Here is a 56,101-nt window from a genome sequence, read left to right as displayed (position 1 = left end):
ACCACGTCCACGCCCACGGCATCATCCACCACGACGTGAAACCCTCCAACGTCCTGCTCAGCGAGGAAGGTTCCCCGCTCCTCGCCGACTTCGGGCTGTCCAGGACCGTGCACGAGCATTCCGTCAGCGCCCCCGACACCTTGGTCGGCACTGTCGCCTACATGGCCCCCGAGCAGCTCCTCGGCGAAGGCGCGAGTACGGCCAGCGACGTCTACGCCCTGGGAGTGACACTCCTCGAAGCGCTCACCGGCCGGCGGGAGCACCGGGGAACGCCCGTGGAGATCGGTACCGACCGCCTCCTGCATTCGCCCCGGATACCCGAGGGGCTGCCGGACGACCTCGCCCGCCTGCTGAAGGCCATGACCGGCCGGGATCCTTCGGTACGTCCTGATGCCGCCGCAGTCCACTTGCGCCTGCGCGACATCGAGCACGCCCTGCGATCCCGCACCGCAAGGAAGCCGCCACCCACGGACGCGTCCACCCACCGCTTGCCTTTGCGGCCCCTCGCAGCTGCGGGTCCTCGCGCTGAACCCACACGAACGCCCGGACCGGCGCACGGCAGTGCTGCGCGCCGCCGGAAGAAGGCCCGGTTGGGCCTGGTGGCGGTGAGTGTCGTGGGAGCCTGCACGCTGGTGCTGGGCGGCATCCCAGAAGGGGAGAACGGTGGGCCTGCCACCGCGCCGGTCCGCGAGCAGCCGGCGGCATCGAAGGGCACCGCACCGGCAGAGCCCCAGTCGGCGCCGTCCGCGACACCGTTGCCCACCGCAGCGCCCGACCCCCAGGCACCCGTCAGTACGGCCGAGTCGCGACCGGGCAGTGATCGCCCTCCGGTGAAGGCGCCGGGGGCGCCGAAGGCGAAGGACGTCCCCGGGAAGGCGAAGGGAAAGAAGAAGGACAAGGGCGCTGATTGACTCATTCCTCCGCCCGTCCTCAGCTGGCAGGCGGCTCCGCGGTGGTGGATCAGGACGGCGGCTCCGACGCCGTGCCGGCGGCATGAGCGGGTCTGAATCGTAAGTCTTGTGCGCATGGTCGGGGCATCGTCGGGCAGATGATGCCTGCGAGATAAAGCGCAGGGCAGGTGAGGAGCGGCCCGGAATGCGAGTTTCGGCCGTGGATGCACTAGGGAAAGAGCGCGGTAGGAGCTTCTTTTTCCTTCCGCCTCTCTTTGACCGGAGGAGTTGTTTTTCGCATGACTGAGAATTTCTGGAACTACCGCGAGGCCGCCGGCCGTTCGGCTGGTGCTGATCTGACGGGGTACAAGGTCGAGGCGAGCGACGGTTCCATCGGCAAGGTCGACAAGCACTCGGATGAGGTCGGTTCCTCGTACATCGTGGTCGATACCGGTCCGTGGATCTTCGGCAAGGAAGTCCTGCTGCCTGCGGGCACGATCAGCCGGGTTGATGTCAACGACGAGAAGGTCTATGTCGACCGGACCAAGGAGCAGATCAAGAACGCTCCCGAGTTCGACAAGGACAAGCACCTCGGTGACGCGGACTACCAGCGCCAGGTCGGCGGCTACTACGACGGTCCGCACCACCTCTGACAGGTCCGGGCACCAAGCACTCCAGGGCGGGGACGACGCCGACAACCTGTCGTCCCCGCCAGGCTTCCGCGCCTTTCCGGCGAAACCTAACGGGCGGATGGCCGTGTCGGGCGCCAAGCTGAGGCACGGGGGCCCGGTCGCATGGGGCGGCCGCCCCGGTCCGCGCTCGCTCGGGCACGTCTCGCAGATCACGCCATGGACAGGGGCAGAAGCCGCCGCCCCAGAGGGACAGCCTGCGGTGGGTCCGATTCATGGAGCGCACGTGCGGACGGCAACCGCCCGGTTCCTCGAGGCTCTATTGAGGAGCGGGTTACCGTGCTGTGGCAGGAGCGAAGCCCCGCTCGCTCTGTGTTCCACGGGCGCGGTGCGCCAGACGACGGGCAGCGCGCAGGCTGCGTCGCGCCAGACGACGGGCAGCGCGCAGGCTGGTCCGGAAATGGTCCGGATCTTGGTGCGGCGGGCGCCCACCCAGGTCACGTCTCGGCTTCAGCGGGAGAGATGGGAGTGATTGGGGGCGATCGGGACCGGACGGGCCAAGTGGGAGGGCCGCCCTGGCGTCCACCGAGGCGAAGTGGACCTTAGGTCGTCCGTGGCATCGGATGTTACGGAGTGCATGGGTGCTCGTAATTGTGGTGATCTTCCGCCGTCGACCCTGGGGGCGTAGATCCAACGGCGGGGTGGGGGTGCGCAGTGGCAGCTGAGGCTGAGGCGGCAGAGGACGCAGAGTCTGATGAGGGGTTCGTGCACCCGATCCTCCGCGTGGCACCCCAGGAGGACAGCGGGTCGGACACCCTGGGGAACTACCGGTATCAGGCAGAGCTCGCCGCCCAAACCCGGGCCCGCTCTCCCAGATCGCCGAGAGCGAGCGGCGGGAGACGTCTCGCAGGGCGGTGACGGCGTTGCCCGCGGGGTCGTGGCCGGGTTTGTGGACGGTGAATGCGAGGACGAGGACGAGGGCGGGTAGGCGCCGGTCGCTGGTCTTGGCGTGGGCCGGGGCTCCGGCGAGGGGGGTGTCGGAGGTCTCGCCGGTGACGACGAGGCTGGCCTCGAAGCCGTAGAGAACGCCCCTGGCCTTCTCCTTCTTCTGACCCTTCTCGCTTTTGCCGGCGGGGCCGTCCTGGCGAGTTCCGCATTGGGTGTCTGCGGGGTCTCGGTGGCTTCCTTCGCGCACGTACCAGGCTGCGTCGGTGACGCCGCTGGGCAACTCTGGCCACTGTCGTCCTCACCCGCGCTTCCCATACGGCACACGTACTCGACGGCACCCCCGTCGAACACACGACTCGCCCATGACGCACTCTGCAGGCGTCCCCCGGACCACCCAAGGTCTGCCGTCAAATGATCTCGGGTTGTGAGCCATGGTGTTGCAATTCGCCATCGTGGAGCGCTGACGACTGAGTCGCGTGCTCGCGGCGCCGATCGCTACGCCGCACACCGGCCTCCCTACCTCCGAGGGGCCGCTTCACTTCGCGGGTGCCATACCTCCGACAAGCCCGCCTGGATCGAGGGTGCCCGAATCCGCCGTCCGGACGGCGTTGAAGCTCCACACGGGCTGACGGGCTGACGGGCGCGGGTGACGGCGCCGGACCGGGGTAGTGGTCCCGCGCCGTCCCCCTGGGGTCAACTCGCCTACAGGACGCCGAGGTCGGTGAGGATCTCGTCGGCCGCGCGCCGGCCGGACTCGGCGCCGCCCTCCATGTAGCCCTGGGCCACCTCGGAGGTGTGTTCGCCCGCGAAGTGGGTGTTGCCCTGTCGGACGCCCTCGTAGCCCGCGTACTGGTGGGCGTACCCGGGGGGCCATGCGGAGTACGAGCCGCCCGCGTTCGAGTTGAGCGGCCAGGCGGCGAGCGTGGCCTTGCCGGTCCAGCGGGCGGTCAGACCTGGGAAGACCGGTTCGAGCTGGGCGAGCGCCGCCTGCGCGTAGGCGGCGATCTGCGGGTCGGCCGCCGTGCGGAACGGTGCGGACGGTGTGAAGTCCGCCGCGTGGCTGCCGCCGGTGTAGACCGTGAGGATGCCCTTCACGCCGGACTGGGCCCTGCTGGAGTCCCAGGACGTCTGGTAGCCGGTGTCGCTCATCGTGCTGCCGGTTGCGAGCCCCCACGGGCCGGAGGCGTTCCAGTGACGGGTGTTGAACTGCATCGACAGCTTGCAGTTCTGGCCCATCGTCATCGCGGCGATGCCGCCCAGCTTACGACTGTCGAAGCCGGCGGCGGACAGGTTCAGCTGCTGGAGCACGCCGACCGGCAGGGCGAGCACCGTGTGATCGGCGAGCACCGTCTGCGGGCAGCCGTCGACGGTGAAGGTGAGCGACTGGCGGCCGCCCGCCGCGGCCGCTACCTTCTTGAGCCGCCAGCCGTGGCGTACCGTCCCCGGGGGCAGGGCCGCGGCGATGGCCTGCGGGATGCGCTGGTTGCCGCCGCGGACGCGGTAGCGGGTGTCGCTCTCCCCGAACAGCGCGAAGCCGGTGGGGGTGGGCTGGTAGGCGAGGAGCCCGACGATGCCGAGCGCTGACGAGGCGCTGGTGTCCACGCCGAACTCGGTGGTGTAGGCGACGTCGAGGAGTTGCCCGAACGGCGAGCTGTGCCCGCCCGGGACACGGGTGGCGATCCACTCGTGAATGGTCATGTTCGACAGGGTCACCGCACCGGGGCCGTTGACCGAGTTCCAGGCGACGGGCCAGTTGAAGGTGGCAACCGAAGGAGTCGCCGTGTTGAACCAAGGCATCGGCTCTTGGCCCACGCGCCGTGCCCGCAAGACCCCGGACCGGGTCGCCCTCGTCCACGAGGACCGCTCCTGGACCTACCGCGAGCTCCACCAGCGCGTCCTGCGCCTCGCACACTCCCTGCGGGAGCTGGGAGTGGCCCGGGGTGACCGGATCGCGTACCTCGGCCCCAACCACCCCGCCTTCCTGGAGACGCTGTTCGCCGCCGGCCTGCTCGGGGCGGTCTTCGTCCCGCTCAACACCCGTCTGGCCGCCCCGGAATTGACGTACAACCTGTCCGACTCGGGCAGCGTCGTCCTCGTCCACGCGCCGGAGCAGGCCCGGTCCGCACGCGCGGCGGCCGACGAGGCCGCAGTGCGGCACCGGATCGCGCTCGACGGGCCCGACGAGGGGGTCCTCGGCTACGAGGAGTTCCTCGCCGGCGGAGCTGCCGTGCCCCTGGACGAGAGCGTGGCGCCGCAGGACACCTGCATGATCATGTACACCTCCGGGACCACGGGCCGCCCCAAGGGTGCCGTCCTCTCCCACCACAACATCATCTGGAACAGCGTCAACGTCCTCGTCGACACCGACCTCACCGGCGACGAGGTGACCCTGGCCGTCGCCCCCCTGTTCCACACCGCAGGCCTCAACATGACCTGCCTGCCCACTCTCCTCAAGGGCGGCCGGGTGGTGCTGCTCGGTGCCTTCGATGCCGAACGCGTACTGGAGACCATCGAGAACCAGCGTGTGACGTACATGTTCGGCGTCCCCACGATGTACGACGCCATGGCCGCCCGGCCCCGCTGGGCGACGACGGACCTGTCCAGCCTGCGCACCCTCAACTGCGGCGGCGCACCCGTTCCCGCACGCACCATCGCCACGTACCTCGCCCGCGGCCTCGCCTTCAGCCAGGGCTACGGCATGACCGAGGCGTCCCCCGGAGTCCTCTTCCTGGACAGGGAGCAGACCTCGGCCAAGGCCGGCTCCGCGGGCGTGCCGCACTTCTTCACCGACATCCGCGTGGTCCTGCCCGACGGCCGGGACGCCGAACCCGGACAGCGTGGTGAGGTCCTCGTCCAGGGCCCCAACGTCATGACCGGCTACTGGGGCCGGCCGCAGGACACCGAGGCCGCCTTCGCAGCCGGCGGCGAAGGCCACTGGCTGCGCACCGGCGACGTCGCCCGGACCGACTGCGACGGGTACGCCTACATCGTCGACCGGGTCAAGGACATGTTCGTCTCGGGCGGCGAAAACGTGTACCCGGCCGAGGTCGAGGATGCGCTCCTCACCCACCCGGCCGTCGCCGAATGCGCGGTCATCGGGGTGCCCGACCCGGTCTGGGGCGAAGTCGGCCGAGCCGTCGTCATCCTCAGGTCCGGAGCTCGCGCCGACGAGCACGGCATCCTCGGCCACCTGCACGGAAGGCTCGCCAAGTACAAGATCCCCAAGTCCGTGGTCCTCACGGACACCCTGCCCCGCACGGCCTCCGGAAAGATCATCAAGCCCGCCGTGCGCGACGCCCACGCGGGCGGTCCCGCAGACCACCCCCACCGCTGAAGCCCCGCTCGCAGGCCGCACTCAGCGCTGCCTGCGCCAACGAAAGGTCCCTCCATGCCGACCATCGCCAACGGCCTCGACGAACTCAAAGCCCTCAGCGGAGCCGACCTCGGCCGCACCGAATGGCTCGACATCAGCCAGAAGCGGGTGAACACCTTCGCCGACGCCACCGACGACCACCAGTGGATCCACACCGACCCGGAGAAGGCGAAGGACGGCCCCTTCGGCGGCCCCATCGCCCACGGCTACCTCACCCTCTCCCTCATCATTCCGCTCTTCGGTGAGCTTCTCACCATCACCGGCGTCTCCATGAGCGTCAACTACGGCCTGGACAAGGTCCGTTTCCCCAGCCCCGTCCCGGTCGGCGTGAAGATCCGACTGCACGGCGCCGTCGGGACTGTGGAGGAGGTCAAGGGCAACGGCGTCCAGATGTCGCTGACGTTCACCGTGGAGGTCGAGGGCAGCGACAAGCCGGCCTGCGTGGCCCACGCCGTCTACCGCCACTACGCCTGATCGTCCCAACTCACGCAGGGCCGTTGCCGCGTCCACCGCCGCACGAGGGAGGCCCTTTCCCGGACCACGGGTGGACCGCACGCGTTCGAGGCCGAGCCCCGGATCGCGCGTGCGGTCCTCGGCACGCCCGTGGGCGAGCAGGACGGGCCCCGGAGCCTGATGCCCAGGCGGAAACCCCGACCCACCCGGGTCAGTAGCCCCGGGCCGCCCGCATGCCCCTTCCGCGGGCGATCCTCGACGCCGCTTCGGAACCGAGAAGGCCGAGGACCTCGCGGGCGCGGTGCGGCTGGGTGGACGCGGCCAGTACGGCCCCGCTGAACACCGAGCTGATGGCGGCTTCGCCCGGCAGGGGGCCGATGACGACGACGCCCGGCAGGTCCATGAGCTCGCTGTGCTGTTGAAAGGCCAGCTCGGCTTGGCCGGACGGCAGCAGGCTGCCCGCGGGCACCCCCGGCGGGGCTTGGACAAGCCGGTCCCCGAGCGTGTCGGCGAGATCCAGACGGGTGATCAGGTCGATGAGGGACGTACCGCTGGGGCCTGTGGAGTAGGCGATCCTCTTCACGGACAGCAGAGCGGCTCGCAGATCGGATTCCGAGCCGAGTGCCGGAAGCGGTGTTCCCTCCGGCACGGCGGCGACGACCTGGGAGATCCACAGCGGGCGCACCGTACCCCCGAGGAGGCGCCCTTCCTTCTCCAACGCGGCCAGTGCTCCGTCGGCGAGCACGAGCAAGTCTGCTTCGGCGCCCTCGCGCACCCGCCGTGCGATCTCCACCCCGCCGGCAGACTCGAAACGCACCGGAATCCCGTGAGCGAGTCGGATGTGTTCGGAAAGCTCGCCCACTATCGGCCGCGTCGCCATCGAGGACAGCCCAGAGATCTCTTGGTTCACGTTGTCTCCTTGGTGTCCGGCGGATGCTACGGCGCCCGTTCGGGCAGCTCAACGCCCGTCTGAGACACTGCGCGTGTGAGTACAACCCGGAGCAGCACCGCGGCTGGAAAGGTCCTCAAGGTCCTCTCGGCCTTCGATCGCGAACACCCGTCGCAGACACTCTCGCAGATCGCCCAGCGCACAGGTCTGGCCTTGAGCACCACGCACCGAGTGGTCGCGGAGCTGGCGGAATGGGGAGCGCTGGAGCGGGACGAGGACGGGTCGTGGCACGTCGGGCTGAGGCTCTGGGAGATCACCTCGGGATGCCCCCGTACCCAGATCCTGCGTGACGCGGCCTTGCCGTTCATGCAGGACCTCTACGAGGCGACTCACGAGAACATTCAGCTCGCGGTGCGCGAGGGCACAGAGCTCGTGTTCGTCGAACGTATCACCGGTCATCGATCGGTGCAGCTGTTGACCGCGGTCGGGACCCGGTTCCCCGTCGGATCCACCGGGATGGGCCGGGTGCTGCTCGCGCACGCACCACGGGACATTCAGGAGGAGGTCCTCGAATCGCCGCTGCGCGCCTGGACCCCGCACACCGTCACCGACCCGAAGACGCTGCGCGCGCAACTGGACCGTATCCGCCGCGAGCAGGTCTTCATCAGCGACCGGCAGCTCTCCGAGGACACGGTCGCGGTGGCAGCGCCTGTACGGATCGGCCGGACCGGGCCTGTCAGCGCCGCTTTGGGGATCGTCGTCGCGGCGAGCGGTGCGAGCAATGCGCGCGGGCTGCGCGAGCCCCTTCTGAGGGCCGCCCACGGGATCTCCGACGAGCTCGGCCGGCGCGCCCACGCGACGGTCTGACCTTCGAACGGACTTCCGCCTGACGGAAACGCCGGCGACCGGCGTCGGCTCCGGGTGTCAACGTTCGGGGTGTTCCGAACGTTCGCAGTTGCTCAGGAGATGCCATGGCCGACGCCACCGTCGACACCGTTGCCTCGGTTCCCGTCGCCATCATCGGTGGTGGTCCGGCCGGCTTGATGCTGGCCCACCGGCTCGGGCGAGCGGGGGTCGAGACGATCGTGATCGACACCCGCTCCCGGCGCGAGATCGAAACGACGCAGCGGGCCGGCATCCTCGAGGCCGACGCAGCCCGGGACCTGGTCGAGACCGGCGTGTCCGACCGGGTCCTGCGGGAGGGTCGCGAGCACGAGGGCGTCGAGATCCGGGTCGGTGGTCGCCCGTACCGCATCGACTTCAAGGAGCTGGTCGGCCAGTCGGTATGGCTCTACCCGCAGACCGACGTGTTCACCGACCTGGCCGACGCCCGGGACCGCGACGGCGGCACGGTCCACTTCGGCGTCAAGGACACCGAGGTCCTCGACCTCACGACCGACGCTCCCCGGGTCCGCTACACGGCGCCCGACGGGTCCCGCCAAGAGATCCGGGCGCGGTACGTGGTCGGCGCGGACGGCTCGCGCAGCATGTGCCGCGATCTGGTGCCCGAGGACCGCAGGGTGCGCTACGGCAAGGAGTACCCCTTCGCGTGGTTCGGCATCATGGCCGAGGCGCCGACGAGCGCGCCCGAGCTGGTCTACGCCCACTCCGAGCACGGGTTCGCGCTGATCAGCCAGCGCACCGAGACCGTTCAGCGGATGTACTTCCAGTGCGACCCCGACGAGTCCGTCGACACCTGGCAGGACGACCGCATCTGGGAGACGCTCCAGGTCCGGGTGGCCGGTCAGGACGGCTTCCGTCTCCATGAGGGGCCGATCCTCGAGAAGACGGTGCTGCGGTTCCGCTCGTTCGTGCAGGAGCCGATGCGCTGGGGCTCGATGGTGCTCGCGGGCGACGCCGCACACACGGTGCCGCCGACCGGCGCTCGCGGGCTCAACCTCGCACTGCACGACGTGAAGGTGCTCGCCCCAGTCCTGGTGCGAGCACTCGGCAGCGCGGGCGAGGCCGTGCTGGACGACTACCAGCCGCGCGCCCTGCAGCGGGTCTGGCGGGCGCAGAACTTCTCCTACTGGATGACCCAGCTGCTGCACACCGCGCCCGGCGGCACTCCGTTCGACCTGCGGCGCCAGCTCGGCGAGCTCGACAACGTGGTGGGCAACCGCGCCGGGCGCGCCTACCTCGCCGAGCAATACACCGGCTGGCCGGCCGGCTCCCACGGCTGACCCCGACGACCAGCAGGAGAGAACACATGATCATCGACTGTCACGGTCACTTCACCACCGCGCCCCCGCAGTTGGCGCAGTGGCGGGACCGCCAGGTGGCCGCGATCGGCGCCGCCGGGCACGCGCCCGATCCGGACGACCTGGTCATCACCGACGACGACCTGCGTCACGCGATCGAGAGCAACCAGCTGCGGCTCATGGACGAACGCGGCAGCGACCTGACGATCTTCTCCCCGCGCGCCAGCTTCATGGCCCACCACATCGGCGACTTCGAGGTCTCCTCGGTGTGGGCGCGGATCTGCAACGACCTGATCCACCGGGTCTGCACGCTCTACCCCGACCGCTTCGCCATGGGCGCGATGCTGCCGCAGTCGCCGGGCGTCGAACCCGCGACCTGCCTGCCCGAACTGCGCCGTGCGGTCGAGGAGCTCGGCGCGGTGACGGTCAACCTCAACCCCGACCCGTCGGGTGGCAAATGGACCGCGCCGGCGCTGACCGACCGCAGCTGGTACCCGCTCTACGAGGCGATGGCCGAGTACGACATACCCGCCATGATCCACGTCAGTACGTCGTGCAACCCGGCCTTCCACACTACCGGCGCCCACTACCTGAACGCCGATACCACGGCGTTCATGCAGCTGGTCCAGGGAGACCTGTTCGCCGACTTCCCGACGCTGCGGTTCGTGATCCCGCACGGCGGCGGCGCGGTGCCCTACCACTGGGGCCGCTTCCGCGGCCTGGCGATGGCGCTGGGCAGGCCGGACCCCGAGACGCTGCTGGACAACGTCTTCTTCGACACCTGCGTCTACCACCAGCCCGGCATCGACCTGCTCACGCAGGTGGTACCCAGCCGGTCCGTCCTGTTCGCCAGCGAGATGATCGGCGCGGTCCGCGACATCGACCCGAGCACCGGTCACCACTTCGACGACACGAAGCGGTACGTCGAGGCCACCGCGCACCTCTCCGACGAGGGACGCGCCGCCGTCTACAGCGGCAACGCCCTGCGCGTGTACCCCCGACTCGCCGCCCGCCTCGCCGCGGTCGGCCACTGAATCCCAGGAGAAGAAGCATGGAACACACCAAGCTGGGTGTCGTCCACACATCGATCACCCGCGCCGATCCCCAGGCCGTCGCCGCACTGTCGGCCTTCGGAGTCGCGACGATCCACGAGGCCATGGGCCGGGTGGGCCTGATGCGCCCTTACCTGCGTCCCGTCTATCCCAAGGCCCGTATGTGCGGTACCGCGGTGACCGTGCTGCTGCAGCCCGGTGACAACTGGATGTTCCACGTCGCCGCCGAGCAGATCCGCGAAGGCGACGTCGTGGTCGCGGCCTGCACCACCGAGAGCGAGGACGGCTTCTTCGGCGACCTGCTCGCCACCTCGTTCCGCGCCCGGGGCTGCCAGGGCCTGGTCCTCGACGGCGGCGTGCGGGACGTGGCGGACCTGGAGGAGATGGACTTCCCGGTCTTCTCCCGGGCGATCAACGCCAAAGGCACGGTCAAGGCCACGCTCGGTTCGGTCAACGTGCCGGTGGTATGCGGCAATGCACTGGTCAGGCCCGGCGACGTCGTCGTGGCGGACCGTGACGGTGTCGTGGTGGTGCCGCGCGAGCGGGCGGCAGAGGTCGCCGAGGCGTCGGCCGCGCGCGAGGCCGGCGAGGCGAACAAGCGCGCGCGGTTCCGCGCGGGCGAACTCGGCCTGGACCTGTACGGCATGCGCGGCCCGCTGGCCGGGCTCGGGCTGCGCTACGAGGACTGAGGAGGACCGAGGATGACGACCTATCGGAAGACCCCCGGCTGGCTGGACTGGTGCGCCGATCCGAGCCGGCCGCGGTTCCAGGTGCCCGAGGGCGCCGTCGACGCGCACTGCCACGTCTTCGGCCCGGGCGGGGAGTTCCCGTACGCCCCCGAGCGGAAGTACACCCCCTGCGACGCGTCCAAGGACCAGCTCTTCGAGCTGCGCGACTACCTGGGCTTCGCCCGGAACATCGTGGTGCAGGCGACCTGCCACGGCGCCGACAACAGCGCCATGCTCGACGCCCTGCGGGCGTCGGGAGGCCTGGCCCGGGGGGTCGCGACGTTGCGGCCGGACATCTCGGACGCGCAGGTGCGGGAGCTGCACGAGGCGGGAGTCCGCGGCGTGCGGTTCAACTTCGTCAAGCGGCTCGTCGAGGCCGCGCCACGGCAGGACCTGTGGGACGTCGTAGAGCGGATCGCGCCCTACGGCTGGCACGTAGTCGTCTACTTCGAGGCGGCGGACCTCGCCGACCTGCGCGACTTCTTGCTCTCGATCCCGGTACCGCTGGTCATCGACCACATGGGCCGGCCCGATGTCACCAAGGATCCGCACGGCCCGGAGTTCGAGGCGTTCTTGAACTTCATGCGGGCACGGCCGGATACCTGGTGCAAGGTGACCTGCCCGGAGCGGCTGTCGATGAGCGGCCCGCCGGCCCTCGACGGCGAGCAGGATGCATACCGTGATGCCGCCCCCTTCGCCCGCCGCGTGGTCGAGGAGTTCCCCGACCGGGTGCTGTGGGGCACCGACTGGCCGCACCCGAACCTCACCGGCCACATGCCCGATGACGGTCTGCTCGTCGACTTCATCCCGCACATCGCGCCGACGCCACAGTTGCAACGCGGGCTCCTCGTCGACAACCCGATGCGCCTGTACTGGCCGGACGCCGACTGACCCACCGCACGATTGGAGGCTCACCATGTCACTGGACAAGACCTACAAACTGGTTCCGGGGACGACCATCTTCGACGCCGAGCAGTCCGCCAGGGGATACCACCTCAACCAGTTCTGCATGTCGCTTATGACGGCGGAGAACCGCGAGCTCTACCTCGCAGACGAGCGCGCCTACCTGGACGCATGGCCACTGCGGGAGGAACAGAAGCAGGCGCTGCTCGACCGCGACCTCAACGCCGCCATAGGCGAGGGCGGCAACATCTACTTTCTCGCCAAGTGGGGCGCGACGCTCGGGCTGTCGTTCCAGCAGATGGCGGGATCGATGACCGGCATGACCGAGCAGGAGTACCGCGGCATGATGGTCGGCGGCGGCCGCTCCGTCGAGGGGAACCGGATCGACCACGCCGTCCTCGAAGCGGCACACGCCGGCCCGACGCCCCCCACCGGGCACGCCACGATCACCGGCGCGGTTTTCACCTCGCACGTGCCGGCAATCGGAGCGGCGATCGACCACCACAAAACCGACGACCCCTATTGGGTGCCGGTCTTCGAGGGCTACGAGTTCTCCAAGCAGTGGGAGAAGGAGAACCTGCCCGACGTGGTCTTCTTGGTCTACAACGACCACGCCACCACGTTCGACCAGTCGCTGATCCCGACCTTCGCGCTCGGCACCGGAGCGGCCTACTCCACCGCCGACGAAGGCTACGGACCCCGCCCGGTGCCGGGCATCAAGGGCGACCCTGACCTGGCCGCGCACATCGCGCACTCGCTCATCAGGGACGACTTCGACCTCACCCTTGTCAACGAGATGACCGTCGACCACGGCTTGACCGTCCCGCTGTCGCTGATGTTCGGGGACGTCGAGGAGTGGCCGTGCAAGGTGGTCCCGTTTCACGTCAACGTGGTGCAGTACCCCGTGCCCTCGGGTGACAGGTGCTTCCGGCTCGGCCAGGCGCTGCGCAAGGCGATCGAGTCCTACGACCAGTCGCTGAAGGTCCAGGTGTGGGGCACCGGCGGCATGAGCCACCAGTTGCAGGGTCCCCGCGCCGGCCTCATCAACCGGGAATGGGACAACGCCTTCCTCGACAAACTGATCGCGGACCCGGTCGGGTTGTCGCAGGTCCCGCACCTGGAGTACGTGGAGGAGGCGGGCTCGGAGGGCATCGAGCTGGTCATGTGGCTGATCGCCCGCGGTGCGATGAGCGACCTCGACGGGTCCGGACAGACCGAGCTCAAGCACCGCTTTTACCACGTGCCGGCGTCCAACACCGCCGTCGGCCACCTGATCCTGGAGAACCACCCGCGGGCCCAGAAGCCCGCTGAGAAGGAGTGACCGACATGACCGACGACCAGACCATCCGGATCGCCCTGGCCGGAGGAGGCGCCTTCGGAGCCAAGCACGCGGCCGCGCTCAGGCGGATCAAGGGCGTGGAGGTGGCTGCCGTCGTGAGCAGCACCCTCGAAAGCGCCCGGAACTTCGCCGCGGAGCAGGGCATCGGCCGGGGCTTCGCGACATTGGAGGAGGTACTGGCGATGGACGACATCGACGCCGTCATCCTCGCCACGCCCACCCCCCTGCACGCCGCGCAGACGCTGGCCTGCCTCGAAGCGGGCAAACACGTCCAGACCGAGATCCCGCTGGCCGCCTCCCTCACCGACGCCGAGGCGTGCCTGGAGGCACAACAGCGCACCGGACTGGTTGCGATGGTGGGGCACACGCGGCGCTTCAACCCGAGCCACCAGTGGGTACGGCGGCGGGTCCAGGCCGGAGACTTCAACATCCAGCAGATGGACGTACAGACCTACTTCTTCCGCCGCACCAACCTCAACGCCCTCGGCCAGCCGCGCTCCTGGACCGACCACCTGCTGTGGCACCACGCCGCGCACACCGTCGACCTGTTCGCGTACCAGACCGGCTCGCCGATCGTGCAGGCCAACGTGGTCCAGGGCCCGATCCACCCCGAGCTCGGCATCGCGATGGACATGTCGATCCAGCTGCGCGCGGAAAGCGGCGCCATCTGCACCCTGTCGCTGTCGTTCAACAACGACGGGCCGCTCGGCACGTTCTTCCGCTACATCGGCGACACCGGCACCTACGTCGCGCGCTACGACGACCTGGCCACCGGCAAGGACGAGCCGATCGACGTGAGCGGGGTCGACGTCTCGATGGACGGCATCGAACTGCAGGACCGCGAGTTCGTCGCCGCCATCCGCGAGGGCCGCGAGCCGAACGCCTCCATCGCCCAGGTGATGCCCTGCTACCGGACGCTGGCGGCCCTCGAGGAACAGCTCGACGCCATCCCGGTCCCGTGACCACGGCACCGGCGGCAGGCGCGGGCCCGATGGACCGCCCGATCGGGCAGTTCGAGATCCTGGTGCACGTACGCGATGATGCGCCGGGCGCCGGCACGCCCAGCGCCCGTGCTGGTCGAGAACGGCCATCAGCTTCCCTTGCGCTTCTGGTCGGCGCACAGAACAGCCAGGTAGGCGGCGAACTCGGCTTCGGCACCAGCGTGCGATGACAGGCTCGGGCGCTGAGCATCAGCTGCGGCCGGGCAGTTCGGCCAGCCCGTAGACGATCCGCTCACACTCTGACAACTCGCCGTCCGGCTGTCCCGGTGGGGTCGTGCAGCAGGGTCATCTTCTCCGCGTCGAACAGGATGGGTCCAGCCTGGTGTTTCGAGGAGTCGCGGCGGAGCGCGTTCATCAGTGTCAGCAGCACGCGGCGGCTCGCCGCGCCAGCCCGCCGATGTGTCAAAACTGATGCAAACCATCCCCATGAGGCAGATTGCAAGGGGGTATACGAAGGTCCAACCCAACTCGGGCATGGAGTCGAAGTTCATGCCGTAGATGGTTCCGACGAGTGTGGGTGCAAACAAGATTGCCGCCCAGGAGGAGATCTTCTTGAAGCCGCCACCCTCACACCGCTGACCTGCGGAAACCGACTGTAGAGGCCCTCTGGTCTGCACCGATCCGTCCTTCCGGCCGTTTCGCCGTGCTGCCCTGTGATGCGGCCGATTCTCCCCAGCCGCTCCCCAATGGGGCTTCGTTCTCCCAGATCCTCCCCAGTGGACGCTGCCTGGCGGGATACGCGTCGGCGTGCGTCGGCCAGGCCGGTCCCGCGCAGACGGGTGCGCGGGCAGTGACATGCGCTTCAGGCGCGGTGCGCTCAGGATGAGGGGGACCGGCGACAAGGAGTGGAGCATGACCAGTCCGGGTGAGCAGTCCCGAAGCGGGCGGGCCGTCCGCAAGAGCGTCAGCCGTGCTTCGCACGGACGCTGGACCGCGTCGACCGACCGGCCCGATCCCGTCGGGGTGCTGGAGCGGCAGGCGGTCGACCGGGTTCCGGAGCTGCTGCCGATCCGCTACGGCCGGATGGCGGCGTCGCCGTTCGCGTTCCTGCGTGGCGCGGCCGCGGTCATGGCGGCCGACCTGGCCGCCCAGCCGGACACGGGCCTGACCGTCCAGCTGTGCGGGGACGCGCACCTCTTGAACTTCGGCATGTTCGCCTCGCCCGAGCGGTCCCTGCTCTTCGACCTCAATGATTTCGACGAGACCCTGCCCGGCCCCTTCGAGTGGGACGTCAAACGGCTCGCCGCGAGTGTCGCGGTGGCCGCACGCCAGAACGGTCACGGCGACGACTGGGCCAGAGGATCGGCTCTTTCGGCGGCCCGGTCCTACCGGCAGACCATCAGGGAACTCGCCGGGCAGGGCGAACTGGAGGTCTGGTACCACCGGATCGACACCGTCGATCTGCTGCCCCTCATCCGCAAGCCCAAGCTGCGGGGCCGGGTCGAGGCCGGCCTGGCGCGCGCCCGCCGCCGTACCAGCCTTCGTGCTCTGGAGAAGCTGACCGAGGTCCGCGACGGCGGCCGGCGGATCGCCCACGATCCGCCGCTGCTGGAACCGCTGGCCCGCGCCGAGTCACAGGCCGTGGGCGCGGTCTTCGGCGAGTACCGCAGCACACTTCCCGAGGAACGCCGCCTCCTGCTGGACCGGTACCGATTCGTCGACGCGGCACGGAAGGTCGTCGGTGTCGGGAGCGTGGGGACCCGCTGCTACATCGTGCTGCTCACCGGCCGCGACGATGACGACCCGCTCTTCCTGCAGATCAAGGAGGCAGGCCCCTCCGTCCTGCAAGACCACCTCCCGGCCGACGGTCATGATCACCACGGTCACCGGGTCGTGGCGGGCCAGAGGCTTCTGCAAGCCACCAGCGACATCTTCCTCGGCTGGATGAGCGGCCCCGAGGGGCGCCACTTCTACAGTCGGCAACTGCGCGACATGAAGGGATCGGCCGAAGTCGCGACCATGTCCCGGGTCGTCCTCGGCCAGTACGCCGGGCTGTGCGGCAAGGCGCTGGCGCGCGCCCATGCCCGCTCCGGTGACCGCATCGCCATCGCGGGATACCTGGGCAGCGCCGACACCTTCGACCGCGCCGTCACCGACTTCGCGCTCCGCTACGCCGACCGGACCGCGGCCGATCACGCCTTGCTGACCGGCGCTGTCGCCGATGGCGCCGTTACGGCCATCAGCGGCGTCTGAGCGGCCCGGCTCCGGGCGGGTCCCGCGCAGCGGAAGCCGATGTTGCCGGTGGAGGACTCCGGGTGTTCTGCATCCTCGCCGAGACACGGTAGCGGCGACAGTAGGAGGCGTGGCAGAGGTACGAACCCCTGGCGCAGGGCGCGGGCCGAGCCGGCCGGGGGCCCGCCGGGTTCTCGCGCGGGCCCGTGGCTGCCAGGTGGGGTGGAACCAGTCGGCAGTCCACTCCCAGACGTTGCCGGTGGTGTTGTACAGACCGTGGCCGTTGGCGGCGAACGCGTCGACCGGACAGGTGCCCGGGTACCCGTCCTCCAGGGCGTTGTGATCGCGGAAGGAGCCGTTCCAGACGTTCATCGCGTGCCGTCCGGCGGGCCGGAGTTCATCGCCCCAGGGGAACGGCTCGCCCGCCAGCCCCCCATTACCTTCTTGGGTGGCTCCGCAACGGGGCTCCCGGCCTTCGGGCCCGGCATGACTTCCCCCCCTTGTTAACCATGACAATGCCGTTGCTTTTACGGCGGGGTCGGCGTTGAGCCGTTCGTGTTGGTATCACGTCTGGAGCGGCTGGGGCTTGGGATCTTGACCCGGTCGTGTCCGCCTGAGCTGGTGGACCAGGTCGTTGGCGAGGCGGGGTGCGGGGAGAAGCGCCGGCGTCTGTTGTCGGCCCGGTTCACCGTGTACTTCGTCCTCACACCGCCGTGCAGCCACCCGGCGCCACCACGGTCCCTACAAAGGAATTAGGGGCACCCCCCCCCGCGAACCGAGTACTGCTTTGCCGTCACCCCGCTTGGTGAACACCGGCTGATCGGCTACGCGCGCTTGGCGGCCGAACCGCAGCTGGCGGTCACCATCGGCTTCGCCTTGGCGCATCGCGGAACCTGTGGACTGATCGTGAATCTGGCCCGTGTATGGCCCGGAACAGCTGGTCAGGGGTGGGAGACGGGTGGGAGGAATTGGGAGGACCGATACATTTTCGCCGCCGCCGTGAACAGGGTGGCCTGGGGACCGAAGCAGGCGCCTGCCGGGCATAAGCCCAGGTCAGGCGCCTTCTTTAGCGGGCTTAGAAGAAGCCCAGCTTATTCGGCGAGTAGGACACCAGCAGATTGTCCATGTAGTGGGATCTCGGAGGCAAATGAACCTTGGAGTCACGCGGCTTCGGCCGCTCTTCCGAGACGTGGGCACAGTGCCTGACCGGTCGGTTGCGCAGGTCAGGCACCGTGCTCAACTTTTAGAAGAAGCCGAGCTTCTTGGGGGAATAACTTACCAACAAGTTCTTCGTCTGCTGGTAGTGCTCCAGCATCATCTTGTGGGTCTCGCGGCCGATGCCCGACTGCTTGTAGCCGCCGAAGGCGGCGTGGGCGGGATAGGCGTGGTAGCAGTTCGTCCAGACGCGGCCCGCCTGGATGGCGCGGCCCGCGCGGTAGGCCGTGTTGATGTCGCGGGTCCAGACGCCGGCGCCCAAGCCGTAGGCCGTGTCGTTCGCGATGCGCACCGCGTCGTCGAAGTCCTGGAAGGAGGTCACCGACACCACCGGGCCGAAGATCTCCTCCTGGAAGATCCGCATGCGGTTGTCGCCCTCGAAGATGGTCGGCTGGACGTAGAAGCCGCCCGCCAGTTCCCCGCCGTGGTCGATGCGGCCGCCGCCGGTCAGGATCTTCGCGCCCTCCTGCTGGCCGATCTCCACGTAGGAGAGGACCTTCTTCAGCTGCTCCGCCGAGGCCTGCGCGCCGATCATCGTGTCCGTGTCCAACGGGTGGCCCGGCACGATCAGTTCGGTGCGGGCCACCGCCGCGTCGAGGAAGTCGCCGTAGCGGCCGCGCTCGATCAGGGCGCGCGACGGGCTGGTGCACACCTCGCCCTGGTTGAGGGCGAACATCGTGAAGCCTTCCAGGGCCTTGTCCCGCAGGTCGTCGTCGGCGGTCCAGATGTCGTCGAAGAAGAGGTTGGGGCTCTTGCCGCCCAACTCCAGCGTGACCGGCTTGAGGTGCTCCGCCGCGTACTGCAGGATCAGCCGCCCGGTGGAGGTCTCCCCGGTGAAGGCCACCTTCGCCACGCGCGGGCTGGACGCGAGCGGCTTGCCCGCCTCCTCACCGAAGCCGTTGACGATGTTCACCACGCCCGGCGGCAGCAGGTCCGCGATCAGGCTCATCAGGTAGTGCACCGACACCGGGGTCTGCTCGGCCGGCTTCAGGACCACCGTATTGCCCGCGGCCAGGGCCGGCGCCAGTTTCCACACGGCCATCAGGATGGGGAAGTTCCACGGGATGATCTGGGCGACCACACCCAGCGGCTCGTGGAAGTGATAGGCCACCGTGTCCTCGTCGATCTGGCTGAGGGCTCCCTCCTGGGCGCGCAGCGCGCCCGCGAAGTAGCGGAACTGGTCCACGGCGAGCGGCATGTCGGCGGCCAGGGTCTCGCGGATCGGCTTGCCGTTCTCCCAGGTCTCCGCGACCGCGAGCGCTTCCAGGTGCTGCTCCATCCGGTCCGCGACGCGCAGCAGGATCGTGGAACGCTCGGTGATCGAGGTGCGTCCCCACGCGGGCGCGGCGGCGTGCGCCGCGTCCAGTGCGCGCTCGACGTCCTCCGCCGTACCGCGCGCGACCTCGGTGAAGGTTTCGCCGGTCACGGGGGAGGGGTTGGCGAAGTACCGCCCGAGGGCCGGCTCGACGTACTCGCCGCCTATGAAGTGGCCGTAGCGGGACGCGTACGACATCAGCGCGCCTTCGGTACCGGGCGCAGCGTAACGGGCCATGGACGGTCCTCCCCTTGCCGGGCGCCGGCCGCCGTCGGCCGGTGCTCGCCGAGAGGCTAGGGGCGGGCAGGTTGCCGGTACGTTGCACGGCCGCGCGGTGAACGGACCGCGGGCGGTGGTGCGGTGGCGGCCGTGGCGATCCCCGCCGGGGTGTCGCGGCGCCGCGCGGGTGATCCGGTGACCGGCACAAGCGCCGGGAGCTCACCGAGTTCCGCGTCGATGGCCCGTACGCGGGCCAGCGCGGCCGTCCGGCCGGCAGCCGGGAGGACGGCCGCCAGGGCCCGCCAGACTTCGGCGTCCTCCGCGCCCCACGGGCTGCACACCCAGTCCGTCAGCAGCCCGGGGTCGGCCCGCGCGATCACCGCGGCCCGCGCCTGCTCCTCGATGCGGCGCCGGAGCCGGACGATGCCGGGCGCCGTCGAGGCGGGCAGGAGGGGCCCCGGGTAGCGGGCCAGGGCCGCCGAGACGGCACCGGAGGCCAGGTGGCGGGTGACGGCGGTGAAGTCGGCCTCCAGCGGCGCCGCCGTGCGGTAGGGGCGGGAGAGCGGGGCCCGGGGGCCCAACAGGCCGCGCAGCCGTGACATTTCGGCGCGCAGGGTGACCGGTGACACCGACTCGTCCTCGTAGAGGGCGATCGCCAGTTCCTCCCCCGACAGCCCCTCGGGGTGGTGCGCGAGCAGCGCCATGATCTCGCTGTGCCGCCGCCCGAGCCGGAGCTCACGGCGACCACCGGTCAGCAGCGCCTCGTCACGGCCCAGCGCGGTGAGGCAGTCCCCGGGAGCCTGTGGCGCCGGATCCAGCAACGCGAGCCGGGCCTCCGCCGCGCACGCCACCGCGCGCACGAAGGCGAGGGAGTGCGGATGGGCCAGCCAGTCGCCCCCGGTGACGTCGACGGCGCCGAGCACCCTTCCGGTGTGCGGATCGCGGACCGGAGCCGCCGCGCAGGTCCACGGGTGCACCCGGCGGCTGAAGTGCTCGGCGCCGAAGACCTGGACCGGCTCCCCGACCGCCACCGCCGTGCCGGGGGCGTTGGTGCCCATCGCCGTCTCCGCCCAGCGGGCGCCCGGCACGAAGCCGAGGCCCTCCGCGCGCCGCATCGTGGCGGGTTCGCCCTCCACCCAGAGCAGGCTGCCCCGGGCGTCGCACACCGCCAGCAGATGGGCCCCGTCCGAGGCGAAGGCGCCCACCAGGTCACGGAACAGCGGCAGCACCCGGGCCAGCGGGTGCTGCTCCCGGTACGACCGCAGTTCCGCACCGGCCAGCTCCAGGCGGGGCGTGCACTCCGGGCTGACCCGGGCCCGGGCGCAGCGGCGCCAGGACCTCGCGATGACCGCCCGCACCGGGGCCTCGACCCGCCCGTCCTGGGTGAACGCGGCGTGGGCCGCCCGTAGTTCCCGCGTCCGCTCGGCGGGGTCGGCCCCGCCCGGCAGAGCCACCGAAGGATCGTCCATGTCGCCCTCTCGCGGTGCCTTGGTACCCGGAGCGCCCCATCGTCGTACCGGCCCGCCGCCCCGGCAAGCGGTGCGTCGGCCAGTGCGGGACGAAGTCGGCCGGTCCCGATCGGCGCGCGCCCCGGGGGAGGCCCCGCCAGGCCGCCGCAGGCCGCCCCACCATCCCGGGCCGTCCCGCCGCCCCACCATCCCGCCGTCCCGGGCCGCCTCGCCGTCCCGGGCCGTCCCGTCGTCCCGGGCCGTCCTAGACCGTCTCCTCCGGGTCCAGTGCGGCCAGCGCGGCCGCGGGGTCCGTGGAGGGCGGGCCCGCCGGGAGCCAGTGGTGCGCCGAGCGGCGGTACGGCCACCACCGGCCGTCGCGGCCCAGGCGGAGCTGGCGGTCGCCGCCCGGTTCGGTCCAGCGGGACCGGATCCGGCGCAGCACCGGGGCATCGACGTCGGGGCCGGCGTCCGGGCGGGACTCCGCCCCGTCGGGCCGGGCCGACGCCAGCGCGGCCCTGGCCCGGGCGAGCGTCGCCCGGTCCGGGGTCCAGTCCTCCTCCAGCACCGCGACGGCCTGTGCCCCGCCGAAGCCCCAGGCGAGGACGGCCCGGTCCATGGCGGCCCGGTCCCTGTCGGAAGCCGCCGACAGACGGGAGCGGACCCGAAGGTCGTGGGCCTCCGCCGTGAGCCGTACGGCGTCCTGCGCGAGCGTGGGACCGGGCTGCGGGGCGCGCTCCGCGTGGGCCGGAGCGAGCGCCTCCGCGAGCAGCCGGTACGCCTGCTTCGCGGCCGCCTGCGCCAGGAACTCCACCCCGTCCACATCCAGCCCCGGCGGCTCCGTCCCCGACTCCGTGTCCAGCGTCGGAGGCTGCCCCGGCGCGTCCGGCAGCCGCGCGGGCGGGGGCAGTGGGGGCAGGGCGGAAGCCGCGGCGTACACCTCGGAGGCGGGGACGCCGACGTCGGCCGCGGAATCCGGAGATCCGACCTCCGCCTCCGCTTCCGCGGTGCTGCGCTCCTCCAGCTCGGCCACCAGGCCGGCCTCCGCCCGCCCGCGGAGCAGCAACAGCACGAAGGGGTCCTCGTCCAGCAGCCGCGCCACCTGGTAGCAGAGCGCCGCCGTGTGCGGGCAGTGGTCCCACTCCTCGCAGTCGCAGCGCGGGTCGAGGTCGCCGATCCCGGGCAGCAGCTCCACCCCGGCCGCCGCCGCGTCCTCCGCGAGCTCCGGCGGAACCTCCCGGTCGAGCAGCGCCGCGATGTGGCCGGACTCGGCGGCCGCCATCCCGAGCAGCCGGTCCCATTCCGCTTCCGTGAACTCCTGCACCAGCACATCGGTCCGGTGCGCCGTCCCGTCCGGATCGCGCACCACGGCCGTCAGCCCGCCCGGGCGTACGGACACGGCCCCGACCGCGCCCGAACGCGCGTACCGGCGGCCCTGCTTGACCTGCTGCCCGTCGAGCGCGCTGTCCTCCAGGGCGCGCAGCCAGGCATGGCCCCACCAGGTGTGGGCGAAGCCGCGGCCCGGGGCGGGCGGGAGGGCCGGGAAGGTCTTCTCGTACGGATCCTTCGCGTACGGATCCTTCGCGTACGGGTCCATGTCGTTGGAGTCCTGCGCGTTCATCCGTGTCACTTCCCGGAGGCGGTCGGGCGGAGGGCGACGAGTTCGGCCAGCTCCGCGTCGCTCAGTTCGGTCAGCGCGGTCTCGCCGCCCGCGAGCACGGCGTCGGCCAGCGCCCGCTTGGCCTCCAGCATTTCGGCGATGCGGTCCTCCACGGTGCCTTCGGCGATGATGCGGTGGACCTGGACGGGCTGGGTCTGGCCGATGCGGTAGGCGCGGTCGGTGGCCTGCTCCTCGACGGCCGGGTTCCACCAGCGGTCGTAGTGGATGACGTGCCCGGCGCGGGTGAGGTTGAGGCCGGTGCCCGCCGCCTTGAGGGAGAGCAGGAACACGGGCACCTCGCCCGCCTGGAAGCGGTCCACGAGCTCCTCGCGGCGCGGCACGGGCGTGCCCCCGTGCAGGAGTTGGTAGGAGATCCCGCGGGCGGTCAGATGGCGCTCGATGATGCGGGCCATCGCCACGTACTGCGTGAAGACCAGCACCGAGCCGCCCTCGGCCAGGATCGTGTCGAGCAGCTCGTCGAGGAGCTCCAGCTTTCCGGAGCCCGTCCCGGCGGACTCCTCGGGGCCGTACTGCTCCTTCGCGTACTGCTCCTTCGTGTACTGCTCCTTCGTGTACTGGGCGGGGTGGTTGCAGATCTGCTTGAGCGAGGTCAGCAGTTTGACGACGAGCCCGCGGCGCTCCATCCCGTCCGCCCCGGCGATCGCGGCGAGGGTCTCGCGCACGACCGCCTCGTACAGTCCGGCCTGTTCGCGGGTCAGGGACACGGCGTGGTCGGTCTCGGTCTTGGGCGGCAGTTCGGGGGCGATCCCCGGGTCGGACTTCTTGCGGCGGAGCAGGAACGGCCTGACGAGCGCCCCGAGCCGGGCCGCCGCCCGCGGGTCGCGGCCGCTCTCGACCGGCTCGGCGTAGCGCGTGCGGAAGGTGCCGAGGCGGCCGAGGAGGCCGGGCGTGGTCCAGTCGAGGACGGCCCACAGCTCGGACAGGTTGTTCTCGACCGGGGTGCCGGTGAGGGCCACGCGGGCGGCCGAGGGGATGGTGCGCAGGGCCTTGGCGGTCGAGGAGCGCGGGTTCTTGACGTGCTGGGCCTCGTCGGCGACGACCATGCCCCAGCGCATGGCGGCGAGTCGGGGGGCGTCCAGGCGCATGGTGCCGTACGTGGTGAGGACGAACCCCCCGACGGGTCGGCCGGCCGCTCCTTCGAGCTCGCGGCCGGTGCCGTGGAAGCGGCGTACCGGCGTGCCGGGGGCGAACTTCTCGATCTCCCGCTGCCAGTTGCCCAGCAGCGAGGCCGGGCAGACCACGAGCGTCGGTCCCTCGTGCCCGTGCTCCTGGCGGTGCAGGTGCAGGGCGATCAGCGTGACCGTCTTGCCGAGGCCCATGTCGTCGGCGAGGCAGGCCCCGAAGCCGAGCCCGGTGAGACGGGCGAGCCAGCGCAGGCCGCGCAGCTGGTAGTCGCGCAGGGTCGCGCGGAGGGCCGCCGGGGCTTGTACGTCGGCCCGCGCCTCGGAATCCCCCGGGTCGCCGGGCTCCGGAGCCACCTGCTCGGGGTCGGCGGTGAGGAGCGTGCGGAGCCGTTCCAGCGGACCGGTGGCCTCTACGTCGTACCGCGTGCCGTCGAGCTCCGCCGAGCCGGTCAGTACGGCCGCCAGCGCGTCGGCGGCCGTCACCTCGTGGACCTGGCGGGCGAGGGCACGGGCCCGGCGGGCCGCGGCCGGATCGATCAGGACCCACTGGTCGCGCAGCCGGACCAGGGGCCGCTTCGCCTCGGCCAGCCGGTCCAGCTCGTCGGCGGTCAGGTCGCCCCGGCCGCCCTGGCCGCTCATGCCGTAGCGCCAGCCGACGGGGTGCGCCGAGGTGGCGGAGGGCGGGCCGGACAGGCCCGGCAGGCCGGAGGCGGTGGCGGGCCCGCCCACGACGGCCCGCGCGGTGAGCGTACGGGCGAGCCCGCGCGGCCAGTGCACCTGTACCCCGTCGGCGGCCAGCGCCCCGGCGGCATCCCCGAGCAGCTCCACGACCTCCTCGTCGGCGAGGTCCACCGCGTCGGGGACGGCGGCTCCGAGCAGGGGCGCGAGCGGCGGCCACAGGCGGGCGGCGCGGCGCAGGGCCCGGAGCGCGTCCAGGCGGGCACGGGGCGGGAAGGCTGCCGCGGCGGGTCCGGAGCCGGCCCAGACGTCGGCCGCGTCCGCGACGAGGGTGGCGTCGGCGAGGCCGTGCATCTGCAGGACGGCACGGAAGGCGGGGGGCCGGGCGTCCGGGTCCACCTCGATGCGGAGCGAGACGCGGATCCCGGCGTCGTGCCCGGCCGCGACCTCCGCGGCCCAGTCGCGCAGTTCGGGGTGGAGCCGGGCCGGTCGGGCGGCGTAGGCGGAGCCGCCGGCGGCGGCGGGCGCGGCGGGGGAGCGGGGCAGGGTGTCGGCGACGGCGTCGAGGAAGGCGCGCAGCAGCGGCTCCGGGGCGGGCAGCCGCGGCGGTGCGGCGGTGTCGCGCTGCCGGCCGGTGGCGGTGGCGGCGCCTCCCCCGGCCGTGCCGTCGCCGTCGCCGTCGCCGTCGGCTTCGGCGCTGGCGGCGCCGCCTGGGCCGACCGGAACGCAGTGTGCGGCGGGCGGCATGGCCGCCGCCAGCTCCCGGACCTCCTCGAGGTCGGCGGCGTCCAGCGGCCCGAGCCGCCAGGCGTCGTACCCGGCGGGGCTCAGGCCGGGCAGCAGCAGCCCGCGGGCGGCGAAGCGCAGGGCCAGCAGGGCGGCGGCGCCCCAGAACGGCGCGGCCCCGGTCGATGCGGCGGACCGGACCCGGGTGAGCAGGGGCAGGGCTTCGGCGAGGGGCAGGACGAGGGCGGTCACGGTGGTGTGCCGCAGGTCGGACGAGACGACGGTGAGCTGCTCGGTGGCGCCCCGGCCTTCGAGGTGGAGGACCTCGGCCGAGTCCGGCCGCCAGAAGGCGATGCGGCCGTCGCGGGCCGGCTCGGCGGGGAGGAAGACGGCGGAGCAGGGGATGAGACCGGAGATCGTCGGGAGCACGCATTCCTCAAACTTGACTACCGGATATGGGGTGGCCGAGATTAACCCACCCGCGGCCGCCCCGGCCCGCGGCGACACCGTGACCCGGGTCACGTCCCGCTCCGTCCGCGCGAGCCGGGACGGAAATGTGCGGGCGGGACCGCGGGGCGGGAACGCGGGGGCGGGAGCAGGCGTTGTGTGGGGTAATGGCCGACGGAGAAAGAGGGTGCCGCAGATGTCCACGAGCGGAAAGATCGCGGTTGCCGGTGTGGTGGCAGCCATCGTGCTGTTCTGGGCGGTCGGCTTCTGGGCCGGGCTGCTGGTCCTGATCGGCGTCCCCGTGGCCGCCTACCTGCTGTTGGACTCCTCGCAGCGTCGTAGGCTGCGGGGCATATCCAGGAAGCAGATCGGCCGCTGACGGCGGCAGGGGGGTCAACCATGAGCACGAGGACTACGGCAGGCGCGGCGCAGGTCGCGGCGGTCAGCAGCAACGGGGTCTATTCGTTCACCAAGCCCACGCGCGAGAGCATCAGGCTCCTCGAAGGGCTCGGGGTCGAGGGGGACGTCCACGCGGGAGTCACGGTTAAGCACCGTTCGCGTGTGGCCCAGGACCCCACGCAGCCGAATCTCCGGCAGGTGCACCTGATCCACCGGGAGCTCTTCGAGGAGGTGGCCGAAGCCGGTCACCAGGTCGAACCGGGCCAGCTCGGGGAGAACGTCACCACCGTGGGCATAGACCTGCTGGCCCTGCCGACCGGCACCTTGCTGCGCCTCGGTACGGACGCGGTGGTCGAGGTCACCGGGCTGCGCAACCCGTGCCTGCAGATCGACAACTTCCAGCACGGGCTGCTCAAGCAGGTGGTGAGCAGGGACGACGAGGGCAATCTGCTCCGCAAGGCCGGAATCATGGGCGTGGTCCACCGGGGCGGCACCATCCACCCCGGCGACACCATCGAGGTCACCCTCCCCCCGACCCCGCACATCCCGCTCGACCGGGTCTGACCCACCGAGCCAGGGGCCCGGCCCGGTCACACCGTGGACCGGGCGGGCCTTCCCGGCCGGTCTCAGCCGGTCTCGGCCGGGTCTCAGCCGGTCTTGGCCTGCCACAGCCGGTCTCGGCCTGTCTCAGCCGATCCACGCCCGGAGACGCTCGCTGAGCACCACGTCGTGGGGCAGCCGCTCCAGCTCGCGCGCGGGTACGTCCACCCCGTGCTGCCCCAGGACACCGGCCAGGTACCCCCAGTGTCCGGCCGCCATCTGTTCGCGTGTCCTGCCGCCGAAGGGCTCGTCCGGCCCGACCACCGTCCGGGCCGTCTCCTCGATGTCCTCGGTGGAGGTCCGCGCGGGGATGTCCGCCGGGCCCGAGGTGCTCCAGCCGCGATCGTCGAGCAACACCACGTTGCGGCCGTCCGCGAGTACTGCCTCCAGCCGTGCCGACACGGCCAGCTGACGGATGCTCGTCTGGCCGGCGTCCAGATCGGTGTAAGTGACCAAACGAGTCACCACGGTCATGCCGCACTCCTGTCGGCTCGCCCCAAGCCCGGCCCTGTTCCTTGAGCCTCCCGCTACGACCCGCCGACCCGCCGACGTACCGACCCGCCGACCTGCCGACCTGCCGCGCGTGCTCGAGGAATTCCGGAGCCTACACTCGGCGCCCGGCCCGCACCCCGCGCGACTCAGTAGTACCGCGAACGCCTCACCGACGGGCGCGAGCGGACCCCGCTCAGGCAGGCCGCACGGCGACGCGGTCCAACGCCGCCAGCAGCTCCGACAGTTCCGGAAGCTTTCCGTGGGCCTCGTGCGGTACGGCCAGCACCTCGCTCGGCTCCTCGTCCAGCAGCACGAAGGCCGCGCCGTCCGTACGGGCCACCAGCGACCACCCCGGCCCGTCGACGCGCAGCGTCCGCGCCTCGTCGCCCGCGAAGGCCGACCGCACCCTGCCGGGTGGGGGCGGGCTCTGCGTGTACCCCAGGGCTTCCTCCAAGGCCCGCGCCAGCCCCGGGTGCGCGGCCGCCGCGGCCCCGCCGTCCGTCGCCACGCGCTCGCTCCAGTCCGTCCACTCCCGGGCGATCTGGTCGGCTCCCATGCGCCGCTGCACCGAACCCCAGGCCTCGCCCGACGGCGGGGCGAGCGGCACCCGCCCCGTGCCGTCCGCGCCCTGTTCGGGGTCGTGCGGATCGGGTATCCCGGCCGTGGCCACCGCGAGCGCCAGCGGCCAGCCCGCCAGCGAGACCACGATGGACCGTTCGTCGGGGGACAGGTCGTACTCCATCCCGCAGTCCCACGAGGCGATGGCCATGGCCACGAGCGAGACGTCGTCGACCACGACCGTCCAGCGCGCGCCCTCCTCGTCCTGTCCCAGCACCAGGCCGTACCCGGCGGCCGCCGGCGACACGCCGAGCAGCGAGCAGGCCTCGGGGTAGTCGTCACCCAGGATGCTCGGGAACTGGGCGGGGGTCAGCAGTACGGCGGTCAGCACGTACAGCGAACCGCCGTCATCCTCTTCGGACACGTGGCCTCCCGGTCGTTCTCTCGTCGGCGCACCCTAACCAGCGAGTAACCACCGCGTCGAGAGCTGGCGGGAGCCGATTTCCGAGCCCGCCACCTGCACGGAGGGCCGGCCACCCCGGCACGGATGCGGTTCGGCGCGCCCTCGGGGGGCGTGCCCTGGTGCTCGGAAAGTCGTGCCGCGGCGCTCAGGGAGTACGGACCGCCAGCGCGAGGAAGCGGGCGTCCTCGTCGGCGTACGAGGTCAGGCTCCAGCCCGAACCGGCGAGCAGCGGGCCGAGGTTGTGCTCGGCGCGCATGTCGTCCGGGGTCAGCTCGCGGCCGTGGCGCGCCGCGAGGGCGGCCCGGCCGATCGGGTGGAACAGTGCGAGCCGTCCGCCCGGGCGGACGACCCGGGCGAGCTCGCGCAAGTTGGCCCCCGGGTCCGGCAGGTGGGCGACGAGTCCGGCGGCGAACACGGCGTCCAGCACCCCGTCGCGCAGCGGCAGCCGGGCCACGTCCGCCAGCAGCAGGGCGCCCTCCGCGTCCCGGCCGGCCTCGCGCGCGGCGGTGAGCATCTGCGGGGTGACATCGGCGCCGAGCACCGTTCCCGACGGGCCGACGGCCGCGCGGAGCGCGGTCAGTGCCCGCCCGGTGCCGCAGCCCGCGTCGAGCACCCGGTCCCCGGAACGCAGTCCGAACTCGCCCACGGCGGTCGCGAAGGCGGGCCCGTCGCCGGGGAACTTGCGGTCCCAGTCGGCCGCGCGCGCCCCGAAGAACTCCTGGACGTGGCCGCGGTCCCGCGTCTGATCCCGGGGCCGGTCCCGAGCGGGGTCCTGGGCCCGGTCCCGAGCGGGGTCCTGGGCCCGGTCCGGAGCCGGGTCAGGAGCCCGGTCCTGCGACCGGTTCCGGGTGTGGTCCTGTGTGCGGTCTTCGCTCATGTGCCCATGATCCCTCACCACCGATCCGGCACATGCCTGCGGAACGTGTGCAAGGTGGTACGTGGCGTGATCGAAGATGAACGTATCTCTGTCATATTCCAGCAGTTCCAGTGGCTTTCGAAATGCGGCCCGTGTTCGCTCCCTCACCCGGACTAGCTTCCGTGGCCATGGGACACCTGGACCACGCCGCCTATGGCTGGCTTACCCCCGCGCTGTCATACGTGATGGCTTCGATCGGCGCCGCCCTCGGCCTGCGCTGCACCGTTCGCGCGCTCGCCGCGACGACCGGAACCTCCCGCCGCAACTGGCTCCTCACTGCGGCATCGGCCATCGGCACCGGGATCTGGACGATGCACTTCGTCGCCATGCTCGGCTTCCACGTCACCGGGACCGAGATCCGCTACAACGTGCCGCTGACCATCCTCAGCCTCCTCGTCGCGATGATCGTCGTCGGCGCCGGAGTCTTCGCCGTCGGCTACGGGAAGGACCGCGGCCGGGCCCTCGTCGTCGGCGGCCTCACCACCGGCCTCGGCGTCGCCAGCATGCACTACCTCGGGATGGCGGCCCTGCGCCTGCACGGCTCGGTCTCCTACGCGCCGCTCACCGTCGGGCTCTCCGTCGCCATCGCGGTCGTCGCGGCTACGGCAGCCCTCTGGGCGGCACTCAACATCAAGTCCCCGGTGGCCGTGGCCGTCGCCTCGCTCGTCATGGGCGCCGCCGTCAGCAGCATGCACTACACCGGCATGCTCGCGGTCGCCGTCGAGGTCACCCCCTCGGACGCGGCCCTGCCGGGCGCCACCGCGATGCAGTTCATCTTCCCGCTCGCCGTCGGCCTCGGCTCCTATCTCTTCATCACCTCCGCGTTCGTCGCGCTCTCGCCGACCGCCGACGAGCGGGAGGCCTCGGCGGCGGCCTCCGCCGACCTGCGCCTGGGAGAGCGGGCCGCCACCGCCACCGCGCCCACCGGCTGAGGCGCGGTCACCCCGGCGCGGCAGTGCCCGCCACCCACACCACCGCCCCGCGACCGTCACGTACGTACGCACCGCCCGGAACGAGGAGCCCATGCGCAGACCCCGCAGAACACCGGAAGCAGCGGCGTCGCGGCCGCCCGCGCCCGCGCCGGCGGGTGGCCGCGGCAAGGGTCCGGGCCGCCGGGCGCACGCCGGACGGCCCGCCGAGGAGCGGGCGGAGCGCGCGGCGTCCGACGCGCTCGGGGCGATACCCGGCGCCGCCGGTGGGGGTGGCGGCGGTCGCGGTCCGCGCCTTCGGCTGCGTCCCGCCACCGTCCGGGCGAAGATCGTCTCGCTGCTGATGGTGCCGGTGGTCTCCCTCCTCGCCCTCTGGGCCTTCGCCACGGTCGACGCGGCCCAGGACGTCGCCCGCCTCAGCCGCGTCCAGCGCGTCGACCGGGAACTGCGGACACCGGTCGTGGCCGCCGTCACCGCGCTGCAGGCCGAACGGCGCACGGCCGTAAGGCTGCTGGCCGATCCCACCGGCGGTCAGGCGGCCGCCGCCCAGGCCCCCGGGCAGGCCGCAGCCCTGGAGGAACAGGCGCGCCGGACCGATGGCTCCCTACGGGCCCTGCGGCTCGGCGACCGCAACACCGTGGCCGACTCCGGCGCCTACCGCACCGACATCGTGATCCGGATGCGCGCCTTCGTCGCCGCCGCCGAGGGGCTGGGGCCGGTCCGCGAGGACATCGCCGGGCACCGGGCGACCCCCGAAGCGGCGTACGAGACGTACAGCCGGGTGATCGACGCGGCACTGGAGGTCGGCGGAGCCCTCTCCGGAGGAGGCCAGGACGCCGAACTGGGCGTCGACGCCAGGATCCTGCTGGAGTTCGCGCGGGCCGCGGAGCAACTGTCGCGGGAGGACGCCCTGCTGACGGTACCGGGGCCGCGCACCGCCGAAACGCTTCGCCGCCTGACCGGCGCGGTCGAGACCCGACGGACCCTGACCGCCTCCGCCGCCCGGGACCTGCCCGCCGCGCAGCAGGACGCCTGGCAGTCCGTCGCAAAGAGCGCCGCGTACGCCGATCTCACCGGGGCCGAAGACCGGGCGCTGGCCGCCGCGGCCGGTGCCGGAACCGCTGGCCCGCCCGTCGGCTGGGAGGCCGCCTACACCTCGGTCGCCGGCTCGATGCGGGAGATCGGGGACGCCGCCCACGCGGCCTCCGCGGACCGCTCCGACCCGTTCGGCGCGGGTGCGCTGAGTCCCGCCGGAGCCGCCGTCCTCCTGGGCCTGGCCGCCGTGGCCGCCTCGCTCGTGATCTCGGTCCGCATCGGCCGGGCCCTCGTCGTCGAACTGGTCTCGCTGCGCAACACCGCGCTGGAGATCGCGCACCGCAAACTCCCGCGGGCCATGGACCGGTTGCGGGCCGGCCAGGACATCGACGTGGCCGCCGAAACCCTGCGGGGCCCCGCCGCTGACGACGAGATCGCCCAGGTCGGCGAGGCTCTGGACACGGTCCACCGGGCCGCTCTCAGCGCCGCCGTCGAACGTGCCGAACTGGCCAGCGGCGTGAGCGGGGTCTTCGTCAACCTCGCCCGGCGCAGCCAGGTCCTGGTGCACAAGCAGCTCACCCTGCTCGACTCGATGGAGCGGCGTGCCGACGACCCGAACGAGCTCGGTGACCTCTTCCGGCTCGACCACCTCACCACCCGGATGCGGCGGCACGCGGAAAGCCTGATCATCCTGTCGGGCGCCGCTCCCGGGCGCGCCTGGCGGATGCCGATCCCGCTGACGAACGTCGTACGGGCCGCGGTCTCCGAGATCGAGGACTATCCGCGCGTCGAGGTCCGCCAGCTCGCCGAGGCGGCCGTCGTCGGCGGGGCCGTCGCCGACCTCACCCACCTGCTGGCCGAACTCATCGAGAACGCCACCCAGTTCTCCCCGCCCCACACCAAGGTCCGGGTCAGCGGAGAACCCGTCGGCGCCGGCTACGTCCTGGAGGTCGAGGACCGGGGGCTCGGCATGGGCCGCGAATCCCTCCAGGACGCCAATCGGCGCATCGAGCAGTCCGAGGCCCTCGATCTCTTCGACAGCGACCGGCTCGGGCTCTTCGTGGTCAGCCGCCTCTCGGCCCGCCACGGGGTGAAGGTGCACCTGCGCATGTCACCGTACGGCGGCACCACCGCGGTGGTGCTCCTTCCCAACTCCCTGCTCCAGGGCGCCCTGACGGCCTCCTCCCCGCAGCCCGAGGAGGAGCGCACCGCAGCTCCGGCCCCGGCTCCGGAGCCGGTTACCGAGCCGGTACGGGAGCGGTTCCGGGAGCCGTCCCCGGCCATCAGCGTCGTACGGGACGACGCGCGCGGGGTCCCGGTGCCGGACCGGAGCCCCGTACGGGAGGAACCGCGGTCTTCCCCGGTGGCCCCGCTGCGGCCGCGCGGCCCCGCGGGGGTGGTTCCCCGTACGCCCGCCACGCCCGCCCCGGCGGCCACGGCGGCGCCCTCGGGCCCGTCGGCCTCCTCGGGCCCGGCCGCCTCGGTCACCGAACTGCCGCGCCGGGTCCGGCAGGCGAGCCTCGTCCCGCAGCTGCGCGAGGCCCCGGCCCCCAAGGCCCCGGCCGGGGTCCGGGGGGCGGAGGGGCCGCCCGGCCGCAGCCCCGAGCAGGCGCGCGAGCGGATGGCGGCGTACCGGGCCGGCTGGGTGCGGGGCACGCAGGCGAGCGGCGAGTCCGGCGCGGACGGTCCGGGCGGCGCGGGCGGAGCAGGCGGCGCGGGGTCCGCGGGCGGCATGGGCGGCACAGGCAGTACTGGCGAAGGCGAAGGAGCACGGTGATGATCGAACATCAGAGGATCGACCTCGACGGCGTCCACAGGTCGGGCGAACTCGACTGGCTCCTGGACGACCTCGTGGTCCGGGTGCGCGAGGTCCGGCACGCCGTGGTCCTGTCCAACGACGGCCTGGCGGTGGGTGCCTCCAGCGCGCTCAGCCGGGAGGACGCCGAGCACCTGGCGGCCGTGGCCTCCGGATTCCACAGCCTGGCCAAGGGCGCGGGCCGGCACTTCCGCGCCGGGGGCGTGCGCCAGACGATGGTGGAGATGGACGAGGGCTTCCTCTTCGTGGCGGCCGCCGGAGACGGCTCCTGCCTGGCCGTGCTCAGCGGGGCCGGAGCCGACATGGGGCTGATCGCCTACGAGATGGCCCGGCTGGTCAAGCGGGTCGGCGAGCACCTGTACACCCCGGCCCGGTTCGCGGCGCGGCCGCCGGCCGCCGGTTGAGGGCGGCGGCCTTGAGCACGAACGGCCGGTGGTACGACGCCGACGCGGGTCCGCTCGTCCGTCCGTACGCCATGACGGGCGGACGCACGAAGCCGGGACCCCACGGGGTCCGGTTCGACCTGATCGCGCTGGTCGCCGTGGACCCGGCGGGAACGGACGAGGCGGCCGAGTCGCTGCTGGGACCTGAGCACCGGGCGCTCCTCGGACTGTGCCGGGACGAGACCCAGTCGGTGGCCGAACTCGCGGCGGACGCGGACCTGCCCGTGGGCGTGGTGCGCGTGCTGCTCGGGGACCTGCTGGAGGCCGGGCACGTCAAGGTCAGCCGGCCGGTGCCGCCCGCACAGCTGCCGGACGAGCGGATTCTGCGTGAAGTCATCGAGGGATTGCGAGCGCTGTGATGGGACTGCACGACAACGGGCCGGCCCCGGCCGCCGAAGGCGGCGAGGAACTGGCCGCGCTCGCGCTGAAGATACTCGTGGCGGGCGGCTTCGGAGTCGGGAAGACGACCCTGGTCGGCGCAGTCAGCGAGATCCGGCCGCTGCGGACGGAGGAACTGCTCAGCGAGGCCGGGGAGCTGGTCGACGACACGGGAGGGGTCGACCAGAAGACGACGACCACCGTGGCCATGGACTTCGGGCGGATCACGATCAGGTCGGGCCTGTCGCTCTACCTGTTCGGGACCCCGGGGCAGGACCGGTTCTGGTTCCTGTGGGACGAGCTGTCACAGGGCGCGCTGGGCGCGGTGGTGCTCGCCGACACGCGGCGCCTGGAGGACTGCTTCCCCGCGGTGGACTACTTCGAGCACCGCAAGATCCCGTTCGTGGTGGCCGTCAATTGCTGGGCCAACGCGCGGCGGTACGCCTCGAACGAGGTCGCGCGGGCGCTGGACCTGGATCAGGGAACGCCGGTGGTGCTGTGCGACGCGCGGGACAAGGACTCGGGGAAGGAAGTGCTGATCCGGCTGGTGGAGTACGCGGGGCGGGTGCACACGGCGCGGTTGCTGGAGTCGGTGGAACCGCGGGCCGACTCGGTGTGAACCGGCCCGCGGCGAAGCGGTGTTGTGAGGGTGGTGCGGCGGCGCGGGGGTGCGGGAGCCCGGCGGTCCGGTTGCGGCGGGGTGCCGTCAGTCGGCCACGCCGGCGGCCGAGATCACCTTGTCGATGCGGACGCGCACGAGGAGCTCGCCGGGGACCGCGTTGCGGCGGCCGAAGGCCTCGCCGTGCTCCGCTCCCATGTAGCGGGCGCCGATCCTGGTCGACCAGGGGAGCATCGCGTCCAGGTCCTCGCTGATCTCCGCCCGGCCCTGGAGGACGACGTAGGAGAAGGGCGGGCGGTCATCGTCCACGCAGAGGGCGACGCGGCCGTCGCGGGCCAGATTGCGCCCCTTGACGGTGTCCTTCCCGGTGTTGAACACGAAGGAGTCGCCGTCGAGAACGAACCAGATGGGAGCGATGTGCGGGCTTCCGTCCTCACGGACGGTGGACAGTTTTCCGGTGCGGGTGGAGTGGGAGACGAACTCCCGCCATTCCTCTTGAGTCATCTTCTTCACCATGGGCCCATCCTCCTTGCCGGAAAGCCCCTGGTGGGGAAGGCTGGCGGCACGAGCATGCGGGGTGGGGCGCGGCCGGTCCGGCCGCGTCGACGGGGAGGGACTGTATATGGCGCTGGACAAGCAGCTGGACTGGCTGCTGGACGACTTGACGCGGCGGGTGCAGCAGGTGCGGCACGCGGTGGTGCTCTCCAACGACGGCCTGGTGACCGGCGCGAGCGCGGGGCTGGCACGGGAGGACGCGGAGCACCTGGCGGCCGTCGCGGCGGGGCTGCAGAGCCTGGCGAAGGGCTCGGGGCGGCACTTCCGGGCCGGTGAGGTCCGCCAGACGATGGTCGAGTACGACGACGGGGTCCTCTTCGTCATGGCGGCGGGTGCGGGCAGCTGCCTGTGCGTGCTGAGCGCCTCCGAGGCCGATATCGGGCACGTGGCCTACGAGATGACACTGCTGGTGAACCGGGTGGGGGAGCACCTCGGCGTCGCGGAGCGGCGGATCACCGGCGGCTGAGGCGGGCGGCGCGTTTCCTTCCTCTTCGTCCTCTCCGGGTTGTCCACAGCCCCTGCGGGGTGTGGTAGCTCTGAGTTACGTTCTTCACACACAGTAATCACTCTGGTGGGGAGAGCGCAATGACACGGACGGTTCAGGCACTGCGGGCGGTGGCGGCGGAGACGGCGACTGGGACGACGACTGAGACGACGACGGAGACGGCGACGGAGGCGACGGCAGAGCCCGTGGTGGCCGGGTGCGGCGAGGTCGCCGGTCTGCTGGGCGGCGGGCGTGCCGCGGAGGAACTGGGGCTGAGCCGAGTCGAGTTCGCCCGCGCCGTGCAACTGGGCCTCGTACGGGCCGGCCCCCCAGGGGGCGCCGGGGCGGCCCGGTACACCCGGACCGAGCTCGACCGGGTCCGGTCGGCCGAGGGGTTTCCGGAGGCGCTGATCGAGCGCGTGGAGGCGGTCGCGGGAGCGGAGGCCGCTGCGGCCGCTCTGGGGGTCGGTCCGAGCCGGTTCACCCGGCTCGCACGCTGCGGACACCTCACCCCGGTGGGATACCGGATCAATCGCTACCGGGCGGTGGTGTGGCTCTATCTGACCGCGGAGCTACGGGACTTCGCGGCCCGCGAGCCCGCGATGCTGAGGGGGAGCGCGCCCCCGGGGGACCGGGAGCTGATGGAGGCCAGGGCCGACCTGCGCCCCCGGAAGTGGCGCGAACGGCACGTCGGGCTGTTGCTGAGACGGACCGCCGACCCTTGGGAGCGGGCTGCCGTACTGGCCTCCGTGCTCCCCGGGGACGACGTGCGCGCGACCGTGCCCGACCCGGCGGAACGCATCCTGCTCTGCGCGCTCGCCCCGCCCCCGCCCTACGGGCACCCTCAGGTTCCGGCGGCCGCCGAAGTGGCGGCCCGGCTGCTGAGGGCCGGGTCACCGGACGAGATCGGGTGGTACCGCACCAGCCTCGGCTTCGCCCTGACCGGAGCGAGGGGTCAGTCGAAGTCGACGGGGGAGAGGGGGCCGACGTAGACCCAGGCCCCGTTCTCCCGGGCGAAGGAACTGTGCTCGTGCAGCGAGCCGGTGTGCCGGCCCTCGCGGTAGTGCGCCCGGAACTCCACCGAGCCCTCCGTTTCGAACATCCCGCCCCGCTCGGTGGCCAGGATCTCCAGCCGTTCCCAGCGCTGCCCGGGATCCAGGTCGAGCACGCCCGGCCTGGTCGACGGGTGCCAGGAGCGCAGGAGGTAGGTGGTGTCGCCGACGGCGAAGGCGCTGAACCGGGAGCGCATCAGCAGCTCGGCGGTGGGCGCACGCCGCTCGCCGGAGTGGAAGCGGCCGCAACACTCCGGGTAGACGGCGGGCAGCCCGCAAGGGCAGGGAACGGCTGGAGCGGGAGCCGGGGTGGGCATGGAAGCACTCAGTTCTTCGGGGAGGTGAGGGACTACTGCGGGGATACGGCCGGCTTGGACGCCTTGGCGCCGTACGGGCGGAAGAGGCCCTCCTGGACCACCGACACCAGCAGCTTGCCCTCGAGGTCGTAGATGCGGCCGCGGGCCAGGCCCCGGCCACCGTGCGCGATGGGCGACTCCTGGTCGTACAGGAACCACTCGTCCGCCCGGAACGGCCGGTGGAACCACATGGCGTGGTCGAGGGAGGCCATGTCGAAACCGCGCATGCCCCACAGCGGCTCGACGGGGATGCGCACGGCGTCGAGGAGGGTCATGTCACTGGCGTAGGTGAGGGCGCAGGTGTGCACGAGCGGGTCGTCGCCCAGCGGGCCGACGGCGCGCATCCACACCGCGCTGCGCGGATCGGCGTCCTTGAGCTCCTCGGGGGTCCAGCGGAGCCGGTCCACGTAGCGGATGTCGAAGGGTTGGCGGCGGGCCATCCGTTCCAGCGCCTCGGGCAGCGTGCCCAGGTGCTCGCGGATCTCGTCCACGACCTTCGGGAGCGTGTCCGGGTGCGGGAAGTCGAGGCGGGGAGGCAGCTGGTGCTCGATGCTGCCCTCCTCCGGCTGATGGAAGGAGGCGGTCAGATTGAAGATGGTCTTGCCCTGCTGGACCGCGGTGACCCGGCGGGTGGTGAAGGAGCGCCCGTCGCGCACCCGCTCCACCTGGTACACGATCGGCACTCCGGGGATTCCGGGGCGCAGGAAGTACGAGTGGAGGGAGTGGACGGGCCGGTCGCCCTCCGTGGTGCGGCCTGCCGCCACCAGCGCCTGGCCGGCGACCTGGCCGCCGAAGACGCGCTGGAGGGACTCCTGGGGGCTGGCGCCCCGGAAGATGTTGACCTCGATCTGCTCCAGGTCGAGCAGATCGACCAGCCTCTCGGCGGGGTTCGTCATCAGAGGATCTCCACTGTCGGGCCAGGCCGCCGCGGCGGCGCCGGTCGGTTGCGGGTCGGGGGTCGGTTGCGGGCGGGGTGCCCGCCCGGGCGGAACCGGAGGGGGGTCAGGGCTGTCCGAGTTCGCCGACCGAGGTGACGCGCAGGACCGCCCGGCCCTCCTCGTCGGAGGCGGCGAGGTCCACCTCGGCGCTGATGCCCCAGCCATGGTCCCCGTTGGGGTCGGCGAAGGTCTGGCGGACGCGCCACAGGCCGTGCGCCGGGTCCTCCTCGATCTGGAGCAGCTTGGGGCCGCGTGCGTCGGGGCCCGTGCCCAGGTCGTCGTACTCGTCCCAGTAGCCGTCCATGGCCTCGCCCCAGGCGTCGGCGTCCCAGCCCGAGCCGCCGTCCAGCTCGCCCAGGACGTTGACGTGGTCCAGGGCCGCCAGCTCCACCCGGCGGAACATGGCGTTGCGGACCAGGACGCGGAAGGCGCGGGCGTTCGCGGTGACCGGCTTGACCTGGTCGGCCTTCTCCTGGGCCTGCTCCGCCGTCTCCACCTCCGGGTTCGCCAGCTGCTCCCACTCGTCGAGCAGGCTGGAGTCGACCTGTCGGACCAGCTCGCCGAGCCACTCGATCAGGTCCTGGAGGTCCTCGGACTTGAGGTCGTCGGGGATGGTGTGGTCCAGGGCCTTGAAGGCGCTCGCCAAGTAGCGCAGCACGATGCCCTCGGTGCGCGCCAGCTCGTAGTACGAGGTGAACTCGGTGAAGGTCATCGCGCGCTCGTACATGTCGCGGATGATCGACTTCGGCGAGACCGGGTGGTCGCGGACCCACGGGTGGCTCTTGCTGTACACGTCGTAGGCGTGCAGGAGCAGCTCTTCGAGGGGCTTGGGATAGGTGATCTCCTGGAGCCGCTCCATCCGCTCCTCGTACTCGACCCCGTCGGCCTTCATCGCGCCCACGGCCATGCCGCGTTCCTTGTTCTGCTGGGCGGCGAGGATCTGACGCGGGTCGTCCAGGGTGGACTCCACCACCGAGACCATGTCCAGCGCGTAGGAAGGGGACTCCGGGTCCAGCAGGTCGAAGGAGGCCAGCGCGAAGGTGGACAGCGGCTGGTTCAGCGCGAAGTCCTGCTGGAGGTCGACGGTCAGCCGGATCGTGCGGCCCTCGGCGTCCGGGGTGTCGAGCTTCTCGACGACACCGCCGTCCAGGAGCGAGCGGTAGATGGCGATGGCCCGGCGGATGTGGCGCAGCTGGGCCTTGCGCGGCTCGTGGTTGTCCTCCAGCAGGTGGCGCATCGCCTTGAAGGCGTCGCCGGGCCGGGCGATGACCGACAGGAGCATGATGTTGGTGACCTTGAAGCGCGAGGTCAGCGCCTCCGGGTCGGCGCCGATGAGCTTCTCGAAGGTGGTGTCCGACCAGGCCACGAAGCCCTCGGGGGCCTTCTTGCGGACCACCTTGCGGCGCTTCTTCGGGTCGTCGCCCGCCTTGGCGAGGGCCTTCTCGTTCTCGATGACGTGTTCGGGCGCCTGGGCCACCACATAACCGGCGGTGTCGAAGCCGGCCCGGCCGGCGCGGCCGGCGATCTGGTGGAACTCGCGGGCGCGCAGCGTGCGGACCCGGGTGCCGTCGTACTTGGTCAGCGCCGTGAACAGCACGGTGCGGATCGGGACGTTGACGCCGACGCCGAGGGTGTCGGTGCCGCAGATGACCTTCAGCAGACCGGCCTGGGCCAGCTTCTCCACCAGGCGGCGGTACTTGGGCAGCATGCCCGCGTGGTGCACGCCGATGCCGTGGCGGACGTAACGGGAGAGGTTCTGACCGAACTTGGTGGTGAAGCGGAAGTTGCCGATCAGGTCGGCGATCTTGTCCTTCTCCTCGCGGGTGCACATGTTGATGCTCATCAGCGACTGTGCCCGCTCGACCGCCTGGGCCTGCGTGAAGTGCACGATGTAGACCGGCGCCTGCCGGGTCTCCAGCAGCTCGGTGATGGTGTCGGTGATCGGCGACGTGACGTACTCGTACGACAGCGGGACGGGCCGGGTCGCCGAGCGCACCACCGAGGTGGGCCGGCCGGTGCGCCGGGTCAGGTCCTCCTCGAACCGCTTCATGTCGCCGAGCGTCGCGGACATCAGGATGAACTGCGCCTGCGGCAACTCCAGGATCGGGATCTGCCAGGCCCAGCCGCGGTCCGGCTCCGCGTAGAAGTGGAACTCGTCCATCACGACCTGGCCGATGTCGGCGTACTTGCCGTCGCGCAGGGCGATCGAGGCCAGCACCTCGGCGGTACAGCAGATCACCGGCGCGTCCGAGTTCACCGAGGCGTCGCCGGTCAGCATGCCGACGTTCTCGGTGCCGAAGAGCTTGCACAGGTCGAAGAACTTCTCCGAGACCAGCGCCTTGATCGGCGCGGTGTAGAAGGTGACCTTGTCCTGAGCCAGGGCCGTGAAGTGCGCGCCCGCCGCCACCAGGCTCTTGCCGGAGCCCGTCGGGGTGGACAGGACCACGTTCGCGCCCGAGACGACCTCGATCAGCGCTTCCTCCTGAGCCGGGTACAGGGTGATGCCCTGGTCCTCCGCCCACGAGGAGAAAGCCTCGAAGAGGGCGTCGGGGTCGGCGTTCGGCGGGAGCTGATCAATGAGGGTCACACCCCCCATCTTGCCTGGCTTCCTCCCGGATCAGGGAACCGGAGGATAGAAGGAAGATCATCGACGGTACGCTGTGCCGTCGATGAGGCCCGAACGACACCGTCAACAGGGCCCGACCAGCACACCACCGGGGCGGGAACGACCATGATGGGTCCGGCGCACTCACTGTCCGGGGCAGCGGCCTGGCTGGGGGTTGGCGCCGCGGCTGCGGCCGCCGGGCACCCGATGCCCTGGCCCGTCCTCGCCGTCGGCGCGCTCATCTGTGCCGGAGCCGCCCTCGCCCCCGACCTGGACCACAAGTCGGCGACGATCTCCCGCGCCTTCGGCCCGCTCTCCCGGATCCTGTGCGAGGTGGTCGACAAGATCTCCTACGGGGTCTACAAGGCGACCCGCTCACCGCGCGACGCCCGCCGCACCGGAGGCCACCGCACCCTGACCCACACCTGGGTCTGGGCCGTCCTGATCGGCGCCGGCTCCTCCGCGATCGCCGTCACCACGGACCGGTGGGGCGTCCTCGCCCTCCTCTTCGTCCACCTGGTCCTCGCCGTCGAAGGCCTGCTGTGGCGGGCCGCCCGCATGTCCAGCGACGTCCTGGTCTGGCTGCTCGGCGCGACCAGCGCCTGGATACTGGCCGGCGTGCTCGACCAGCCCGGCAACGGCTCCGACTGGCTCTTCACCGCCCCCGGCCAGGAGTACCTGTGGCTCGGCCTCCCGGTCGTGCTCGGCGCACTGGTCCACGACATCGGCGACGCCCTGACCGTGTCCGGCTGCCCGATCCTGTGGCCCCTGCCCATCGCGGGCAAGCGCTGGTATCCGATCGGCCCGCCGAAGATGCTGCGCTTCCGCGCCGGCAGCTGGGTGGAGCTCAAGGTCCTGATGCCGGTGTTCATGCTCCTCGGCGGAGTCGGCGGAGCCTCGGCCCTCGGTTTCTTCTGACGGGGCGGCTTCTTCTGACCCGGCGGCCCGCTCGCCGGGCCGCCGGGCCGCCGGGCTACGTCAGGACCAGAGGCACGGTGATGGTGAGGCTGCTGGTTCCACCACGGCTCGCGCCATGGGAAACGGCCCAGGGCAGGCGGATGCGGCGGCGGTCAGCCGTGCCAGGAGCGCCACAGGGCGGCGTACGCGCCGTCGGCCTCGACCAGGTCCTCGTGCGAGCCGAGCTCGGTGATGCGGCCGCCCTTGACCACCGCGATCACGTCCGCGTCGTGCGCCGTGTGCAGCCGGTGCGCGATCGCGATCACCGTCCGGCCGTCCAGCACCCGGGCCAGCGAGCGCTCCAAGTGCCGGGCCGCGCGCGGGTCCAGCAGGGAGGTGGCCTCGTCCAGCACCAGCGTGTGCGGATCGGCCAGCACCAGCCGGGCCAGCGCGATCTGCTGCGCCTGCGCCGGGGTCAGCGCCGAGGCGCCCGAGCCGACCTCGGTGTCCAGACCGGCGTCCAGCGCCCGCGCCCAGTCCTCCGCGTCGACGGCGCCGAGCGCCGCCCACAGCTCGGCGTCACCCGCCTCCGTACGGGCGAGGCGCAGGTTGTCCCGCAGGGAGCCCACGAACACGTGGTGTTCCTGGTTGACCAGGGCCACGTGCTCGCGCACCCGCTCGGCCGGCATCTGCGACAGCCGCGCCCCGCCGAGGGTGATCTCACCGGTCCGCGGCGCGTAGATGCCCGCCAGGAGCCGGCCCAGCGTGGACTTGCCCGCACCCGAAGGCCCGACCAGGGCCATCCGGGTGCCCGGCGGCACCGACATCGACACCTGGTGCAGTACGTCGACGCCCTCGCGGTACCCGAAGTGCACCCGGTCCGCCCGGACGTCCCGGCCGTCGGGGGAGACGCCCGCGTCGCCCGCGTCGGGCTCGATCTCCCGTACGCCCACCAGCCGGGCCAGGGAGACCTGCGCGATCTGCAGTTCGTCGTACCAGCGCAGGATCAGACCGATCGGGTCGACCATCATCTGCGCGAGCAGGGCGCCCGTGGTCAGCTGCCCCACCGACATCCAGCCCTGGATCACGCAGTACCCGCCGATCATCAGCACCGAGCCGAGGATCGTCACGTAGGTGACGTTGACGACGGGGAAGAGGACCGTGCGCAGGAACAGCGTGTACCGCTCCCACGCCGTCCACTCCTTGATCCGCCGCTCCGACAGCTCGATCCGGCGCCCGCCGAGACGGTGCGCCTCGATGGTGCGGCCCGCGTCCACCGTCTCGGTGAGCACGGCCGCGACCGCCGCGTACCCCGCCGCCTCGGACCGGTAGGCCCTGGGCGCCCGCTTGAAGTACCAGCGACAGCCGATCACCAGCACCGGCAGCGCCACCAGCGCGGCGAGCGCCAGCGGCGGCGCGGTCACGGCGAGCGCCCCGTAGAGCAGGCTCGCCCAGACCACGCCGATGGCCAGCTGCGGCACGGCCTCGCGCATCGCGTTGGCCAGCCGGTCGATGTCCGTGGTGATCCGCGACAGCAGATCACCGGTTCCCGCGCGCTCCAGCACGCCCGGCGGCAGGCCCACCGACCGCACGAGGAAGTCCTCGCGCAGATCGGCCAGCATCTCCTCGCCGAGCATCGCCCCGCGCAGCCGGACCAGCCGCACGAACACGGTCTGGACCCCGAGCGCCAGGGCGAACAGCAGCCCCACCCGGCCCAGATGGAGGTCGCGCGCCCCTTCCGAGAGCCGGTCCACGACCTGCCCCAGCAGGTACGGGCCGACCATGGAGGCGATCACCGCGACCGTGTTGACCCCCACCAGGACCAGGAAGGCCCGCCGGTGGCGGCGGAACAGGCCGCGCACGTAGCCCCGTACCGTCGCGGAGCTGCCCACGGGCAGGGTCGCGGCGGTTTCCGGGGCGGCCGGATCGTAGTCCGGCGGCGCCACGCCGATCATGCGGATTCCTCGATCTCTGTCAGTACGGATTCCAGCCGCGGGAGCCGCTGCTCTTCCTCGGTCCGCTGCTCTTCCTCGGTCTCGCGGGTGACGACCGCCCGGTAGCGGGGGTCGCCGCGCAGCAGCTCGCGGTGCGTGCCGTTCGCCGCCGCCTTGCCCTCGTGGATCAGGACGACCCGGTCGGCACGGTCCAGCAGCAGCGGCGAGGACGCCAGCACCACCGTCGTGCGACCGGAGCGCAGGGCCGAGATCCCCTCCGCGATCCGGGCCTCGGTGTGCGAGTCGACCGCCGAGGTCGGCTCGTCCAGCACCAGCACCTCGGGGTCGGTCACCAGGGACCGCGCCAGCGCCAGCCGCTGCCGCTGCCCGCCGGACAGCGAGCGGCCGCGTTCGGTGATCCTGGCGTCCATCGGGTCGTCCACCCCGTCCGGGGCGGACTGCAGGAGGGCGTCCAGTACGTCCGCGCACTGGGCCGCCGCGAGCGCCGCCGGCGGTGCGACCGCTCCGGACGCCGGCACGTCGAACAGCTCGCGCAGCGTCCCGGACAGCAGGACCGGATCCTTGTCCTGTACGAGGACCAGCTCGCGCGCGGTGCCGAGCGCGAGCTCGTCCAGCGCGACCCCGCCCAGCAGGACGGAGGGCCCGGTCGTGGCGTCGATCGGGTGCCCGCCCAGGCGCTCGGCGAGCCGGCCCGCCAGGTCGGGGTCCCCGCACACCACGGCGGTGAGTCGGCCCGCCGGGACCAGCAGCCCGGTCTCGGGGTCGTACAGGTCCGCGCCGGGAGCCGGGGTCCGCGGGCTCTCGGCGACGCGGACCGGCTCGACGGCGGCCACGGGCTCCGCGCCGGCCTCCGCCTTCGCCTCTGCCCCCGCCCCTGCCTCCGCCTCCGCCTCCGCGGAGACCATCGCCTCCGCACCGGCATCCACCGACGCGCCGTGCCGCGTCAGCGACAGCACCCGCGCCGCCCGCTTGGCGGAGGGGCGGGAGAAGGAGTACGCCATCGCGATCTCCTCGAAGTGCCGCAGCGGGTAGAGCATGGTCGCCACCGCGCTGAAGGCGGCGACGAGTTCGCCGACGTCCAGCCGGCCGTCCAGCACGAGCGCGGACCCGTACCAGACCACCGTGATCAGCAGCGCGCCCGGCAGCAGCACCTGGATCGCGGAGATCAGCGCCCACATCCGGGCACTGTGCACGGCCGCCTCGCGGACCTGCTGCGAGGCCTCGCGGTAGCGGCCGAGGAACAGTTCCTCGCCGCCGATGCCGCGCAGCACCCGCAGCCCCGCGACGGTGTCCGAGGCCAGCTCGGTTGCCTTGCCCGCCTTCTCCCGCTGGACGTCTGCGCGCCGGGTGGCGCGCGGCAGCAGGGGCAGGACGGCCAGGGCGAGCACCGGCATGCCGATGGCCACGACCACGCCGATCGTGGGCGCGTAGAAGACCAGGACGACACAGCCGATGACCAGGGTCAGGGCGGCGGCCAGGAAGCGGGAGACCGCCTCGACGAACCAGCCGATCTTCTCCACGTCGCCCGTGGACACGGCCACCACCTCGCCCGCCGCGACCCGCCGGGTCAGGGCGGAGCCCAGCTCGGCGGTCTTGCGGGCGAGCAGCTGCTGGACCCGCGCGGCGGCGGTGATCCAGTTGGTGACGGCCGTACGGTGCAGCATCGCGTCGCCGACCGAGATCGCGACGCCGAGCAGCGCGGTCAGACCGCCGACCCACAGCAGCCGGCCGCCGTCGCCGTCCACGACCGCGTCGATGCCCAGGCCCACGGTGTACGGCAGTCCCGCGACGCCGCCGAAGTGGAGCAGCCCCCAGCCCAGGCTTTTGGCCTGTCCGCCGAGTTGGCCCCGCCCCAGCCACCAGAGGAACCGGGGGCCGGAGCGAGCATCGGGTACCCCTGGGTCCGGATACGGAAGATCGCTGATCTGCATGACGCCCCATGACTGGTCGAGAGTTCCAAACCGTGCAAGGTTCGCGTTCCGTACCCGTCCGGGGCAATCGATTTTCCGTTGGCCGGAGCTCTGTGCGGGCGGACCTGCCGCTCACCCGGCGGCCGGGCACCTCGAAGCGGGTGCGGCGTCCGCTGTCAAGGCACGAATTCCCGAGACATGACGCGCGGTCTTTCGATCATGCCTAGTGAAGAGCGACCCTTCACCCCGCATGACGGCTTGGGAGAGACGTATGTCGACGGACCCGGAGAGCAATACGGTCGAGTGCGCAGGAAAAACGGCCGGAGGCCGCGCGTGCGCGCTTCGCGACGCGTGCGGATCGCGGGCTTCGGCCCTGCGTGAGATCAGACGGTGGGCGACCGCTGACCGAATGCCGGAGGAATCCGATGGTATTTCCCTCGCCCGGTCCGTGACGGAACACGTGCGGGGGAAGGGGAAGCATTTCCTGTCGGATCGAGTACGCGTCATGCTGAGTGACATCAGGCGGCGGCACGGGGTGGACCGCCCGTTCCTCGACGCTTTTCTCGACTGCGTCCTCGACAAACACGAGGGACGCTTCCAGAACCGCACCTACCTCGCGCTGCCGGTCCTGGAACTCCTCATGGACCACCGGGACGCCGCGCTGAGCGCGGACCGGATGTCGACCCTGCTGATGGCCGACGTGGTGCGTTTCGAGATCGAGGCGGCGGCCGGGTCGCCGGCGGGGTCCGGGCGGGACCGGCCGGATGCGGCGACGCTCAGCACGCGGTTGAGGCACGCCCTGCGGCTCGTGCCGACGGGGCTCGGTGCGCCGGAGGCCGACGACCTTCCGTCGAGGCTGGCGCACACGCCCCGGTCCCGCCTCGAAGGCCTCGCCGATGGCCTGCCCCGGCCGCCGGCGAACGATCGAGCCCGGTGGTTCGACGTCACCGTCCAGCCCGTCTCCGTCGTGCATGACGAATACTTCTTCATTCGCGTCCTCCAGACCCACGAAATGCATTTCACCGCAATGGTGGAATCCGTGAAGAAGGTGATCGGGGCGCTGCGCGCGGGCAATCCGGAAGGGGCCGCGGAGCTGGTGGAGCGCGTGGTGGTCATGTTCGAGCGGGCCGCGACGCTTTTCCGCGTCGTGGCCACGATGAGGGCGGAGCAGTTCTCGGCCTTCCGGCAATACACCCAGGGTGCCAGCGCCATTCAGTCCGAACAGTACAAACGCTTCGAGGGTCTGTGCGGCGTTCCGACCGTGCCCCGCCTGCGGTCGTCCGCGTTCACGAGCGTGCCCGTCGTACGGGCCGAGTCGGAGGATCCCGGCCATGACACCGTCACCCGGGCCTACCGCGAGCTCCGGAACGCGGGGGGCCCGGGCCGGGCGGGGTGGGACCGGCTCGACACGGCGATCAGCCGTCTGGAGAGCGGGCACCAGCGGTGGAAGTCGGCGCATCGCGGGCTCGCCGCACGCATGCTCGGCGACGCCCACGGCTCGGGCTACACCGATGGCGTTCCCTACCTGACGCGATGCCTCGAGAACCGGCTGTTCTGGCAGCTGGACACCAGCGCCTGACGCGCGAACCGTCCGTCATTGCGGCTGTGTTGCAGGTTCGTGGCCATCGGGACGAGGAGGTTCCCGCAAGTGGGGCCGGGCTCCTACGGTCCGTCGGGAAACACGACCAAGGAGTGTCCCGCCATGCCCCTCGACCTGTCGGACGAGAGCCAGTACGACCGTGCGCGCCTGCGGCAGTGGGCGCGCGGCCGCGCCCGCTCCTCCGGGGTGGACCGCCGCGACCTGCTCAAGCTGTTCGCCGCTGGGGCCGCGGCCGGCTCCCTGGGCCTGGGCGCCGCCGGAACCGCCGGAGCAGTGACCGCCGGAGACGTGACCGCCGCCGGCGCGACGACCGCCGCTGCCGCGGCGCCCGGGACCGTGAAGCCGCTGCCGCCCGAGCTGTTCACCATCCGGGGCACCAACGCGGAGACGAACTTCGCAGCCCTGCGCGGCACGGGCCAGCTGACCCCGCTCGACCGGTTCTTCGTACGCAACCACACCGTCACCCCGCGCCTCGACGCGCACGACTGGCGGCTGAAGGTGTGGGGCGACGCCCTGGCCGGAGGGCCGGTCGATTTCTCCTACGACAGGCTGCGCGCACTGCCGGCGGTCGAGCGGACCCTGTTCATCGAGTGCGCGGGCAACGGCCGGAGCTTCTACACCACCCAGCAGGGGCAGCAGGTGACCGGGACCGCGTGGACCCTCGGCGCGATCGGCGTGGCACGCTGGCACGGCGCCCGGCTGTCCGACGTCCTGAAGCGAGCCGGCCTGACCCGCGCAGCCGTGGACGTACTGCCCCGCGGGCTGGACGACGAGGTGGTCACGAACGGGGTCAACCTGGGCCGGGTGCGGCGCCCGCTGCCCGTCTCCAAGGCCCTCGACGACGTGATCCTCGCGTACGAGATGAACGGCGAGCCGCTGCCGCCCGACCACGGCGGTCCGGTCCGCGTGGTCGTACCGGACTGGATCGGGATCTCCTCGATCAAGTGGGTAGGGGACATCGAGGTGAGCGGGCAGCCCCTCTACACACCGTGGAACACCGACCTGTACCGGCTGTTCGGGCCCGACCAGCCCCCGCAGGGCAGTGCCCCGCTGACCCGGCAGACCCTCAAGAGCGCCTTCGAACTGGAGCACGGTGCGACCGTCCCGGCCCACCGGACGCGGCTGCTGACCGGGCGCTCGTGGTCGGGCGCGGCGCCCGTCCACCGGGTGGAGGTCAGCACCGACGGCGGGCACCGCTGGCAGCGGGCCCGGCTGCACGACGCCCCGCGCCGGGGCAGCTGGGTGCGCTGGTCCCTGCCGTGGACCCCGCGCGCCACCGGTCCGACCGCGCTGCTCGCGCGGGCCACCGACGCCACCGGACGGACCCAGCCGGCGACCACGGCCCACAACACGCAGGGCTACCTGTTCGACGCCGTGGTGCACCACCAGGTGACCGTGGTCTGACCGGAGCACCGGAGGGGCTGGGCCTCCCGGCCCTAGGCCGTGTGTCGAAAATGGATCTTGGCGGTGAATGATCATCGTTCATGGGGCGGGGAGATCTCACGGACGAGCAGTGGGCGGTGCTGGAGCCGTTGTTGCCGAAGGGGGCGAAGGCGGGGCGGCCGCCCGTCTGGCCTCGGCGGCAGTTGATCGACGGCATACGGTTCCGGGTCCGGACCGGTGTTCCGTGGCGGGACGTGCCCGCGGAGTACGGACCATGGGGCCGGATCTACGATCTGTTCCGCCGGTGGCAGCGGGATGGCACCTGGCACCGGGTCCTTACCCGGCTCCAGTCCCTGGCCGACGTGAAGGGTGCGATCGTGTGGGACCTGAGCGTCGACTCCACGGTGTGCCGCGCCCATCAGCATGCGGCTGGAGCCCGAAAGCGGGGTGACCTGCAGAAGGAACCGCCGGGTGGAGTGGCCACCGAGCCGGGTGACCACGGGCTCGGACGCTCGCGCGGCGGGTTCACCACCAAGCTGCACTTGGCCGTGGAGCAAGGTCAAAAGCCCATGTCGATCGTGGTGACGGCGGGGCAGCGAGGAGACTCGCCGCAGTTCGAACCGGTGCTGGCAAAGATCCGCGTACCCCGCATCGGACCGGGCCGGCCGCGGGTCCGCCCCGACCGCGTTCGGGCCGACAAGGCGTACGCCTCACGCAAGAACCGCGCCTACCTGCGCCGCCGAGGAATCCGCTGCACCATCCCGAACAAGGTCGACCAAGCGCGCAACCGCAGGAGACTCGGCTCCCACGGCGGCCGGCCACCGCATTTCGACCTGGCCGACTACCGCGAGCGCCACGCGGTCGAGTGCGGGATCAACCGCCTCAAGAGGCACCGCGCCGTCGCCACGCGGTACGACAAGCTCGCGGTCCGCTACGAGGCGACCGTGCTTGTCGCGGCTATCAACGAGTGGCTGTGACTCACACCTGTCGACCCTAGCCTCTGTCCCGCCTTCCCCCTTAGGCTGCATGATCCACATCGTTCGGGGGATCATGAACTTCACTCGATATCGCACACCGTTGGCCTTCCTGCTGCTGGCGGTGGCAGCCATCTTCGGCGTCGCGGCCATAGTCGGGTTCGAGGCGGGAGGTGAGGGCGAGCTGATCCTGCTGCTCCGCCTCCGTGAGTACGTCCTCCTGCTGGGATTTCTCGCCCTGGCCACGCTCATCGGGGCGGTCCTCCTGGGACTGGCCGAGTCTTTGCTGCGTATGCCCCTGCTCATCGCGCTGCTCGTCATCGGCGTTCCCACGCTGCTCGTCGGGGGCTTTGTCTCCGCCGCGTTCGGTGGGTCGGACGAGGCATTGAAGACTGAAGCGGCCCCCGGCCGTGTCGACCGCCGACTGGTCGTGGTGTCACGGAGCGGCTCCCTTGACCCGGTTTGGTGCGTCTACGTCCACCAGGGGCACCCACCGCTGGAGCGCCGGTGGAATGTCGGCTGCTTCAACGGCGACTCCGAAGACAACGGACTCGGCGAGACCGTGTGGACGGCTCCCGACCGGATTCGCATGACCACCGAGGGAGGCGCGGTCCACGAAGTGGCCATCGCCCCACGCGGTCGGCCCGACCGGGTTGTCTCCGCCGGCTAGCGACCTGAACCGGAACGGTCACCAGACCACTTCCGATACACGCCCTAGGGCCGGGTGGCCCGCTCCAGTTCCAGCAGCGCCGAGTAGTAGCTGCGGCCCGTGGCCCGGTCCATGCCCACCTCGCACATCCGGTTCGCCGACAGGTGCGCGTCGAACTCCCGCGCCGTCACCTCGGCGGCCTCGCGGGCCGTCGCCGACTCCGTCAGCTCCGGGTGCAGCATGCCGCGGTCGCCGGCGAAGGCGCAGCACCCCGCGTCGTACGGGACCACCACCTCGTCGGCGCAGGCCTCGGCCACCGCCCGCAACTGCGCCTCGTCGTCCAGGTGCCGCATCGAGCAGGTGGGGTGGAGCACCGCCGAGCCGACCGTGCGCCGGACCTCCAGGTGCGGCAGCAGCTCCTCGGCGGCCCAGACGACGGAGTCGACGATCCGCAGCTCGGAGTGGAGGGCCCGGTTGTCGTCCGTCAGGTAGGGGACCACCTCGTGCGCGATGCCCAGGGTGCAGGAGGACGCGTCGACCACCATCGGCAGCCGTCCGCCGGCCGTCCAGCCCCAGGCGGCCTCCACGATCCGGTTGGCCATCACGCGGTTGCCGGCGTCGTACCCCTTGGAGTGCCAGATCGTCGCGCAGCAGGTGCCCCGGACGTCCCCGGGGATCCACACCGGCCTGCCCGCCCGCTCCGACACCGCCACCACGGCCTCGGGCAGGGAGGGCCCGGACGTACCGTCGGGGCCGCCGAAGATCCGGTTGACGCAGGCCGGGTAGTAGACCGCGGCGGCGCCCGCGCGCCGGGTGACGGGCAGTTTGCGGGCCGCGGCGCCCGGGACCTGCGGAAGCCACTCCGGAACCAGGTCGGGCCGTACGGCCTTGCGCGCGGCCCCCGTCACGGCCCGCAGGATCCCGTCCCCGACGGCATCGGTGATCTTGTCGGCGGCGGCCACGGCGAGCCGCGCGGCCACTTCGACCGCGCCGAACCGCAGGGCGGCGAGCTCGGCGGCGCGCTCCTCGCGCGGGCTGTGCCGGCGGTGGCGGAAGTCCTTCATCAGGGCGCCGGTGTCGATGCCCACGGGACACGCGAGCTTGCACGTGGAGTCGCCGGCGCAGGTGTCCACGGCGTCGTACCCGTACGCATCGAGCAGGCCGCCGAGCACCGGGGAGCCGGGCTGCTGGCGCATCATCTCCCTGCGCAGCACGATCCGCTGGCGCGGGGTGGTCGTCAGGTCCTCGCTGGGGCAGGTCGGTTCGCAGAACCCGCACTCGATGCAGGGGTCGGCGACGGCCTCCACCTGGGGGATCGTCTTGAGGCCGCGCAGGTGCGCCTTCGGGTCGCGGTCCAGGAGGATCCGCGGGGCGAGCACCAGGTCGGGGTCGATGATCCGCTTGGTGCGCCACATCATCTCGGTGGCCCGGGGCCCCCACTCCAGTTCCAGGAAGGGGGCCATGTTGCGGCCGGTGGAGTGCTCGGCCTTCAGCGAGCCGTCGAACCGCTCCACGGTGAGCCGGCAGAAGGCGTCCATGAACGCGGCGTACCGCTCCACGTCCGCGGGCCGGGCGGCGTCGAAGGCGAGCAGGAAGTGCAGGTTGCCGTGGGCGGCGTGGCCCGCCACGGCGGCGTCGAAGCCGTGCTCCGCCTGGAGTTCGAGGAGCGCCTCGCAGGCCTCGGCCAGCCGGGACGGGGGGACGGCGAAGTCCTCGGTGATCAGGGTAGTGCCGGAGGCGCGGGCGCCGCCGACGGCCGTGACGAAGGCCTTGCGGGCCTTCCAGTAACCGGAGATGGTCCTGGCGTCGCGGGTGAAGGCGTTGGTCACCGAGGCCACCGGGGCCACCAGGTCCAGCCCGGCCAGCACCCCGGCGGCCCGCCGCTCGTACTCCGCGCGGCCGGCCTCGTCGGGGGCCCGGAACTCCACCAGCAGCGCGGTGGTGTCCTTGGGCAGAGCGGCCCAGTCGGCGGGGACCCCCGCGACGCTCACCGAGGCGCGCAGGGTGTTGCCGTCCATCAGCTCGACGGCCAGCGCCCCCGCCTCGTTGAAGAGCGGTACGGCGGCGGCCGCGGCGGGCAGCGAGGGGAAGAAGAGCAGGGCGCTGGTGAGCTCGCGGTCCAGCGGCAGGGTGTCGAAGACGACCTCGGCGATGAAGCCGAGCGTGCCCTCGGAGCCGACCATCAGCCCGCGCAGGATCTCCACCGGGGTGGCGCCGTCGAGGTAGGCGTCGAGGCGGTAGCCGGTGGTGTTCTTGATCTCGTACTTGGCCCGGATGCGGGCGACGAGTTCCGGATCCGCCTCGATCTCCCTCTTGATCTCCATCAGCCCGTGGCACAGGGCGGGCTCGGCGTGCGCCAGCTCCCCGTCGGCGAGCGGGTCGGCGGTGTCCACGACGGTGCCGCTCGGCAGGACGAAGGTGAGGGAGGACAGGGTGCGGTACGAGTTCCTCGTGGTGCCCGCCGTCATGCCCGAGGCGTTGTTCGCGACGACTCCGCCGAGGGTGCAGGCGATGGCGCTGGCCGGGTCCGGGCCGAGGACGCGGCCGTGCCGGGCGAGCGCGGCGTTGGCGCGCACGACCGTGGTGCCGGGCTGGATCCGGGCCCGCAGGTCCTCCTCCAGCACCTCGACCCCGGCCCAGTGGCGGCGGACGTCCACGAGGATGTCCTCGCCCTGGGCCTGACCGTTGAGGGAGGTCCCGGCGGCCCGGAAGACCACCTCGCGCTGCTTGCCGTGGGCGTAGGACAGGACGGCGGAGACGTCGTCGATGTCCTCGGCGATCACGACGACCTGCGGCAGGAACCGGTACGGGGAGGCGTCCGAGGCGTACCGGACCAGGTCGGAGACGCCCGAGAGCACCTTGCCGGCGCCCAGCAGTTCGGCCAGCTCGCTCCGCAGCGGCTCGGGGGTGCCCGTCGACCTGCGGTCCGGCACGCGGTCGGGGGCGGGGCCGCTGGGGGTGCGCGGGCGCAGGGCCCCCGGCTTCGGTTCCAGCAGTGGCATCTGCAGCCCCTCAACTCGCGCCGTGTCGGTCGTTCTCACTCGTTCGGCGCAGCCCCGGCCCGGTCCCGGCCGGACCGTCGCCCGTCAGCAGCCGTGCTCCGCCGGAGCGTCCGCCAGAGCGTTCAGCAAGCCGCCGAGCACCTCGCGCTGATCGGCGGTCAATGGAGCCAGGATCTCCTCTGCGGCGCCGGTTCGCGCGTTGCGCAGGCGGCGCAGCGTGGCGCGGCCGGTGTCGGTGAGCTCGATCCTTATGACACGGCGGTTCTCCGGGTCGGGCACGCGGCGGACGCAGTCGGCGCTCTCCAGGCCGTCGACCAGTGTGGTCACGGCACGGGGCACCACCTCCAGGCGGGCCGCGAGATCCGCCATCCGGGGCGGTCGCACCGCGGAGAGGTGGGCGACGGTGCGCAGCAGCCGGGACTGGGCCGGGGTGATGCCGAGCGGCTCCAGATGGCGCTTCTGGATGCGGTGGAGCCGCCGGGTCAGCCGGAGCAGCTGCTCGGCGAGCACGCTGTCCGTGGTGTCGGCGGTGGCGTCAGTGCCGTCGGTGGTCTCGGAAGCGGTGCTCATGCTGCGGTCCTCATAATGGGAACGATATCAGGACCAGATTCATTGTGAGTATAGGTAACAATGAGCTATGCTCATTCGAGTCTCGTCACCTGTCATGAAGGAGGCCCATGCGCCCCAAGGAACCCGAGTGGGAGCCCTCGAAAGAATCCCTGGACCCCAGCGGTCCCGCCCCGGACGAGCGGCCGCGCGAGCTGCGCCGCATCGTCGGCCTGTTCCGGCCCTACCGGGGCCGCCTCGCCGTCGTCGGCGTGCTGGTCGCCGCCTCCTCGCTGGTCGGGGTCGCCACCCCCTTCCTGCTGAAGGAGATCCTCGACGTCGCGATCCCGCAGGGCCGTACCGGGCTGCTGAGCCTGCTCGCCCTCGGCATGATCGCGACCGCCGTCGTCACCAGCATCTTCGGCGTGCTCCAGACCCTGATATCCACCACCGTCGGCCAGCGCGTCATGCACGATCTGCGCACCGCCGTCTACGCCCAGCTCCAGCGGATGCCGCTGGCCTTCTTCACCCGTACGCGCACCGGCGAGGTGCAGTCCCGCATCGCCAATGACATCGGCGGCATGCAGGCCACGGTCACCTCCACGGCGACCTCCCTCGTCTCGAACGCGACGGCCGTCATCGCCTCGGTCGTCGCGATGCTCGCGCTCGACTGGCGGCTCACGCTCGTCTCGCTCGCCCTGCTGCCCGTCTTCGTGTGGATCAGCCGCCGCGTCGGCGGCGAGCGCAAGAAGATCACCGCGCAGCGCCAGAAGCAGATGGCCGCGATGGCCGCGACGGTCACCGAGTCCCTGTCGGTCAGCGGCATCCTGCTCGGCCGCACCATGGGCCGCGCCGATTCGCTCACCAGCTCCTTCGCGGAGGAGTCCGAGAAGCTCGTCGACCTCGAAGTGCGCTCCAGCATGGCCGGGCGCTGGCGGATGTCCACCATCGGCATCGTCATGGCCGCCATGCCGGCGCTCATCTACTGGGCGGCCGGCATAGCCCTGCAGAGCGGAGCCCCCTCGCTCTCGGTCGGCACCCTCGTCGCCTTCGTCACCCTCCAGCAGGGCCTGTTCCGGCCCGCCGTGAGCCTGTTGTCGACCGGCGTCCAGATCCAGACCTCCCTGGCGCTCTTCGCCCGCATCTTCGAGTACCTCGACCTGCCGGTGGACATCACCGAGCGCGAGGAACCCGTCCGCCTGGACCGCGCCAAGGGCGAGGTCCGCCTGGAGGACGTCCACTTCGCCTACGACGCCAAGAGCGGCCCCACCCTCACGGGCATCGACATCACGGTCCCGGCCGGCGGTTCCCTCGCGGTGGTCGGCCCGACCGGATCCGGCAAGAGCACGCTGAGCTATCTCGTGCCCCGGCTCTACGACGTCACCGGCGGCCGGGTCGCCCTCGACGGCGTGGACGTGCGCGACCTCGACTTCGACTCCCTGGCCCGCTCCATCGGCGTGGTGTCCCAGGAGACCTACCTCTTCCACGCCTCCGTCGCGGACAACCTGCGCTTCGCCAAGCCGGACGCCACCGATGAGGAGATAGCGGAGGCGGCCCGCGCGGCCCAGATCCACGACCACATCGAGTCCCTCCCCGACGGGTACGACACCCTGGTCGGCGAGCGGGGCTACCGGTTCTCCGGCGGAGAGAAGCAGCGCCTGGCCATCGCGCGCACCATCCTGCGCGACCCGCCGGTGCTGATCCTCGACGAAGCCACCAGCGCGCTGGACACCCGCACCGAGCACGCCGTGCAGCGCGCCATCGACAACCTCTCCGAGGGCCGCACCACCATCACCATCGCCCACCGTCTCTCCACCGTCCGCGACGCCGACCAGATCGTCGTCCTCGATGGCGGCCGGATAGCGGAGCGCGGCACCCATGAGGAACTGCTGAAGGCCGACGGCCGGTACGCCGCCCTCGTGCGCCGCGACCGGGAGACCGCGCTCAAGCCGGAGACACCGGCGTCCGGAGGACTGCTCTCCGGGGCGCCCGGTTCCGAGTTGCGCACGGCGGGCCTGCTCAAGCCCGGGACGTTCAAGCCAGACACCCTGCGCGGCACCGAACCGACCCCGGTGAACGTGTGATCGTATGACCGGCGCACGGGCCGGATGTCGGGAATTCGACGGTTAGCGGGTTAGCGTGCCCGCATGCGTCATGAGAACCGGCCGCCGTCACCGCGCCGTTCCCGGCTCACGCGCCGGGGCAGGCTGGCGCTCTTCCTCGGAACCGTCCTGGGGCTCGGGGTAGCCCTCCTGATCCCCCTGTTTCCCGGGGAGCAGGCGCCCGAGAAGCCGCGCCAGTTGCTGATCCCCGAGGGCTGGCGGGCCCCACAGGTCTACGCCGCCATCGACCGCGAACTGAAGCTCCCGGCCGGCTCCGCCAAGGCCGCGGCCGCCACGACCGCGCTGTCGCTGCCCGCCGAGGCGAAGGGCAACCCGGAGGGGTACCTCTTCCCGGCCACCTACCCGGTGACCTCGAAGTCCACCCCGGCCTCACTGCTCACCTACATGGTGGACACGGCCAACAAGAGCCTCGCCACCAAGGCCGTCGCCGACGGCGGCAAGGCCCACGGAATGACCCCGTACCAGACGGCCACCCTCGCCAGCATCATCGAGGCGGAGGCCGAGACCCTCGGGGACATGGGCAAGGTCGCCCGGGTGGTGCACAACCGGCTGGCGAAATCGATGCCGCTCCAGATGGACTCCACCATCAACTACGCGCTGAACCGTTCCACGGTGGACACCAAGCTGAGCGAGACGAAGATCGACAGCCCCTTCAACACGTACGAACGCCAGGGCCTGCCGCCCACCCCGATCGACAGCCCCGGCCTGCAGGCCATGGCCGCCGCGGTGGCCCCGACACCCGGAAACTGGCTCTTCTTCGTCACCATCAAGCAGGGTGACACCCGCTTCTCGGCGACGTACGAGGAACACAAGCGGCACGTGGCCGAGTTCAACCGCCTCCGCTCGGCCTCGCGCGCGACGTGAGCAGCCTGTGTGCGCTGCCTCACAGGGCAAGGTGCCTAGAAGACTGATGAAGATCTTGTTGAGGGGCTGTCCGGCCGGAGGCCGGGCAGCCCCTCGTGGTCATGTGTCGGCTGGGGCGAGGTGCCAGGT

Annotated in this window: 47 protein-coding genes and 2 pseudogenes (1 of these 49 cut by a window edge); 30 read left to right on the top strand and 19 right to left on the bottom strand. The window is 71.7% G+C overall.

The window, feature by feature from the left end:
- Positions 1-911: the 3' portion of a protein kinase gene (locus tag ACIQV3_RS08285; protein WP_403710979.1), read on the top strand. It extends 394 nt beyond the left edge of the window; 911 of the gene's 1,305 nt are visible here — the last part of the coding sequence; its start codon lies beyond the left edge, outside the window; its stop codon occupies positions 909-911.
- A gap of 278 nt (positions 912-1,189) precedes the next feature.
- Positions 1,190-1,543, top strand: a complete 354-nt coding sequence (locus ACIQV3_RS08280) for a PRC-barrel domain-containing protein (RefSeq protein ID WP_403710977.1) — start codon at positions 1,190-1,192, stop codon at positions 1,541-1,543.
- A 1,626-nt stretch (positions 1,544-3,169) separates the two neighbouring features.
- On the opposite strand, the gene ACIQV3_RS08275 is transcribed toward ACIQV3_RS08280, so the two are convergent.
- Positions 3,170-4,165 carry a flavin monoamine oxidase family protein gene (locus tag ACIQV3_RS08275; RefSeq protein WP_403710975.1) on the bottom strand — a complete coding sequence of 332 codons (996 nt, stop codon included), beginning with the start codon at positions 4,163-4,165 and terminating at the stop codon, positions 3,170-3,172.
- An 82-nt stretch (positions 4,166-4,247) separates the two neighbouring features.
- Between ACIQV3_RS08275 and ACIQV3_RS08270 the strand changes: the two genes are divergently transcribed.
- Positions 4,248-5,801, top strand: coding sequence for a long-chain fatty acid--CoA ligase (locus tag ACIQV3_RS08270; protein ID WP_403710973.1), 1,554 nt, complete (start codon positions 4,248-4,250; stop codon positions 5,799-5,801).
- A 54-nt stretch (positions 5,802-5,855) separates the two neighbouring features.
- Entirely contained in the window at positions 5,856-6,314 is a 459-nt protein-coding gene (locus tag ACIQV3_RS08265; RefSeq protein ID WP_403710971.1) for a MaoC family dehydratase, read from the top strand.
- A gap of 190 nt (positions 6,315-6,504) precedes the next feature.
- Here the strand turns inward: ACIQV3_RS08265 and ACIQV3_RS08260 are convergent, their stop codons facing one another.
- Positions 6,505-7,173, bottom strand: coding sequence for a substrate-binding domain-containing protein (locus ACIQV3_RS08260; protein WP_403711610.1), 669 nt, complete (start codon positions 7,171-7,173; stop codon positions 6,505-6,507).
- Positions 7,174-7,278: 105 nt separating this feature from the next.
- Here ACIQV3_RS08260 and ACIQV3_RS08255 point away from each other — a divergent pair, with 105 nt between their 5' ends.
- From ACIQV3_RS08255 to ACIQV3_RS08220, 8 genes are all read left to right on the top strand, one after another.
- The gene (locus tag ACIQV3_RS08255) at positions 7,279-8,049 is read left to right on the top strand and encodes an IclR family transcriptional regulator (protein WP_403710969.1); all 771 of its coding nucleotides are present in this window, start codon (positions 7,279-7,281) and stop codon (positions 8,047-8,049) included.
- A gap of 104 nt (positions 8,050-8,153) precedes the next feature.
- Positions 8,154-9,365 carry a 4-hydroxybenzoate 3-monooxygenase gene (locus ACIQV3_RS08250; RefSeq protein ID WP_403710967.1) on the top strand — a complete coding sequence of 404 codons (1,212 nt, stop codon included), beginning with the start codon at positions 8,154-8,156 and terminating at the stop codon, positions 9,363-9,365.
- Positions 9,366-9,391: 26 nt separating this feature from the next.
- Complete coding sequence (locus ACIQV3_RS08245) at positions 9,392-10,417, top strand: amidohydrolase family protein (protein WP_403710965.1); 1,026 nt, start codon at positions 9,392-9,394, stop codon at positions 10,415-10,417.
- Between the two features lie 17 nt (positions 10,418-10,434).
- Positions 10,435-11,124, top strand: a complete 690-nt coding sequence (gene ligK, locus ACIQV3_RS08240; RefSeq protein ID WP_403710963.1) for a 4-carboxy-4-hydroxy-2-oxoadipate aldolase/oxaloacetate decarboxylase — start codon at positions 10,435-10,437, stop codon at positions 11,122-11,124.
- 12 nt (positions 11,125-11,136) lie between these two features.
- A complete protein-coding gene (locus tag ACIQV3_RS08235) occupies positions 11,137-12,054 on the top strand; it encodes an amidohydrolase family protein (protein WP_403710961.1) in 918 nt (305 codons plus the stop codon).
- Positions 12,055-12,079: 25 nt separating this feature from the next.
- The gene (gene ligA, locus ACIQV3_RS08230) at positions 12,080-13,387 is read left to right on the top strand and encodes a protocatechuate 4,5-dioxygenase subunit alpha (protein ID WP_403710959.1); all 1,308 of its coding nucleotides are present in this window, start codon (positions 12,080-12,082) and stop codon (positions 13,385-13,387) included.
- Between the two features lie 5 nt (positions 13,388-13,392).
- Positions 13,393-14,367: a Gfo/Idh/MocA family oxidoreductase gene (locus ACIQV3_RS08225; protein WP_403710957.1), complete on the top strand. Its 975-nt coding sequence runs from the start codon at positions 13,393-13,395 to the stop codon at positions 14,365-14,367.
- Positions 14,364-14,576 (top strand): hypothetical protein, encoded by a 213-nt coding sequence (locus ACIQV3_RS08220; RefSeq protein WP_403711657.1) that lies wholly within the window; start codon positions 14,364-14,366, stop codon positions 14,574-14,576. The genes ACIQV3_RS08225 and ACIQV3_RS08220 overlap by 4 nt, the downstream gene beginning before the upstream one ends.
- Positions 14,577-14,813: 237 nt before the next feature.
- Here ACIQV3_RS08220 and ACIQV3_RS08215 read toward each other — a convergent pair.
- Positions 14,814-14,960 (bottom strand): annotated as a pseudogene (locus ACIQV3_RS08215) (CorA family divalent cation transporter); the annotation flags it as partial.
- 298 nt (positions 14,961-15,258) lie between these two features.
- Between ACIQV3_RS08215 and ACIQV3_RS08210 the strand changes: the two are divergent.
- Positions 15,259-16,599 (top strand): DUF2252 domain-containing protein, encoded by a 1,341-nt coding sequence (locus tag ACIQV3_RS08210; protein ID WP_403710955.1) that lies wholly within the window; start codon positions 15,259-15,261, stop codon positions 16,597-16,599.
- A gap of 186 nt (positions 16,600-16,785) precedes the next feature.
- Here ACIQV3_RS08210 and ACIQV3_RS08205 read toward each other — a convergent pair.
- A pseudogene (locus tag ACIQV3_RS08205) lies at positions 16,786-17,094 on the bottom strand (SUMF1/EgtB/PvdO family nonheme iron enzyme); the annotation flags it as partial.
- Between the two features lie 39 nt (positions 17,095-17,133).
- On the opposite strand from ACIQV3_RS08205, the gene ACIQV3_RS08200 reads away from it, so the two are divergent.
- Positions 17,134-17,334 (top strand): transposase domain-containing protein, encoded by a 201-nt coding sequence (locus ACIQV3_RS08200; protein WP_403710953.1) that lies wholly within the window; start codon positions 17,134-17,136, stop codon positions 17,332-17,334.
- 487 nt (positions 17,335-17,821) lie between these two features.
- Here ACIQV3_RS08200 and ACIQV3_RS08195 read toward each other — a convergent pair whose 3' ends face one another.
- The 4 genes from ACIQV3_RS08195 to ACIQV3_RS08180 form a co-directional block, all read right to left on the bottom strand.
- Complete coding sequence (locus ACIQV3_RS08195) at positions 17,822-19,345, bottom strand: aldehyde dehydrogenase family protein (protein ID WP_403710951.1); 1,524 nt, start codon at positions 19,343-19,345, stop codon at positions 17,822-17,824.
- A gap of 56 nt (positions 19,346-19,401) precedes the next feature.
- Entirely contained in the window at positions 19,402-20,796 is a 1,395-nt protein-coding gene (locus ACIQV3_RS08190) for a transcriptional regulator (RefSeq protein ID WP_403710949.1), read from the bottom strand.
- 244 nt (positions 20,797-21,040) lie between these two features.
- Positions 21,041-22,372, bottom strand: coding sequence for an SWF or SNF family helicase (locus ACIQV3_RS08185; RefSeq protein WP_403711608.1), 1,332 nt, complete (start codon positions 22,370-22,372; stop codon positions 21,041-21,043).
- 29 nt (positions 22,373-22,401) lie between these two features.
- Positions 22,402-25,413, bottom strand: coding sequence for a DEAD/DEAH box helicase (locus ACIQV3_RS08180; RefSeq protein ID WP_403710947.1), 3,012 nt, complete (start codon positions 25,411-25,413; stop codon positions 22,402-22,404).
- A gap of 214 nt (positions 25,414-25,627) precedes the next feature.
- Here ACIQV3_RS08180 and ACIQV3_RS08175 point away from each other — a divergent pair, with 214 nt between their 5' ends.
- Complete coding sequence (locus tag ACIQV3_RS08175; RefSeq protein WP_266875995.1) at positions 25,628-25,810, top strand: hypothetical protein; 183 nt, start codon at positions 25,628-25,630, stop codon at positions 25,808-25,810.
- A 20-nt stretch (positions 25,811-25,830) separates the two neighbouring features.
- A complete protein-coding gene (locus ACIQV3_RS08170; RefSeq protein WP_403710944.1) occupies positions 25,831-26,394 on the top strand; it encodes an MOSC domain-containing protein in 564 nt (187 codons plus the stop codon).
- A gap of 123 nt (positions 26,395-26,517) precedes the next feature.
- Here the strand turns inward: ACIQV3_RS08170 and ACIQV3_RS08165 are convergent, their stop codons facing one another.
- The 3 genes from ACIQV3_RS08165 to ACIQV3_RS08155 form a co-directional block, all read right to left on the bottom strand.
- Entirely contained in the window at positions 26,518-26,904 is a 387-nt protein-coding gene (locus tag ACIQV3_RS08165) for a hypothetical protein (protein ID WP_403710942.1), read from the bottom strand.
- A gap of 211 nt (positions 26,905-27,115) precedes the next feature.
- On the bottom strand, positions 27,116-27,904 hold the full coding sequence (locus ACIQV3_RS08160) for a hypothetical protein (protein ID WP_403710940.1): 789 nt from the start codon (positions 27,902-27,904) through the stop codon (positions 27,116-27,118).
- Between the two features lie 184 nt (positions 27,905-28,088).
- Positions 28,089-28,820 carry a methyltransferase domain-containing protein gene (locus tag ACIQV3_RS08155; protein ID WP_403710938.1) on the bottom strand — a complete coding sequence of 244 codons (732 nt, stop codon included), beginning with the start codon at positions 28,818-28,820 and terminating at the stop codon, positions 28,089-28,091.
- 167 nt (positions 28,821-28,987) lie between these two features.
- Between ACIQV3_RS08155 and ACIQV3_RS08150 the strand changes: the two genes are divergently transcribed.
- From ACIQV3_RS08150 to ACIQV3_RS08130, 5 genes are all read left to right on the top strand, one after another.
- Complete coding sequence (locus ACIQV3_RS08150; RefSeq protein WP_403710936.1) at positions 28,988-29,791, top strand: MHYT domain-containing protein; 804 nt, start codon at positions 28,988-28,990, stop codon at positions 29,789-29,791.
- A 91-nt stretch (positions 29,792-29,882) separates the two neighbouring features.
- Complete coding sequence (locus ACIQV3_RS08145; RefSeq protein ID WP_403710934.1) at positions 29,883-32,600, top strand: nitrate- and nitrite sensing domain-containing protein; 2,718 nt, start codon at positions 29,883-29,885, stop codon at positions 32,598-32,600.
- Entirely contained in the window at positions 32,600-33,043 is a 444-nt protein-coding gene (locus ACIQV3_RS08140) for a roadblock/LC7 domain-containing protein (protein WP_403710932.1), read from the top strand. The genes ACIQV3_RS08145 and ACIQV3_RS08140 overlap by 1 nt, the downstream gene beginning before the upstream one ends.
- Positions 33,044-33,054: 11 nt before the next feature.
- On the top strand, positions 33,055-33,441 hold the full coding sequence (locus tag ACIQV3_RS08135) for a DUF742 domain-containing protein (RefSeq protein WP_274547500.1): 387 nt from the start codon (positions 33,055-33,057) through the stop codon (positions 33,439-33,441).
- On the top strand, positions 33,441-34,079 hold the full coding sequence (locus ACIQV3_RS08130) for an ATP/GTP-binding protein (RefSeq protein ID WP_327308136.1): 639 nt from the start codon (positions 33,441-33,443) through the stop codon (positions 34,077-34,079). Before ACIQV3_RS08135 ends, ACIQV3_RS08130 begins: the two co-directional genes overlap by 1 nt.
- A gap of 87 nt (positions 34,080-34,166) precedes the next feature.
- Here ACIQV3_RS08130 and ACIQV3_RS08125 read toward each other — a convergent pair whose 3' ends face one another.
- A complete protein-coding gene (locus ACIQV3_RS08125) occupies positions 34,167-34,595 on the bottom strand; it encodes a PPOX class F420-dependent oxidoreductase (protein ID WP_266875986.1) in 429 nt (142 codons plus the stop codon).
- A gap of 106 nt (positions 34,596-34,701) precedes the next feature.
- Between ACIQV3_RS08125 and ACIQV3_RS08120 the strand changes: the two genes are divergently transcribed.
- Together ACIQV3_RS08120 and ACIQV3_RS08115 are read left to right on the top strand one after the other, a co-directional pair.
- Complete coding sequence (locus ACIQV3_RS08120; protein ID WP_243340556.1) at positions 34,702-35,100, top strand: roadblock/LC7 domain-containing protein; 399 nt, start codon at positions 34,702-34,704, stop codon at positions 35,098-35,100.
- Between the two features lie 119 nt (positions 35,101-35,219).
- Complete coding sequence (locus ACIQV3_RS08115) at positions 35,220-36,110, top strand: DUF6397 family protein (protein WP_403710929.1); 891 nt, start codon at positions 35,220-35,222, stop codon at positions 36,108-36,110.
- Here ACIQV3_RS08115 and ACIQV3_RS08110 read toward each other — a convergent pair.
- The 3 genes from ACIQV3_RS08110 to ACIQV3_RS08100 form a co-directional block, all read right to left on the bottom strand.
- Positions 36,074-36,487, bottom strand: a complete 414-nt coding sequence (locus tag ACIQV3_RS08110) for a YchJ family protein (RefSeq protein WP_403710927.1) — start codon at positions 36,485-36,487, stop codon at positions 36,074-36,076. The genes ACIQV3_RS08115 and ACIQV3_RS08110 overlap by 37 nt on opposite strands.
- A gap of 32 nt (positions 36,488-36,519) precedes the next feature.
- Entirely contained in the window at positions 36,520-37,422 is a 903-nt protein-coding gene (locus ACIQV3_RS08105) for an acyl-CoA thioesterase II (RefSeq protein ID WP_250745037.1), read from the bottom strand.
- A 106-nt stretch (positions 37,423-37,528) separates the two neighbouring features.
- Positions 37,529-40,051, bottom strand: coding sequence for a DEAD/DEAH box helicase (locus tag ACIQV3_RS08100; protein ID WP_403710926.1), 2,523 nt, complete (start codon positions 40,049-40,051; stop codon positions 37,529-37,531).
- 144 nt (positions 40,052-40,195) lie between these two features.
- Between ACIQV3_RS08100 and ACIQV3_RS08095 the strand changes: the two genes are divergently transcribed.
- A complete protein-coding gene (locus ACIQV3_RS08095; protein ID WP_403710924.1) occupies positions 40,196-40,987 on the top strand; it encodes a metal-dependent hydrolase in 792 nt (263 codons plus the stop codon).
- Positions 40,988-41,139: 152 nt separating this feature from the next.
- Here the strand turns inward: ACIQV3_RS08095 and ACIQV3_RS08090 are convergent, their stop codons facing one another.
- Positions 41,140-42,921 carry an ABC transporter ATP-binding protein gene (locus tag ACIQV3_RS08090; RefSeq protein WP_403710922.1) on the bottom strand — a complete coding sequence of 594 codons (1,782 nt, stop codon included), beginning with the start codon at positions 42,919-42,921 and terminating at the stop codon, positions 41,140-41,142.
- Entirely contained in the window at positions 42,918-44,852 is a 1,935-nt protein-coding gene (locus tag ACIQV3_RS08085) for an ABC transporter transmembrane domain-containing protein (RefSeq protein WP_403710920.1), read from the bottom strand. The genes ACIQV3_RS08090 and ACIQV3_RS08085 overlap by 4 nt, the downstream gene beginning before the upstream one ends.
- Positions 44,853-45,102: 250 nt before the next feature.
- On the opposite strand from ACIQV3_RS08085, the gene ACIQV3_RS08080 reads away from it, so the two are divergent.
- The 4 genes from ACIQV3_RS08080 (at position 45,103) to ACIQV3_RS08065 (ending at position 49,458) form a co-directional block, all read left to right on the top strand.
- Positions 45,103-46,410 carry a tryptophan 2,3-dioxygenase family protein gene (locus ACIQV3_RS08080; RefSeq protein ID WP_403710918.1) on the top strand — a complete coding sequence of 436 codons (1,308 nt, stop codon included), beginning with the start codon at positions 45,103-45,105 and terminating at the stop codon, positions 46,408-46,410.
- Between the two features lie 123 nt (positions 46,411-46,533).
- A complete protein-coding gene (locus tag ACIQV3_RS08075) occupies positions 46,534-47,835 on the top strand; it encodes a sulfite oxidase (RefSeq protein WP_403710916.1) in 1,302 nt (433 codons plus the stop codon).
- Between the two features lie 80 nt (positions 47,836-47,915).
- Positions 47,916-48,791 (top strand): IS5 family transposase, encoded by an 876-nt coding sequence (locus tag ACIQV3_RS08070; RefSeq protein ID WP_403710913.1) that lies wholly within the window; start codon positions 47,916-47,918, stop codon positions 48,789-48,791.
- A 73-nt stretch (positions 48,792-48,864) separates the two neighbouring features.
- Positions 48,865-49,458: a hypothetical protein gene (locus ACIQV3_RS08065; protein ID WP_403710911.1), complete on the top strand. Its 594-nt coding sequence runs from the start codon at positions 48,865-48,867 to the stop codon at positions 49,456-49,458.
- Between the two features lie 44 nt (positions 49,459-49,502).
- Here the strand turns inward: ACIQV3_RS08065 and ACIQV3_RS08060 are convergent, their stop codons facing one another.
- Entirely contained in the window at positions 49,503-52,439 is a 2,937-nt protein-coding gene (locus tag ACIQV3_RS08060; protein WP_403710909.1) for an FAD-binding and (Fe-S)-binding domain-containing protein, read from the bottom strand.
- A gap of 84 nt (positions 52,440-52,523) precedes the next feature.
- Positions 52,524-53,009, bottom strand: coding sequence for a MarR family winged helix-turn-helix transcriptional regulator (locus tag ACIQV3_RS08055; protein WP_403710907.1), 486 nt, complete (start codon positions 53,007-53,009; stop codon positions 52,524-52,526).
- A gap of 107 nt (positions 53,010-53,116) precedes the next feature.
- Between ACIQV3_RS08055 and ACIQV3_RS08050 the strand changes: the two genes are divergently transcribed.
- Together ACIQV3_RS08050 and mltG are read left to right on the top strand one after the other, a co-directional pair.
- On the top strand, positions 53,117-55,069 hold the full coding sequence (locus ACIQV3_RS08050; RefSeq protein WP_403710905.1) for an ABC transporter ATP-binding protein: 1,953 nt from the start codon (positions 53,117-53,119) through the stop codon (positions 55,067-55,069).
- 63 nt (positions 55,070-55,132) lie between these two features.
- On the top strand, positions 55,133-55,972 hold the full coding sequence (mltG, locus tag ACIQV3_RS08045; RefSeq protein WP_403710903.1) for an endolytic transglycosylase MltG: 840 nt from the start codon (positions 55,133-55,135) through the stop codon (positions 55,970-55,972).
- Positions 55,973-56,101 lie beyond the last annotated feature (129 nt).

Source organism: Streptomyces sp. NPDC099050 (genome assembly GCF_044759865.1).
Lineage (GTDB): Bacteria > Actinomycetota > Actinomycetes > Streptomycetales > Streptomycetaceae > Streptomyces.
The sequence above is the reverse complement of the archived record's forward strand: the minus strand, read 5'-3'. Positions and strand labels throughout refer to the sequence as shown.

What these genes read in the sequence shown, in the direction of transcription:
- ACIQV3_RS08280 (WP_403710977.1), top strand. Translation starts at nt 1,190, where the DNA reads ATGACTGAGAATTTCTGGAACTACCGCGAGGCCGCCGGCCGTTCGGCT.
- ACIQV3_RS08275 (WP_403710975.1), bottom strand. Translation starts at nt 4,165, where the DNA reads ATGACCATTCACGAGTGGATCGCCACCCGTGTCCCGGGCGGGCACAGC.
- ACIQV3_RS08265 (WP_403710971.1), top strand. Translation starts at nt 5,856, where the DNA reads ATGCCGACCATCGCCAACGGCCTCGACGAACTCAAAGCCCTCAGCGGA.
- ACIQV3_RS08260 (WP_403711610.1), bottom strand. Translation starts at nt 7,173, where the DNA reads ATGGCGACGCGGCCGATAGTGGGCGAGCTTTCCGAACACATCCGACTC.
- ACIQV3_RS08250 (WP_403710967.1), top strand. Translation starts at nt 8,154, where the DNA reads ATGGCCGACGCCACCGTCGACACCGTTGCCTCGGTTCCCGTCGCCATC.
- ACIQV3_RS08245 (WP_403710965.1), top strand. Translation starts at nt 9,392, where the DNA reads ATGATCATCGACTGTCACGGTCACTTCACCACCGCGCCCCCGCAGTTG.
- ligK (WP_403710963.1), top strand. Translation starts at nt 10,435, where the DNA reads ATGGAACACACCAAGCTGGGTGTCGTCCACACATCGATCACCCGCGCC.
- ACIQV3_RS08235 (WP_403710961.1), top strand. Translation starts at nt 11,137, where the DNA reads ATGACGACCTATCGGAAGACCCCCGGCTGGCTGGACTGGTGCGCCGAT.
- ligA (WP_403710959.1), top strand. Translation starts at nt 12,080, where the DNA reads ATGTCACTGGACAAGACCTACAAACTGGTTCCGGGGACGACCATCTTC.
- ACIQV3_RS08225 (WP_403710957.1), top strand. Translation starts at nt 13,393, where the DNA reads ATGACCGACGACCAGACCATCCGGATCGCCCTGGCCGGAGGAGGCGCC.
- ACIQV3_RS08210 (WP_403710955.1), top strand. Translation starts at nt 15,259, where the DNA reads ATGACCAGTCCGGGTGAGCAGTCCCGAAGCGGGCGGGCCGTCCGCAAG.
- ACIQV3_RS08195 (WP_403710951.1), bottom strand. Translation starts at nt 19,345, where the DNA reads ATGGCCCGTTACGCTGCGCCCGGTACCGAAGGCGCGCTGATGTCGTAC.
- ACIQV3_RS08190 (WP_403710949.1), bottom strand. Translation starts at nt 20,796, where the DNA reads ATGGACGATCCTTCGGTGGCTCTGCCGGGCGGGGCCGACCCCGCCGAG.
- ACIQV3_RS08185 (WP_403711608.1), bottom strand. Translation starts at nt 22,372, where the DNA reads ATGGACCCGTACGCGAAGGATCCGTACGCGAAGGATCCGTACGAGAAG.
- ACIQV3_RS08175 (WP_266875995.1), top strand. Translation starts at nt 25,628, where the DNA reads ATGTCCACGAGCGGAAAGATCGCGGTTGCCGGTGTGGTGGCAGCCATC.
- ACIQV3_RS08170 (WP_403710944.1), top strand. Translation starts at nt 25,831, where the DNA reads ATGAGCACGAGGACTACGGCAGGCGCGGCGCAGGTCGCGGCGGTCAGC.
- ACIQV3_RS08165 (WP_403710942.1), bottom strand. Translation starts at nt 26,904, where the DNA reads ATGACCGTGGTGACTCGTTTGGTCACTTACACCGATCTGGACGCCGGC.
- ACIQV3_RS08155 (WP_403710938.1), bottom strand. Translation starts at nt 28,820, where the DNA reads ATGAGCGAAGACCGCACACAGGACCACACCCGGAACCGGTCGCAGGAC.
- ACIQV3_RS08150 (WP_403710936.1), top strand. Translation starts at nt 28,988, where the DNA reads ATGGGACACCTGGACCACGCCGCCTATGGCTGGCTTACCCCCGCGCTG.
- ACIQV3_RS08145 (WP_403710934.1), top strand. Translation starts at nt 29,883, where the DNA reads ATGCGCAGACCCCGCAGAACACCGGAAGCAGCGGCGTCGCGGCCGCCC.
- ACIQV3_RS08140 (WP_403710932.1), top strand. Translation starts at nt 32,600, where the DNA reads ATGATCGAACATCAGAGGATCGACCTCGACGGCGTCCACAGGTCGGGC.
- ACIQV3_RS08130 (WP_327308136.1), top strand. Translation starts at nt 33,441, where the DNA reads ATGGGACTGCACGACAACGGGCCGGCCCCGGCCGCCGAAGGCGGCGAG.
- ACIQV3_RS08125 (WP_266875986.1), bottom strand. Translation starts at nt 34,595, where the DNA reads ATGGTGAAGAAGATGACTCAAGAGGAATGGCGGGAGTTCGTCTCCCAC.
- ACIQV3_RS08120 (WP_243340556.1), top strand. Translation starts at nt 34,702, where the DNA reads ATGGCGCTGGACAAGCAGCTGGACTGGCTGCTGGACGACTTGACGCGG.
- ACIQV3_RS08115 (WP_403710929.1), top strand. Translation starts at nt 35,220, where the DNA reads ATGACACGGACGGTTCAGGCACTGCGGGCGGTGGCGGCGGAGACGGCG.
- ACIQV3_RS08110 (WP_403710927.1), bottom strand. Translation starts at nt 36,487, where the DNA reads ATGCCCACCCCGGCTCCCGCTCCAGCCGTTCCCTGCCCTTGCGGGCTG.
- ACIQV3_RS08105 (WP_250745037.1), bottom strand. Translation starts at nt 37,422, where the DNA reads ATGACGAACCCCGCCGAGAGGCTGGTCGATCTGCTCGACCTGGAGCAG.
- ACIQV3_RS08095 (WP_403710924.1), top strand. Translation starts at nt 40,196, where the DNA reads ATGATGGGTCCGGCGCACTCACTGTCCGGGGCAGCGGCCTGGCTGGGG.
- ACIQV3_RS08090 (WP_403710922.1), bottom strand. Translation starts at nt 42,921, where the DNA reads ATGATCGGCGTGGCGCCGCCGGACTACGATCCGGCCGCCCCGGAAACC.
- ACIQV3_RS08085 (WP_403710920.1), bottom strand. Translation starts at nt 44,852, where the DNA reads ATGCAGATCAGCGATCTTCCGTATCCGGACCCAGGGGTACCCGATGCT.
- ACIQV3_RS08080 (WP_403710918.1), top strand. Translation starts at nt 45,103, where the DNA reads ATGTCGACGGACCCGGAGAGCAATACGGTCGAGTGCGCAGGAAAAACG.
- ACIQV3_RS08075 (WP_403710916.1), top strand. Translation starts at nt 46,534, where the DNA reads ATGCCCCTCGACCTGTCGGACGAGAGCCAGTACGACCGTGCGCGCCTG.
- ACIQV3_RS08070 (WP_403710913.1), top strand. Translation starts at nt 47,916, where the DNA reads ATGGGGCGGGGAGATCTCACGGACGAGCAGTGGGCGGTGCTGGAGCCG.
- ACIQV3_RS08065 (WP_403710911.1), top strand. Translation starts at nt 48,865, where the DNA reads ATGAACTTCACTCGATATCGCACACCGTTGGCCTTCCTGCTGCTGGCG.
- ACIQV3_RS08060 (WP_403710909.1), bottom strand. Translation starts at nt 52,439, where the DNA reads ATGCCACTGCTGGAACCGAAGCCGGGGGCCCTGCGCCCGCGCACCCCC.
- ACIQV3_RS08055 (WP_403710907.1), bottom strand. Translation starts at nt 53,009, where the DNA reads ATGAGCACCGCTTCCGAGACCACCGACGGCACTGACGCCACCGCCGAC.
- ACIQV3_RS08050 (WP_403710905.1), top strand. Translation starts at nt 53,117, where the DNA reads ATGCGCCCCAAGGAACCCGAGTGGGAGCCCTCGAAAGAATCCCTGGAC.
- mltG (WP_403710903.1), top strand. Translation starts at nt 55,133, where the DNA reads ATGCGTCATGAGAACCGGCCGCCGTCACCGCGCCGTTCCCGGCTCACG.